60 protein-coding genes and 5 tRNA genes (1 of these 65 only partly in view) are annotated in these 54996 nt (G+C 59.4%); 46 read left to right on the top strand and 19 right to left on the bottom strand.

From position 1 onward, the window contains the following. On the top strand, positions 1 to 185 hold the final stretch of the coding sequence (rlmD, locus tag AACW87_RS03935; protein WP_103472556.1) for a 23S rRNA (uracil(1939)-C(5))-methyltransferase RlmD. The gene continues 1168 nt to the left of window position 1, outside the view; only the last 185 of its 1353 coding nucleotides appear in the window; its start codon lies beyond the left edge, outside the window; the stop codon is at positions 183 to 185. 318 nt (positions 186 to 503) lie between these two features. Here the strand turns inward: rlmD and tppF are convergent, their stop codons facing one another. Then, the gene (tppF, locus tag AACW87_RS03930; RefSeq protein ID WP_241326626.1) at positions 504 to 1121 is read right to left on the bottom strand and encodes a type IVa pilus pseudopilin TppF; all 618 of its coding nucleotides are present in this window, start codon (positions 1119 to 1121) and stop codon (positions 504 to 506) included. 40 nt (positions 1122 to 1161) lie between these two features. Between tppF and AACW87_RS03925 the strand changes: the two genes are divergently transcribed. From AACW87_RS03925 to deoD, 7 genes are all read left to right on the top strand, one after another. Next, positions 1162 to 1950 carry a TatD family hydrolase gene (locus AACW87_RS03925; protein WP_241326616.1) on the top strand — a complete coding sequence of 263 codons (789 nt, stop codon included), beginning with the start codon at positions 1162 to 1164 and terminating at the stop codon, positions 1948 to 1950. Between the two features lie 213 nt (positions 1951 to 2163). Continuing rightward, the gene (locus AACW87_RS03920; RefSeq protein ID WP_043139798.1) at positions 2164 to 3438 is read left to right on the top strand and encodes a NupC/NupG family nucleoside CNT transporter; all 1275 of its coding nucleotides are present in this window, start codon (positions 2164 to 2166) and stop codon (positions 3436 to 3438) included. A 123-nt stretch (positions 3439 to 3561) separates the two neighbouring features. Beyond that, complete coding sequence (locus AACW87_RS03915; protein ID WP_005305103.1) at positions 3562 to 3732, top strand: XapX domain-containing protein; 171 nt, start codon at positions 3562 to 3564, stop codon at positions 3730 to 3732. A gap of 392 nt (positions 3733 to 4124) precedes the next feature. Beyond that, positions 4125 to 4898, top strand: coding sequence for a deoxyribose-phosphate aldolase (gene deoC, locus AACW87_RS03910; protein ID WP_042643228.1), 774 nt, complete (start codon positions 4125 to 4127; stop codon positions 4896 to 4898). A gap of 73 nt (positions 4899 to 4971) precedes the next feature. After that, positions 4972 to 6303 carry a thymidine phosphorylase gene (gene deoA, locus AACW87_RS03905; protein WP_103472552.1) on the top strand — a complete coding sequence of 444 codons (1332 nt, stop codon included), beginning with the start codon at positions 4972 to 4974 and terminating at the stop codon, positions 6301 to 6303. A 14-nt stretch (positions 6304 to 6317) separates the two neighbouring features. Beyond that, positions 6318 to 7526: a phosphopentomutase gene (locus AACW87_RS03900; RefSeq protein ID WP_241326615.1), complete on the top strand. Its 1209-nt coding sequence runs from the start codon at positions 6318 to 6320 to the stop codon at positions 7524 to 7526. Positions 7527 to 7680: 154 nt separating this feature from the next. After that, a complete protein-coding gene (deoD, locus tag AACW87_RS03895) occupies positions 7681 to 8394 on the top strand; it encodes a purine-nucleoside phosphorylase (RefSeq protein WP_043139789.1) in 714 nt (237 codons plus the stop codon). Between the two features lie 93 nt (positions 8395 to 8487). Here the strand turns inward: deoD and AACW87_RS03890 are convergent, their stop codons facing one another. Then, a complete protein-coding gene (locus AACW87_RS03890; RefSeq protein ID WP_043139787.1) occupies positions 8488 to 9105 on the bottom strand; it encodes an AhpA/YtjB family protein in 618 nt (205 codons plus the stop codon). Between the two features lie 120 nt (positions 9106 to 9225). On the opposite strand from AACW87_RS03890, the gene serB reads away from it, so the two are divergent. Both serB and AACW87_RS03880 read left to right on the top strand, forming a co-directional pair. Continuing rightward, on the top strand, positions 9226 to 10242 hold the full coding sequence (gene serB / locus AACW87_RS03885) for a phosphoserine phosphatase SerB (protein WP_241326614.1): 1017 nt from the start codon (positions 9226 to 9228) through the stop codon (positions 10240 to 10242). Between the two features lie 37 nt (positions 10243 to 10279). Next, positions 10280 to 11185 carry an alpha/beta fold hydrolase gene (locus AACW87_RS03880; RefSeq protein ID WP_241326613.1) on the top strand — a complete coding sequence of 302 codons (906 nt, stop codon included), beginning with the start codon at positions 10280 to 10282 and terminating at the stop codon, positions 11183 to 11185. Positions 11186 to 11336: 151 nt separating this feature from the next. Here the strand turns inward: AACW87_RS03880 and AACW87_RS03875 are convergent, their stop codons facing one another. Then, positions 11337 to 13715 (bottom strand): PilZ domain-containing protein, encoded by a 2379-nt coding sequence (locus tag AACW87_RS03875; protein ID WP_241326612.1) that lies wholly within the window; start codon positions 13713 to 13715, stop codon positions 11337 to 11339. A gap of 100 nt (positions 13716 to 13815) precedes the next feature. Between AACW87_RS03875 and radA the strand changes: the two genes are divergently transcribed. Next, entirely contained in the window at positions 13816 to 15180 is a 1365-nt protein-coding gene (radA, locus tag AACW87_RS03870) for a DNA repair protein RadA (protein ID WP_043142423.1), read from the top strand. 111 nt (positions 15181 to 15291) lie between these two features. On the opposite strand, the gene AACW87_RS03865 is transcribed toward radA, so the two are convergent. Together AACW87_RS03865 and rsd are read right to left on the bottom strand one after the other, a co-directional pair. After that, the gene (locus AACW87_RS03865; protein WP_043554505.1) at positions 15292 to 15672 is read right to left on the bottom strand and encodes a PilZ domain-containing protein; all 381 of its coding nucleotides are present in this window, start codon (positions 15670 to 15672) and stop codon (positions 15292 to 15294) included. A gap of 101 nt (positions 15673 to 15773) precedes the next feature. After that, positions 15774 to 16256, bottom strand: coding sequence for a sigma D regulator (gene rsd / locus AACW87_RS03860; RefSeq protein WP_098982284.1), 483 nt, complete (start codon positions 16254 to 16256; stop codon positions 15774 to 15776). Between the two features lie 341 nt (positions 16257 to 16597). On the opposite strand from rsd, the gene hupA reads away from it, so the two are divergent. Then, positions 16598 to 16870 carry a nucleoid-associated protein HU-alpha gene (gene hupA / locus AACW87_RS03855; RefSeq protein ID WP_005305063.1) on the top strand — a complete coding sequence of 91 codons (273 nt, stop codon included), beginning with the start codon at positions 16598 to 16600 and terminating at the stop codon, positions 16868 to 16870. Positions 16871 to 16971: 101 nt separating this feature from the next. Beyond that, positions 16972 to 17397 (top strand): hypothetical protein, encoded by a 426-nt coding sequence (locus AACW87_RS03850; RefSeq protein WP_005320448.1) that lies wholly within the window; start codon positions 16972 to 16974, stop codon positions 17395 to 17397. A gap of 82 nt (positions 17398 to 17479) precedes the next feature. Here AACW87_RS03850 and AACW87_RS03845 read toward each other — a convergent pair whose 3' ends face one another. Beyond that, on the bottom strand, positions 17480 to 17629 hold the full coding sequence (locus AACW87_RS03845; protein ID WP_098982287.1) for a hypothetical protein: 150 nt from the start codon (positions 17627 to 17629) through the stop codon (positions 17480 to 17482). A gap of 2 nt (positions 17630 to 17631) precedes the next feature. Beyond that, on the bottom strand, positions 17632 to 18618 hold the full coding sequence (dusA, locus tag AACW87_RS03840; protein ID WP_241326611.1) for a tRNA dihydrouridine(20/20a) synthase DusA: 987 nt from the start codon (positions 18616 to 18618) through the stop codon (positions 17632 to 17634). A gap of 138 nt (positions 18619 to 18756) precedes the next feature. On the opposite strand from dusA, the gene zur reads away from it, so the two are divergent. From zur to AACW87_RS03825, 3 genes are read left to right on the top strand one after another with little or no spacing between them, the layout of a single operon-like run. Next, on the top strand, positions 18757 to 19215 hold the full coding sequence (zur, locus tag AACW87_RS03835; RefSeq protein WP_080741192.1) for a zinc uptake transcriptional repressor Zur: 459 nt from the start codon (positions 18757 to 18759) through the stop codon (positions 19213 to 19215). Next, positions 19205 to 19666, top strand: coding sequence for a chemotaxis protein CheX (locus AACW87_RS03830; protein WP_016351979.1), 462 nt, complete (start codon positions 19205 to 19207; stop codon positions 19664 to 19666). Before zur ends, AACW87_RS03830 begins: the two co-directional genes overlap by 11 nt. 4 nt (positions 19667 to 19670) lie before the next feature. Then, positions 19671 to 19901, top strand: coding sequence for a hypothetical protein (locus AACW87_RS03825; protein ID WP_241326610.1), 231 nt, complete (start codon positions 19671 to 19673; stop codon positions 19899 to 19901). A gap of 70 nt (positions 19902 to 19971) precedes the next feature. Here the strand turns inward: AACW87_RS03825 and brnQ (AACW87_RS03820) are convergent, their stop codons facing one another. The 3 genes from brnQ (AACW87_RS03820) to AACW87_RS03810 form a co-directional block, all read right to left on the bottom strand. Further along, positions 19972 to 21249: a branched-chain amino acid transport system II carrier protein gene (gene brnQ / locus AACW87_RS03820; protein WP_241326625.1), complete on the bottom strand. Its 1278-nt coding sequence runs from the start codon at positions 21247 to 21249 to the stop codon at positions 19972 to 19974. 446 nt (positions 21250 to 21695) lie between these two features. After that, positions 21696 to 23003 (bottom strand): branched-chain amino acid transport system II carrier protein, encoded by a 1308-nt coding sequence (gene brnQ / locus AACW87_RS03815; protein WP_277606881.1) that lies wholly within the window; start codon positions 23001 to 23003, stop codon positions 21696 to 21698. Positions 23004 to 23193: 190 nt separating this feature from the next. Beyond that, complete coding sequence (locus AACW87_RS03810) at positions 23194 to 23904, bottom strand: tRNA1(Val) (adenine(37)-N6)-methyltransferase (RefSeq protein ID WP_241326608.1); 711 nt, start codon at positions 23902 to 23904, stop codon at positions 23194 to 23196. A gap of 128 nt (positions 23905 to 24032) precedes the next feature. Here AACW87_RS03810 and srmB point away from each other — a divergent pair, with 128 nt between their 5' ends. Further along, positions 24033 to 25256, top strand: a complete 1224-nt coding sequence (srmB, locus tag AACW87_RS03805; protein WP_098982293.1) for an ATP-dependent RNA helicase SrmB — start codon at positions 24033 to 24035, stop codon at positions 25254 to 25256. Positions 25257 to 25446: 190 nt separating this feature from the next. Here srmB and yaaA read toward each other — a convergent pair whose 3' ends face one another. Genes yaaA through tapT form a run of 3 tightly spaced genes read right to left on the bottom strand, consistent with a single transcriptional unit; the run spans position 25447 to position 28424 of the window. Further along, a complete protein-coding gene (gene yaaA, locus AACW87_RS03800) occupies positions 25447 to 26220 on the bottom strand; it encodes a peroxide stress protein YaaA (protein WP_043142400.1) in 774 nt (257 codons plus the stop codon). A gap of 31 nt (positions 26221 to 26251) precedes the next feature. Then, on the bottom strand, positions 26252 to 27361 hold the full coding sequence (gene tapU, locus AACW87_RS03795; RefSeq protein ID WP_241326607.1) for a type IVa pilus ATPase TapU: 1110 nt from the start codon (positions 27359 to 27361) through the stop codon (positions 26252 to 26254). 28 nt (positions 27362 to 27389) lie between these two features. Then, a complete protein-coding gene (tapT, locus tag AACW87_RS03790) occupies positions 27390 to 28424 on the bottom strand; it encodes a type IVa pilus ATPase TapT (protein ID WP_005320466.1) in 1035 nt (344 codons plus the stop codon). 39 nt (positions 28425 to 28463) lie between these two features. Between tapT and AACW87_RS03785 the strand changes: the two genes are divergently transcribed. The 5 genes from AACW87_RS03785 (at position 28464) to AACW87_RS03765 (ending at position 31397) form a co-directional block, all read left to right on the top strand. Continuing rightward, the gene (locus AACW87_RS03785) at positions 28464 to 29165 is read left to right on the top strand and encodes a YggS family pyridoxal phosphate-dependent enzyme (RefSeq protein WP_241326606.1); all 702 of its coding nucleotides are present in this window, start codon (positions 28464 to 28466) and stop codon (positions 29163 to 29165) included. Positions 29166 to 29255: 90 nt separating this feature from the next. Then, positions 29256 to 30080 carry a pyrroline-5-carboxylate reductase gene (gene proC / locus AACW87_RS03780; RefSeq protein ID WP_043142391.1) on the top strand — a complete coding sequence of 275 codons (825 nt, stop codon included), beginning with the start codon at positions 29256 to 29258 and terminating at the stop codon, positions 30078 to 30080. 28 nt (positions 30081 to 30108) lie between these two features. Continuing rightward, on the top strand, positions 30109 to 30660 hold the full coding sequence (locus AACW87_RS03775; protein ID WP_043142388.1) for a YggT family protein: 552 nt from the start codon (positions 30109 to 30111) through the stop codon (positions 30658 to 30660). After that, on the top strand, positions 30660 to 30959 hold the full coding sequence (yggU, locus tag AACW87_RS03770) for a DUF167 family protein YggU (RefSeq protein ID WP_043554521.1): 300 nt from the start codon (positions 30660 to 30662) through the stop codon (positions 30957 to 30959). The genes AACW87_RS03775 and yggU overlap by 1 nt, the downstream gene beginning before the upstream one ends. A gap of 18 nt (positions 30960 to 30977) precedes the next feature. Continuing rightward, on the top strand, positions 30978 to 31397 hold the full coding sequence (locus AACW87_RS03765; protein WP_043142382.1) for a DUF4426 domain-containing protein: 420 nt from the start codon (positions 30978 to 30980) through the stop codon (positions 31395 to 31397). A 69-nt stretch (positions 31398 to 31466) separates the two neighbouring features. Here AACW87_RS03765 and AACW87_RS03760 read toward each other — a convergent pair whose 3' ends face one another. Continuing rightward, on the bottom strand, positions 31467 to 31766 hold the full coding sequence (locus AACW87_RS03760; protein WP_103472542.1) for a hypothetical protein: 300 nt from the start codon (positions 31764 to 31766) through the stop codon (positions 31467 to 31469). A 114-nt stretch (positions 31767 to 31880) separates the two neighbouring features. Further along, positions 31881 to 33485 (bottom strand): peptide ABC transporter substrate-binding protein, encoded by a 1605-nt coding sequence (locus AACW87_RS03755; protein WP_241326605.1) that lies wholly within the window; start codon positions 33483 to 33485, stop codon positions 31881 to 31883. 181 nt (positions 33486 to 33666) lie between these two features. On the opposite strand from AACW87_RS03755, the gene AACW87_RS03750 reads away from it, so the two are divergent. Further along, the gene (locus AACW87_RS03750; RefSeq protein WP_241326604.1) at positions 33667 to 34374 is read left to right on the top strand and encodes a ParB-like protein; all 708 of its coding nucleotides are present in this window, start codon (positions 33667 to 33669) and stop codon (positions 34372 to 34374) included. A gap of 55 nt (positions 34375 to 34429) precedes the next feature. Here the strand turns inward: AACW87_RS03750 and AACW87_RS03745 are convergent, their stop codons facing one another. After that, a complete protein-coding gene (locus tag AACW87_RS03745; RefSeq protein ID WP_241326603.1) occupies positions 34430 to 35092 on the bottom strand; it encodes a CatB-related O-acetyltransferase in 663 nt (220 codons plus the stop codon). Positions 35093 to 35393: 301 nt separating this feature from the next. Between AACW87_RS03745 and AACW87_RS03740 the strand changes: the two genes are divergently transcribed. Beyond that, positions 35394 to 35822, top strand: a complete 429-nt coding sequence (locus tag AACW87_RS03740; protein WP_241326602.1) for a DUF2753 family protein — start codon at positions 35394 to 35396, stop codon at positions 35820 to 35822. Positions 35823 to 35825: 3 nt separating this feature from the next. Here the strand turns inward: AACW87_RS03740 and AACW87_RS03735 are convergent, their stop codons facing one another. Next, positions 35826 to 36575 (bottom strand): enoyl-CoA hydratase-related protein, encoded by a 750-nt coding sequence (locus tag AACW87_RS03735; protein ID WP_241326601.1) that lies wholly within the window; start codon positions 36573 to 36575, stop codon positions 35826 to 35828. Between the two features lie 89 nt (positions 36576 to 36664). Here AACW87_RS03735 and AACW87_RS03730 point away from each other — a divergent pair, with 89 nt between their 5' ends. From AACW87_RS03730 to AACW87_RS03720, 3 genes are all read left to right on the top strand, one after another. Continuing rightward, positions 36665 to 37105 carry a copper chaperone PCu(A)C gene (locus AACW87_RS03730; RefSeq protein ID WP_241326600.1) on the top strand — a complete coding sequence of 147 codons (441 nt, stop codon included), beginning with the start codon at positions 36665 to 36667 and terminating at the stop codon, positions 37103 to 37105. A 92-nt stretch (positions 37106 to 37197) separates the two neighbouring features. Further along, positions 37198 to 37827: a TIGR04219 family outer membrane beta-barrel protein gene (locus tag AACW87_RS03725; RefSeq protein ID WP_042865656.1), complete on the top strand. Its 630-nt coding sequence runs from the start codon at positions 37198 to 37200 to the stop codon at positions 37825 to 37827. A 31-nt stretch (positions 37828 to 37858) separates the two neighbouring features. Then, positions 37859 to 38539: an SDR family oxidoreductase gene (locus tag AACW87_RS03720; protein ID WP_241326599.1), complete on the top strand. Its 681-nt coding sequence runs from the start codon at positions 37859 to 37861 to the stop codon at positions 38537 to 38539. A 95-nt stretch (positions 38540 to 38634) separates the two neighbouring features. Here AACW87_RS03720 and AACW87_RS03715 read toward each other — a convergent pair whose 3' ends face one another. Next, on the bottom strand, positions 38635 to 40359 hold the full coding sequence (locus tag AACW87_RS03715) for a proline--tRNA ligase (RefSeq protein WP_241326598.1): 1725 nt from the start codon (positions 40357 to 40359) through the stop codon (positions 38635 to 38637). Positions 40360 to 40495: 136 nt separating this feature from the next. Then, positions 40496 to 42505 (bottom strand): methyl-accepting chemotaxis protein, encoded by a 2010-nt coding sequence (locus tag AACW87_RS03710; protein WP_241326597.1) that lies wholly within the window; start codon positions 42503 to 42505, stop codon positions 40496 to 40498. A 239-nt stretch (positions 42506 to 42744) separates the two neighbouring features. Between AACW87_RS03710 and ruvA the strand changes: the two genes are divergently transcribed. From ruvA to AACW87_RS03615, 19 genes are all read left to right on the top strand, one after another. Beyond that, positions 42745 to 43359, top strand: a complete 615-nt coding sequence (ruvA, locus tag AACW87_RS03705) for a Holliday junction branch migration protein RuvA (protein ID WP_043142349.1) — start codon at positions 42745 to 42747, stop codon at positions 43357 to 43359. An 8-nt stretch (positions 43360 to 43367) separates the two neighbouring features. Continuing rightward, positions 43368 to 44378, top strand: a complete 1011-nt coding sequence (gene ruvB, locus AACW87_RS03700) for a Holliday junction branch migration DNA helicase RuvB (RefSeq protein WP_042865606.1) — start codon at positions 43368 to 43370, stop codon at positions 44376 to 44378. A 439-nt stretch (positions 44379 to 44817) separates the two neighbouring features. Beyond that, complete coding sequence (locus AACW87_RS03695; protein ID WP_241326596.1) at positions 44818 to 44964, top strand: hypothetical protein; 147 nt, start codon at positions 44818 to 44820, stop codon at positions 44962 to 44964. Positions 44965 to 45313: 349 nt separating this feature from the next. Next, positions 45314 to 46870 (top strand): cytochrome ubiquinol oxidase subunit I, encoded by a 1557-nt coding sequence (cydA, locus tag AACW87_RS03690; protein WP_042865605.1) that lies wholly within the window; start codon positions 45314 to 45316, stop codon positions 46868 to 46870. 12 nt (positions 46871 to 46882) lie between these two features. After that, positions 46883 to 48019: a cytochrome d ubiquinol oxidase subunit II gene (gene cydB, locus AACW87_RS03685; protein WP_098982327.1), complete on the top strand. Its 1137-nt coding sequence runs from the start codon at positions 46883 to 46885 to the stop codon at positions 48017 to 48019. A gap of 14 nt (positions 48020 to 48033) precedes the next feature. After that, positions 48034 to 48150 carry a cytochrome bd-I oxidase subunit CydX gene (gene cydX / locus AACW87_RS03680; RefSeq protein WP_043142346.1) on the top strand — a complete coding sequence of 39 codons (117 nt, stop codon included), beginning with the start codon at positions 48034 to 48036 and terminating at the stop codon, positions 48148 to 48150. Continuing rightward, the gene (locus AACW87_RS03675) at positions 48137 to 48448 is read left to right on the top strand and encodes a cyd operon YbgE family protein (protein WP_043554536.1); all 312 of its coding nucleotides are present in this window, start codon (positions 48137 to 48139) and stop codon (positions 48446 to 48448) included. The genes cydX and AACW87_RS03675 overlap by 14 nt, the downstream gene beginning before the upstream one ends. Positions 48449 to 48553: 105 nt before the next feature. Next, a complete protein-coding gene (gene ybgC, locus AACW87_RS03670; RefSeq protein ID WP_043554537.1) occupies positions 48554 to 48961 on the top strand; it encodes a tol-pal system-associated acyl-CoA thioesterase in 408 nt (135 codons plus the stop codon). Beyond that, complete coding sequence (gene tolQ / locus AACW87_RS03665; RefSeq protein ID WP_043554539.1) at positions 48951 to 49640, top strand: protein TolQ; 690 nt, start codon at positions 48951 to 48953, stop codon at positions 49638 to 49640. The genes ybgC and tolQ overlap by 11 nt, the downstream gene beginning before the upstream one ends. Continuing rightward, on the top strand, positions 49640 to 50086 hold the full coding sequence (gene tolR / locus AACW87_RS03660; protein WP_042036135.1) for a protein TolR: 447 nt from the start codon (positions 49640 to 49642) through the stop codon (positions 50084 to 50086). Before tolQ ends, tolR begins: the two co-directional genes overlap by 1 nt. Positions 50087 to 50091: 5 nt before the next feature. Then, positions 50092 to 51258 (top strand): cell envelope integrity protein TolA, encoded by a 1167-nt coding sequence (gene tolA / locus AACW87_RS03655; RefSeq protein WP_241326595.1) that lies wholly within the window; start codon positions 50092 to 50094, stop codon positions 51256 to 51258. 82 nt (positions 51259 to 51340) lie between these two features. Beyond that, the gene (gene tolB / locus AACW87_RS03650; protein ID WP_042865600.1) at positions 51341 to 52666 is read left to right on the top strand and encodes a Tol-Pal system beta propeller repeat protein TolB; all 1326 of its coding nucleotides are present in this window, start codon (positions 51341 to 51343) and stop codon (positions 52664 to 52666) included. 49 nt (positions 52667 to 52715) lie between these two features. Then, the gene (gene pal / locus AACW87_RS03645; RefSeq protein ID WP_098982329.1) at positions 52716 to 53240 is read left to right on the top strand and encodes a peptidoglycan-associated lipoprotein Pal; all 525 of its coding nucleotides are present in this window, start codon (positions 52716 to 52718) and stop codon (positions 53238 to 53240) included. 234 nt (positions 53241 to 53474) lie between these two features. Beyond that, positions 53475 to 54275, top strand: a complete 801-nt coding sequence (gene ybgF / locus AACW87_RS03640) for a tol-pal system protein YbgF (RefSeq protein WP_043142335.1) — start codon at positions 53475 to 53477, stop codon at positions 54273 to 54275. 174 nt (positions 54276 to 54449) lie between these two features. Then, positions 54450 to 54525 (top strand) — tRNA-Lys (locus tag AACW87_RS03635). 30 nt (positions 54526 to 54555) lie between these two features. After that, positions 54556 to 54631: transfer RNA gene (locus AACW87_RS03630), tRNA-Val, on the top strand. A gap of 59 nt (positions 54632 to 54690) precedes the next feature. Further along, positions 54691 to 54766 (top strand) — tRNA-Lys (locus AACW87_RS03625). Between the two features lie 21 nt (positions 54767 to 54787). Further along, positions 54788 to 54863 (top strand) — tRNA-Val (locus AACW87_RS03620). A 21-nt stretch (positions 54864 to 54884) separates the two neighbouring features. Further along, a tRNA-Lys gene (locus tag AACW87_RS03615) sits at positions 54885 to 54960 on the top strand. Positions 54961 to 54996: the final 36 nt, after the last annotated feature.

The raw sequence follows: 54996 nt of genomic DNA, 5'->3' as shown, positions 1-54996 counted from the left end.
CCCTGGTCGCCATGGCGCCGCGCCGTCTGGTCTATGTCTCCTGCAACCCGCAGACCCTGGCCCGCGATCTCGCCTGGCTGGTCAAGCAGGGCTTCGTGCTGGATGAAGTGCAGCCGGTGGACATGTTCCCGCATTCCATGCATGTGGAAGCGGTCGCCCGCCTGAGCCTGCCTGCCAAGGGCTGACAGGCACTCGAGCCACAGCGATTGAATTAGCCAGATGGCTCTGTTAAAAACGACTCCAAATGGAGTCGTTTTTTATGTCTGTCATTCAGGTGCCGAGCCATGGTATCGGACTTGGATTTGGGCAGAGGGGCGGGAAATAGAAGGGGTGACAGTATGAGGTGCAGACCATGAAAGGTATCTTGCTACGCTGGTTGGCTCGCTACGATGGCTGGTGTCAGGAGTGGGGACTCACCCCGGAGAACCGGCGCTGCTGCGCGCCGGTACGTTATGACGAAGATGAGCAGGAGGAGCCGGCGTCGGAGGGCGACGCCTCGTCACTCAATCAAAATTGCGCGTCACGGCCCCGGTAACGCTGTTGTAGTCAAAGCTCAATCCATCCGGGTAAGCCGGGAAGCGGGCGATGGAGTCGCGCAGGGTATAGCGGCAGTTCCTGTGAGGCTCGCCATCTTCATCTATATGGTTGCCGGGTTGCTCGCTGGACAGATAGTCGGCTTTGACCTGGATCTCGGGATCCTGATCGACCGAGGCGACAATATCGCTGCTGTCCAGCAGCCCCTGAAACAGCAGGCGGCAGTCTGACTGGTTGCTGACCGAGATGTAGTCTCCCTGACCCGGAACGTAAGGCTCATTGATCCCCTTGCGGCCCTGATCCTCGTCCGTACCGGCGGGCCAGCCATAACGGTTGATGTCGAGGTTGCGTTGACCCATGCTGCCCAGATTGTAGAGTGCCTGGCCCTGCGCCTTGACCGCCCAGCCTGCATGGGCAAGCTGCACCGCGCTGGCGAAGCTGCCGGCGGTGGCGGCAACCGTGCTCTTGAGGGCATCATCCTTGATATTGATAAAGCGGGGCATTGCCGTTACGGCCAGGACCCCAAGCACTATGATGACCATCACCAGTTCTATCAGGGTAAAGCCATGGTTCGAGCGTTTCATTATTGAGTAGACCCATCAAGTACGACAAACAGGTGAAAGCGACATGCAACTGATCGACACCCATTGCCATCTCGATTTTCCCGTCTTCGATCCAGACAGGGCGGCGTTGCTGGCCGAGTGCCGGCAGTTGGGGGTGGGTGAGTATATCATCCCCGCCGTGGGAGAGGAAAACTGGGCTCGCGTGATGGCGCTGGCGGAGCAGTACCCGGGGATCACCTACGGGCTGGGCATTCACCCCTGGTATGTGGGCACCCAGACCCAGGGTGCGCTGACGCGATTGCAGGCGTTGTTGGCTGCCCGGCCCCCTGGCCTGGTGGCGGTCGGGGAGTGCGGGCTGGATCTGCGCAGCCAGGTGCCGCAGGAGGGGCAGCTGGCCTGGTTCGAGGCGCAGATCAGGCTGGCCATGGAGCATGAGCTGCCACTGATAGTCCATTCGGTGCGGGCCAACGACACGGTTGCCAAAATTTTGCGCCGCTTCAAGCCGGCCTCTGGCGGCGTGATCCACGCCTTCAGCGGCTCTCTGCATCAGGCCGAGGTGTTCTGGCAGCTTGGATTCAGACTGGGGATCGGCGGCGTCATCAGCTACGAGCGGGCCAACAAGACCCGGGAGGCGATCCGCGACATGCCGCTGGAGGCCCTGCTGCTGGAAACCGATGCCCCCGACATGCCGTTGCAGGGTCAGCAGGGCATTCCGAATACCCCCGCCAACTTGCCGAAGATTGCGCAAATTTTGGCCGAATTGCGGCAACAGCCCTTGAGTCATGTTGTCGCGGTGTTACATGAATCCACTTTTCACACTTTCCCGCTCGGACACTCTGAAATTAACACCTGATTAACTCTTGATAGCATCATGATAAAAAACGGGGCGAGTAAAAATCGTTTGCGGTCTAATTTGACGACCTCTAGCGCATTTCATGCTTATAAAATGTGACCAGCATTCTACTTTGTCGCACCGTAATTAGTATAATGCGCACCCTTGATTGATGGCTTTGAGATACAAGTTGTTAACAAGCTGGAAGGTGCTACTAAAGAGGAAGTGTTAATAATGAATTTGATTATGGGTCTGGTAGGGATGGCAACACTCATCCTTATCGCGGTGCTGTTCTCCAGTAATCGCAAAGCAATAAAAATTCGCACCGTAGCCGGTGCCTTTGCAATTCAAGCTGGACTGGGTGCATTCGTGCTGTACGTCCCGGTTGGCCGAGATATTCTGGTGGGTGTATCCGATGCCGTTTCCAGCGTCATCGGTTATGGTCAAAACGGTATCGAATTCCTGTTCGGTGGTCTGGTCAGCAACAAGATGTTTGAAGTGTTCGGCGGCGGCGGCTTTATTTTTGCCTTCCGCGTGCTGCCTGTCATCATCTTCTTCTCCTCCCTGATCGCGGTTCTCTATTATCTGGGCATCATGCAGTGGGTAATCAAGCTGCTGGGTGGTGGCCTGCAAAAAGTACTGGGCACGTCCCGTACCGAATCCCTCTCTGCCACGGCCAACATCTTCGTCGGTCAGACCGAAGCCCCGCTGGTGGTGCGTCCCTTCATCTCCAAGATGACTGACTCCGAGCTGTTTGCCGTCATGTGTGGTGGCCTGGCCTCCGTTGCCGGTTCCGTGCTGGCTGGTTATGCCTCCATGGGCGTCAAGATGGAATACCTGATCGCCGCCTCCTTCATGGCTGCCCCGGGTGGTCTGCTGTTCGCCAAGTTGCTGGTACCGGAAACCGAGACCCCCAACTATGACGAAAACAATGCCGATGGCGATCTGGAAGACAAGCCTGCCAACGTGATCGATGCCGCCGCCGCCGGTGCCTCCGCCGGTCTGCAACTGGCCCTGAACGTGGGTGCCATGCTGCTGGCCTTCATCGGCCTGATCGCCATGATCAACGGCATCTTCGCCGGTGTGGGTGGCTGGTTCGGTTATCCGCAGCTCTCCCTGGAACTGCTGCTGGGCTGGTTGTTCTCCCCGCTGGCCTTCCTGATCGGTGTACCCTGGAGCGAGGCCGTGGTGGCCGGTTCCTTCATCGGCCAGAAGCTGGTGGTGAACGAGTTCGTGGCTTACCTGAACTTTGCCCCTTATCTGAAGGATGAAGTGCTGATCAACGGCGTGGCCATGTCCGAGCACACCAAGGCCATCATCTCCTTCGCCCTGTGCGGCTTTGCCAACCTGTCCTCCGTTGCCATCCTGCTGGGTGGTCTGGGCTCAATGGCACCGAACCGTCGCGGCACCATTGCCAAATTTGGTTTGAAGGCCGTACTGGCCGGCTCTCTGTCCAACCTGATGTCTGCCACCATCGCAGGCTTCTTCCTGGCACTGACAGCCATGTAATATTTGCCTGATACTCAGGTAAAGACGAACGCCACAGCGAAAAGCTGTGGCGTTCGCGTTTGGAGCGGTGACAACCGTTTTCCTTTCTAAACTAATAATAAAATGAGTCAAATCGGAGGTTATATGAATGAAGTGCTACTGGCGATGGCGGCCGGCTTTATCGTTGGCTTGTTGTTTTCTTTCCTCAAATTGCCGATCCCGGCCCCACCCGTACTGTCCGGGGTAATGGGGATAGTCGGGGTCTATCTGGGGGGGCTGGCGTACTCCTGGATACTCACACGCTTCTTCTCTTAACGCACTTTTCAGTACCGGATTTGCCAGATGTGAGGTACCTCTGAAATTGGCAAATCCGGCTTGCAAACACGGGGTATCTCGGCTGAAATAGGCATTGCCAGCAGGGTGCTGGCATTGACTAATGCCCGATCAAATCGGGTGTTGGCGGTCAAATGGAATTGATTGGGAAGTCGGGTCAGCAGTTGTCGGCCTTTCTCAAGTCTTCATGGAACCAAGTCCGCACTTTTGTAAGAAAGTGACAGGGCTCTTGCCTTATTTACAGCCATATTGCCTGTGCATGCGCGCTGTAATTCCATTCCCGTATCCTTGGGAGTCGTGTCTTGCTGGTTGCGTTGCGACAAGCAGGCGCTCGCCCCTGGAAGCAGGATTAAATCGAGACTTTGGAGAACAGAATGACTGATCTGAAACTGGCCGCCCAACGCGCCCTGAACCTGATGGACCTGACCACCCTGAACGATGATGACACCGATCAGAAGGTCATCGACCTGTGCCGCAAGGCCAAGTCTCCGGCCGGCCTGACCGCCGCCGTCTGCATCTATCCCCGCTTCATCCCCATAGCGCGCAAGACACTGCGTGAGATCGGCGCCGCCGACGTGCGCATCGCGACCGTCACCAACTTCCCCCATGGCAACGACGACATCGAGATCGCCGTGGCCGAGACTCGTGCCGCCGTGGCTTACGGTGCCGATGAAGTGGACGTGGTGTTCCCGTACCGCGCCTTCATGGCTGGCAATGAACAGGTTGGCTTCGATCTGGTCAAAGCTTGTAAGGAAGCCTGCGGCACTCAAGCGCTGCTGAAGGTGATCATCGAGACTGGCGAGCTGAAGGAAGAGGCCCTGATCCGTCGCGCCTCCGAGATCAGCATCGATGCCGGTGCCGACTTCATCAAGACCTCCACCGGCAAGGTGCCGGTGAACGCGACCCCGGAAGCGGCCCGCATCATGATGGAAGTGATCAAGGCCAAGAACCCGAAAGTCGGCTTTAAGCCGGCGGGTGGCGTGAAGGACGCGGCCGTGGCCGGTCAGTACCTGGCCATGGCCGAAGAGATCCTGGGCAAGGACTGGGTTTCCCCGCGCACCTTCCGCTTCGGTGCGTCCAGCCTGCTGGCCAGCCTGCTGGCGACCCTGGGCCACGGCGACAAGCCGGCCAATACCAGCGGTTACTAAGCGGTGGCAGGGGACGGCATGCCGTCCCCTATTTCGGTCTGTGTTCGTGCATGACGCACGGAGGGAATGAAAGATGTTTTTGCCTCAAGAAATTATTCGAAAGAAGCGCAACGGTGAAGCGCTCAGTACCCAAGAGATTCAATTCTTCGTTCAGGGCATTACCAACAACACCATAGGCGAGGGCCAGATTGCGGCACTGGCGATGGCGGTCTACTTCAAAGACATGACCATGGATGAGCGGGTTGCCCTGACCTGCGCCATGCGCGACTCCGGCATGGTATTGAACTGGGATCACCTCAATCTGGGTGGCCCTATCGTCGACAAGCACTCCACCGGTGGCGTGGGTGATGTAGTCTCCCTGATGCTGGGCCCCATGGTCGCCGCCTGCGGTGGCTTCGTGCCCATGATCTCCGGTCGTGGCCTGGGTCATACCGGCGGCACCCTGGACAAGCTGGATGCCATCCCCGGCTACCAGACCTCGGTCGACAACGATCTTTTCCTGAAAGTGGTGAAAGAGGCGGGTGTCGCCATCATAGGCCAGACCGGTGATCTCGCCCCGGCCGACAAGCGCATCTATGCGGTGCGTGACATCACGGCTACCGTCGAATCCATCGCCATGATCACCGGCTCCATCCTCTCCAAGAAGCTCGCCTCCGGGCTGGAAGCGCTGGTGATGGATGTGAAAGTCGGTTCGGGTGCCTTTATGCCGACGTTTGAGGCATCTGAGGAGCTGGCCAAGAGCATAGTCGCCGTGGCCAACGGTGCCGGTTGCCGCACCTCGGCCCTGCTGACCGACATGAACCAGGTGCTGGCCTCCAGCGCTGGCAACGCCGTGGAAGTGCGCGAAGCGGTGCGCTACCTGACAGGTGAGTACCGCAACCCGCGCATCCACGAAGTCACCATGAGCCTGTGCGCCGAGATGCTGATCTCCGCCCATCTGGCCAGCGACGATGCCGATGCCCGTCGCAAGCTGCAGGCCGTGCTCGACAACGGCAAGGCGGCCGAGATCTTCGGTCGCATGGTGACCGGCCTCGGTGGTCCGTCCGACTTCATGGAACGTTATGATAGTCACCTGCCCAAGGCTGCCATTGTACGCCCCGTGTATGCGGCCAATGCCGGCTTCGTGACGGCCATGGATACCCGGGAGCTGGGTCTGGCCGTGGTCGCCATGGGGGGCGGTCGTCGCGCCGCCGGTGACAAACTCGATTACGCCGTCGGTCTGACCGACTTTATCCGCCTGGGCCAGAGCGTCGATGCTGACAAGCCGATTGCCCTGATCCACGCTCAAACCGAAGAGCAATTTGCTCAGGCTGCCAGCATGGTGCAGGCGGCTGTCAAGATCGGTGACACTCAACCCCAGGCCCTGCCTGAGGTCTACCGTCGCATCGGTCTGGCTGATTTGTAACAAGGGGAAGTCCCATGAAACGTACCTTTATTCTGATGATGGACTCTTTCGGTATTGGCGCTGCCGCCGATGCCGACAAGTTCGGAGATGTGGGCGCCAACACCCTTGGCCATATCGCCAAGGCCTGTGCTGCCGGTGAGATTGAAGGCCGTGGCGCCCTCAATCTGCCGAACCTGAACAAGCTGGGTCTGGGCCATGCCGGTGAGCTGGCCTCCGGCTACTTCCCGGCAGGCTTGAAGAAGGATATCGAGGTAGTCGGTGCCTACGGTTTCGCCCAGGAGCTCTCCTCCGGCAAGGACACTCCGTCCGGCCACTGGGAGATCGCTGGCGTGCCCGTGCTGTTCGAGTGGGGTTACTTCACCGATCACCACAACAGCTTCCCGCAGGAGCTGCTGGACGCCATCGTCGAGAAGGCTGGTCTGTCCGGTTACCTCGGCAACTGCCACGCCTCCGGCACCCAGGTGCTGGATGATCTGGGTGAAGAGCACATGCGTACCGGCAAGCCGATCCTCTACACCTCTGCCGACTCCGTGTTCCAGATCGCCTGTCACGAAGAGACCTACGGCCTCGAGAAGCTCTATGAGCTGTGCCACATAGTGCGCGAGCTGCTGGAGCCCTACAACATAGGCCGGGTCATCGCGCGTCCGTTCGTGGGCAGTGGCAAGGGCAACTTCAAGCGTACCGGCAACCGTCACGACTACTCGGTGCTGCCGCCGGCGCCGACCGTGCTGGACTACATGAAGGACGCGGGTGGCCAGGTGGTCTCCATCGGCAAGATCGCCGACATCTATGCCAACCAGGGCATCACCAAGCAGGTGAAGGGCACCGGCCTGACCGAGCTGTGGGATCGCACCCTGGAAGAGGTGAAAGCAGCCGGTGACAACACCATCGTCTTCACCAACTTCGTGGACTTCGACTCTTCCTACGGTCACCGTCGTGACGTGAAAGGCTACGCCGATGCACTGGAGTATTTCGACTCCCGTCTGCCGGAGCTGTTCGAGATACTGCAAGATGGCGATGTGGTGGTGCTGACCGCCGACCACGGCTGCGATCCGACCTGGAACGGTACCGATCACACCCGTGAATACATCCCTGTGCTCTTCTTCGGCAAGCCGGTCAAGGCCGGTTCCGTCGGTCGTCGCGAGACCTTTGCCGACATAGGCCAGAGCATAGCGGCGTACCACGGTCTGCCCAAGCTGCAATACGGTACCAGCTTCCTGTAAGGCCGATTTTGGGTGGTGCCTTGCGGTCTATTCTGCAGGGCCTGCCCAGGTTGCAGTGCGGCACTCGCCTCCTGTAATTTACCCGCCCGTCACCTCGGTGGCGGGCAACCAATAAAGACAATAAAACTCAACCTAGTGTGAAGGAATCAAGAGAATGGCAACTCCTCATATCAATGCGAAAGATGGCGCCTTTGCTGATACAGTGCTGATGCCGGGCGACCCCCTGCGCGCCAAGTACATCGCCGAAACCTTCCTGGAGAACGTCGAGCAGGTGTGCGACGTGCGCAGCATGCTCGGCTTCACCGGTACCTACAAGGGCCGTCGCATCTCCGTCATGGGTCACGGCATGGGCATCCCGTCCTGCTCCATCTATGCCAAAGAGCTGATCACCGATTACGGTGTGAAGACCCTGATCCGCGTGGGCTCCTGTGGCGCCGTGCGTGAAGACGTGAAACTGCGCGACGTGGTGATCGGCATGGGTGCCTGCACCGATTCCAAGGTCAACCGTCTGCGCTTCAAGGATCACGACTTCGCCGCCATCGCCGACTTCGGCCTGGTTGCCAATGCCGTGCAAGCCGCCAAGAACAAGGGCGTTGCCGTGCGCGTCGGCAACATCTTCTCCGCCGACCTGTTCTACACCCCGGACCCTTCCATGTTCGACGTCATGGAAAAGTACGGCATCCTGGGTGTCGAGATGGAAGCCGCCGGTATCTACGGCGTGGCCGCAGAGTACGGTGCCAAGGCACTGACCATCTGCACCGTCTCCGACCATATCCGTACCGGTGAGCAGACCACCTCCGAAGAGCGTCAGCTGACCTTCAACGACATGATCGAAATCGCACTGGATTCCGTGCTGCTGGGCGACTGATCCGCAGCCTAGACTCCATGCAAAACGGCGACCCCAGGGTCGCCGTTTTTTTATGGTTCGTGGCCGTAGCGCCGGGCCTTGAAGCCTATGGGATCAGGCGCTCGGTGCACCCGATGAGGGTGGGCTCTTCTTCTTGTGCTTGCGCACCCGCATGTAGTTGCGGCGCACGCCGTAGGAGATGAGCAGGCCGGCCAGCAGCGCCACCAGCAGCATCAGCCGCTGTTTCTCCTGTATCACCTTGAGCCGGGTGTCCTTGTCCGCCAGCAGTTGCTGCTCTTCCAGTGTGATGCGCAGGTAGCCAATGGTTTGCTCCCCATCCAGGATCTCCTGCACAAACTGGATGCGGCCCTTGCCCTGCTCCGGCAGCGATTTGTTGTTGTCGCCGATGGGCAGCAGGCTGTCCAGCGGCACGGCAGCGTCCGACTGGGCGAGGGGGATGCCACGGGCATCATAGAGGGTAGCATCGAGGATCTCGGGCTCGGCGGCCAGATCCTGGGCCAGCCGTTCCAGCTCGCTGTTCTTGTCCTCCTTGATCCAGCGCTTCATGTCGCGGGCGGCATAGGCGACCAGCGCCTGGGCACGGTTGCGTGCCTCGCTGTGCAGCGAGGCCTGGCTTTCGCCCTGCATATGGATGAGCACACCGAGCACCCAGAGGCCGAGCAAGATGCCGGCACCCAGACTGAGAACACGTTTGATGGGAAGATGACGCAAGCGTTGAACCTCCTGACGACGAGCGGTGGCGGGATCTTGGCGCTTGCCTGTACAAAAAGCAATACGCTACTCTGGGCCAGCTTTGTTAACCCCATGATCACCAAGGAAGGCTCTATCTCTATGCTGTTGTCCCAATTACCCGCTGCCTTGTCCGAGTGGCCAGAGTGCCTGCCCAGTGCCCCCTGGTGGCAATTGACGCCGCAGGCGCTGCTGCCCGTCGCCAAACCGCTGGATGGCGCCTGGCTGGTGCTGTTTGGCAAGCCCCTTGCCGCCCGCCATCTGGCGCGCCTGGCCGAGTCGCTGGCCGCGCAGGATATGCAGGCCCAGCTCTATCCGCCGAGCAGCCCGGCCGGGGTGCCCTTGCTGTTGTTAGGAACGGACAGGTTCTCCCCCGAGCTGGTGCAGTGGCTCAAGGCCGAGGAGTGGGACATCGACATCTGTCATCTGCCCGCGCTGCCTACCCTGAGTGAGCCCGGCTTGCTGGTGATGGACATGGACTCCACCGCCATCCAGATCGAGTGCATCGACGAGATCGCCCGCCTAGCTGGTGTGGGCGAGCAGGTGGCCTCTGTGACGGCCGCGGCCATGCAGGGCAAGCTGGAGTTTTCCGACAGCCTGCGCAATCGGGTCGCCCTGCTGGCGGGGGCACAGGTCACCATTCTCGACGAGGTGGCGGCCCAGATGCCCTGGATGCCGGGCCTGCAATTGATGGTCGATACCCTCAAGCAGGCGGGCTGGAAGGTGGCGATCGCCTCGGGGGGCTTCACCCGCTTCGCCGGCGAACTGCAGCTGGCGCTGGGGCTGGATGCCATCTTCGCCAACGAGCTGGCGGTCGAGGGGGGGCGGCTGACCGGCAAGGTGAGTGGCCGCATAGTGGACGCCAGCGTCAAGGCCGAGGTGCTGCAACAGCTGGCGAGTGATTTTGGTATCGCTGCTGGCCAGACAGTGGCCATCGGCGATGGTGCCAACGATCTCAAGATGATGGCGGGGGCCGCTCTTGGCATCGCCATCCACGCCAAGCCGCTGGTGCGGGCCCAGGCGGCCGCCACCCTCAATCATCATGATCTGGAAGGGGTGATCTGCCTGCTCGGCGCCCTTGCCTGTCGCGATCGTCGTTGGGATCGTCACGGATCCTGAGTTACCCACCCCACGTCATGGAGGACCTTGCATAGCAATGGAACTGTTACAGCAATCCCTGTTTATTCCCTGTGGTGAGCACCAGTTGCACGTGCGCCACATTCAGCCACGGGTCGCCGTGCATGCAGAGCCGATCCTGATGGTGCACGGCGCCATCGAGAATGGCCGCATCTTCTACACCGAATCGGGCAAGGGGCTTGCCTGTTTCCTGGCGCGCCACGGCTATCAAGTCTATGTGGCCGACCTGCGCGGCCGGGGTCTCAGCACCCCGGCCATCGCAGTGCAAGCCGAGCATGGCCAGCATGAGCTGATCACCGAGGATCTGCCGGCCTTGCACCGCTGGATTGCGGCGCGCCATGCCGGCTTCAAGCTGCACTGGATGGCTCACTCCTGGGGCGGTGTCATCATGGCCTCGACCCTGGTGCGTTTTCCGGAATTGGCCGTGCAGATCGCCAGCCTGGTGTTCTTTGGCACCAAGCGTGGCGTCTCGGTGCAGAACCCGGAGCGCTGGTTGAAGGTGGATCTCATCTGGAATCGGCTGGCGCCCTGGCTGGCGCGGCGCAGCGGTTTTCTGGCGGCCCGCAGCCTGAAGATGGGGGCGGATGACGAGCCGCTGCGCTACCTGCAGGAGACGATTCCCTGGGTCAAGTGCGGCCCCTGGCAGGATCCGTACGACGGCTTTGCCTATGACGAAGCGGCGGCCAGGGTCAACTGGCCACCGCTCTGGATGATTTCAGCCAAGGCTGACAAGGTATTGGGGCACCCGACCGACGTGCGCCGCTTCAGTGCCGAGATGGGGTCTGCCACGCGTCACACCCGGCTTGGCAAGGACAACGGCAACCGGCTCGATTACGATCACATCAACATGCTGACGGCGCCACAGGCACAGGAGGATCACTTCCCGCAGATCCTCGCGTGGCTGCTCGACCCGCAGGCGGCGTGATGGAGACAAGGCCGGCGGGAGCTGGTCGTTATCCTGAGGTGCTGATATAGGGATAAAAATAATGGCGGGCCCGTGGCCCGCCATTATTTTCTTGCTGGTTTGCCAGGCCGATATCCGCGCTTGAGCAGGCTTGCTGGCATGCGGCGCCCGCTCAGTTGATGGGCGGGGTGATGCCGAGCCGGAACAGGGTGGCCTGACTGGTATCGGTCAGCTCGCCCACCCCCACCACGCTCCACAGCTCCTCCTCCAGCTTCTTGGCCTTGTGGATGGCGAACTTGGCGATGTAATCCAGCTCGTTGGCGATGAAGTTGGTATCGGGTCGGCCGGTGCGAGAGATGCCGACCAGTATCGAATAGAACTCCCCCTGACGCAGTGCCAGCTCGATGAAGCTGCGCTTTTCCGCCATGTCCTGAAAACTGCTGGCCAGACGGCTGTAGAAGACGGGCAGGCCGGCCGGCGTGTGCAGGCTGGCGATGTAGACCTCCTCTTCCTGCGGCTTGTCTTCCCGTTCGATGGCGCGCAGCGGGTTCATGATCAGCTGTTTGAGCAGATCCCCCTGGAACAGGGGATAGAGGTTGTCCTGATCCCCCTGCTCGGCGCAGGTCCGCAACAGGCGTGACAGGCTGCGATCCTGCGGGGCATGGCCGACCGAGGCCGGCTTGGGCGCGCCCTTCAGCTTGTTGATGTAGACGGGCGTGCTGAAGATATGGTGGGTGTAGATGTTGCGCAGCGCCCTGGCCATGCCGCGATAACGACGCTGCTCGTGCGCCGCCTTGAGCTTGTTCTGGTTGCTCTCGATCAGCAGGCTGAAGAACTGGCGGCCGGTGTGGCGCTCAGGGTCCCCCTCGATACACAGATGCAGCACTGTCCGGGTCAGGTTGATGCTGACCAGCCGGTAGGGGAGGCGTTGCAGATCCATGCTCTTGGAGAGCTCCTGCAGGCGGGGCAGGGCCAGGGTGACTATGTCATCCTTCTCGCCTTCGAACGCCTCTTCCAGCTCTATTTGCATGCCGTGGGCCGAGATGTCGCGGGTCCAGCCAAGCCAGGCCTGCCCGTTGTGCTTGATAGCGACGGCCGTTTTGTGGATGTAGCGTGCCTCTTTGCGCAACTGCACATAATGCAGCGTCTCTATCTCGAAGGGCGCGGCCCCGAGATCATGGCCGAAGCGCTGCAGCTCGTTGGCGTTGTGCTGCACGCTGGCGTCGTAGTGAAACTCTTCCCGCTGGCTGTCGAGGCCGATATCTTGCAGCAGGCCGACGTAGTTTATCTGCCTGAGCCGTTCCTGCAGCAGCATGTCCTGCAACTGGGGGCTGTCCTGGCTCTGCTGGCTGGCGAGATCGGCCTCGTGCAGATCGCAGCGCTCCAGGCTGAACTTGTACACGCGCCAGCTGGGGCGGCGGGCACCGACCTGGAAGAAGAGGGACATCAGACCGCTCTGTTGCAACTCCTCCCGGGTGGCGGAGAAAAAGTAGAGGTGGCTGCGCACCGAATGGGTGAAGCAGTAGATCAGGGTCTCCCGCAGGGTGCCCGGGGCCGGCAGCAGGGATTGCATGCGGGCCGCCGAGAACAGGCTGGCGAGCATGTCTCGGTTCTTGGCATCGCGCCAGTATTCGAGGATGTGCTGATTGTTCTCGGTACGCAGGGCTATCTCCAGGCTGGGGCTGTCTCCCGAGCCGAAGAACAGCGGCATGCCGGTCATGCGTGGCAGGTAGAACTGCTCGTACCCCTTGATGATGGCGGCAGACAGCAGATAGTCGACGCTGACCCGATAGCGGCTCTTGTTGCTCTCGATGAAATCGCTCAGGAAGCGGTCAAAGCCGGTGTGCTCGCCGGTTTTGATCAGTCGCAGCCAGTACTTCCCCTCCTTGCTCTCTTCGCCCAGGATCTGATAGCTGACCGAGTGGTGCAATATGGGATTGGGGTGATCCCGCTCCAGCCCGGTGAAGAAGACTTCAACCTGGGCTCCGGTCTGATAGTTGGGCAGATAGGGCACCGAGACCCGGATCCCGCCGAGGGAGAGATCCGAGCTTTTGGCAAACAGCTTGTCGCCGTCGGCAAACTTGATGAGCACGGGAGAGCTGAAGTGCATCCGCTCCTGACGCCGGCCGTAGTAGCTGGCGAAGGGAATGGGATTGACATCGTATTGGCGAAACGGGCTGGCAGGGGGCAGCAGGGGGCCGTCACCCTTGCTCTGGTGGTGTTTCTGCCAATATTGCAGCGCCTCATTGACACCCAGGGTGTAGGCATCCCGGTAGAGGTAGCACTGGGACTGGAACAGGCCTATGGCCTCGGCCGGCATGAAGTGGGTGACTCCTTCAAACTCATGGACCAGGCACTCCTCGCCCAGCTCGTCGCGCATGTCGATGACCCGCCGGCAGGGGGTGCATTTGCGCTTTATCTCCATCTTGATCAGGAAACGGCTGTTGCTGTTCTCGTCCTGCGTCAGGCGATTGAAGATGTCATCAAAATCTTTTTCTCTGAGCAGAGGAATGAGCTGTTCAATCAGGTGCTGTTGTTGTTCTGAATCCATGTGTTCCTGCCACGGAAAGTCACTTTTCCGATTCTGGGTTTGATCTGTCGGTCGCAAACAAGTATATCAAGCAGGAATTCATCCTGTCCCCGAGTTATCCATGGCCAAAAATAAAACTGCCTATGTTTGTACCGAATGTGGTGCCGACTTCACACGCTGGCAAGGCCAGTGCGGCGAATGCAAGGAGTGGAACACCATCACCGAGGTGCGTCTTGGCTCGGTGACGCCGGGCAAAAATGCCCGCTACACCGGCTACGCCGGCGCCATCGGCAGTCAGGTCCAGACGCTGGCGGAGATCGCCACCACAGAGATCCCGCGCTTTTCCTCCGGCTTCAAGGAGCTGGATCGGGTGCTCGGCGGCGGTGTTGTGCCAGGTTCGGCCATTCTGATTGGCGGCAATCCGGGGGCGGGCAAGTCTACCCTGCTGCTGCAGACCATGTGTGGTCTGGCCGAGCGGATGAAGACCCTCTATGTCACGGGGGAGGAGTCGCTGCAGCAGGTGGCGATGCGTGCCGGCCGGCTGGGGCTGCCTACCGACAAGCTGCGCATGCTGTCGGAGACCAGTGTCGAGCAGATCTGCATCATAGCGCAGCAGGAGCAGCCGCAGATCATGGTCATCGACTCCATCCAGGTGATGCATGTGGCCGATGTGCAGTCATCTCCCGGCTCCGTCTCCCAGGTGCGGGAGGCTGCGGCCCTGCTGACCCGTTACGCCAAGCAGAATCACGTCGCCATCTTCATGGTGGGTCATGTGACCAAGGATGGCACCCTGGCCGGTCCCAAGGTGCTGGAGCATTGTGTCGACTGCTCGGTATTGCTGGATGGCGCCAACGATTCGCGTTTTCGCACCCTGCGCTCCCACAAGAACCGCTTCGGTGCCGTCAACGAACTCGGCGTGTTCGCCATGACGGGGCAAGGTATGCGAGAGGTGAGCAACCCCTCCGCCATCTTCCTCAGCCGGGGCGAGGAGCAGGCACCCGGCTCCATCGTCATGGTGATCTGGGAGGGTACCCGGCCGCTGCTGGTGGAGCTGCAGGCGCTGGTGGACTATTCCCAGCTCTCCAACCCGCGGCGGGTGGCCGTGGGGATGGATCACAACCGTCTCGCCATGCTGTTGGCCGTGCTGCATCGTCACGGTGGACTGCAGATGGCGGATCAGGATGTCTTCATCAACGTGGTGGGGGGCGTCAAGGTTGAGGAGACCAGTGCGGATCTGGCCCTGTTGCTGGCCATGGTTTCCAGCTTCAGAGATCAGGCCCTGCCCAAGGATCTGGTGGTGTTTGGCGAAGTGGGACTGTCCGGCGAGATCCGGCCCGTGCCGTCCGGTCAGGAACGATTGCAGGAGGCGGCCAAGCACGGTTTCCGCCGCGCCATAGTGCCTCACGCCAATGCGCCCAAGCACCCCATAGAGGGAATGGAAGTGGTGCCGGTGAAAAAACTGGCCGACGCGCTGGAAGCCTTGTAGTCATTGACGCAGCGGCGTTCCAAAACATGGATTTAGCTGGTCTAGGCAATAAATCTCGGCCATAAAAAAGAGCGCCATCGGCGCTCCTTTTTATGGCCTCTGGAGGGCTCCTCAGGGGTGGGGGTGTTCCAGATGCTCGTTCAGCAGTTGCTCCAGTTCACGATGGAGCAGCTCTTCATCTCCGACGTTGAGCTCTACCATCCGCTTGAGGTGGGTCGCACTGTCGATATCGATATGGTGGCAGTAGAATCCCAGCTTCTTGCTGGCCTCATGGTTCAGCTCGACCTGCATCTTGATCTCGATGTCGCTGCCGCTCAGCACGAAGCTGAGTGAATACTCTTTGTTGTCGTGGCTCTCCCAGTCATCGGGCCGGATCAAGAGCGCGCCCTGCAGGGAGATATCCACCAGCTGGGTCCGCCATTTCTTATCGCCCTGGACGAGGTCGGCCATGGTCAAGTAAAGGATCCGTGAAAAACGGCGACGCTCGGACATTCTCATCTCCTGTCAGCAATAGGGTTTGGTGCTAAAGGTCATGACATAGAGTGTAATGCACCTTGCGCATCAGGATCTTGAACTGGCTCCGAAATTGGATATCAAACCTGTTGGGTGCTGAGTGACTCTACCACTTGCAACGCCTTGACCAGCCGATCCTCCTGTTTGAAGCGATCCTCCAGCACAGGGCCGAGTTGATTCAGGTCTTCGTCCAGCAGCAGCAACTGAGCCTCATCTGCGTTGCTGTACTTGTCGTTGAATTCCAGTGCGAATTCGGTGCATGCCCGAATATTGGGGTAGATGCGCTTGGCGAGCTCGAGTTTGTCGCCGCTGGCTTTTTCGAAGGCGGTGACCACATGGTTGTAGATTTCGAAGTGACCGGCGCTGACGTAATCGACCAGCTGTTCACAGAAACGCTGCAGCTCGACATGGCCGGGGAGTGAACGTTGCTTGGTGCGGGCGGGCGTCAGCCCGGCGAGCCGCATGTATTCGACCAGCAGAGCCTGCCTGGCATCCAGCCAGTCATCGATAGCCCGGTGTTTTCCTGCCAATGCGCGCTTGGTTTGTTCCAGTTCAGTTAACATAATCCCTCCGTGGGGCATAGGCATGGAGTGCTATCGCTACAGGCCTCCGGCCTTTCTTATTGACTGACGACACTCCCTATAACTAGGGAAAATCCTGTTGACCGTCAATAGGTGCATGGGGATATTGTTACATCAGATGGTGTTTTGGCTACAAGACCCCATCATTTGCTCTCCTCTTCCAATCCATCGCGATAACGAAGGGGCGAGATATGTGACTATTTCCGCAGATCTTGATGAAAACCCCAGCATTCAAGCCAATCTGGCTGATAAAGCCTTTGCCTGAGTGTTTTTTTTTGAATAGAGTGGCCCGGTGCTAAATGCCCGATCATAAAGGAAATGTTATGAACAAAGCTCAACTTGTCGATGCAATTGCCGCCAAAGCCGATCTGAGCAAAGCTCAGGCCAAAGTTGCTCTGGAAGAGATCATCAATGGTATTACCCAGAGCCTGAAAGAAGGCGATGCTGTGCAGTTGGTGGGTTTTGGTACCTTCAAGGTGAACCATCGCGCGGGCCGTACCGGCCGTAACCCGCAAACTGGTAAAGAAATCCAGATTGCAGCCGCGAATGTGCCGTCCTTTGTGGCAGGCAAGGCGCTCAAAGACGCCGTCAAGTAATCGTGTAAAACCCGGCGCCAGCCGGGTTTTTTATTGCCATCGTCAGCGGAATTTGTTTCAGATACACTCAAGATATGGCGTGCGCCGTAGTGAGGTGGATGATGGAACAGAAAAATGCCATTCGGCAGGTTGCCGTACCTTGGGCTCCGTCCCGCCAACTCCCCCCAGGCCTGGTTGTGGCCGAACTTCATCAGGATATCTGGAGTGACTCCCTGACCGTCATGCTGGGTCGGGCGCGCAGCATAGATCTGCCGCCACAGATCCTGTGCCGGGTCTACTTTCGTCATATCTTCGCCGTGCGGGTCATGGAGGATTGCGATCTGTCGGAAGGCAAGGAGAGCCATGCCATCGAGGAGCAGATCCAGCTCATCACCCCGTCTCGTTTTGCCAGCTGGTTCCATCAGGAATCGGAGGGGCTTCATCTGGACGAGGATCTGCAGCATTATCGCATCTCGACCTGGGACTACTGTGCCGATGTGCTGACGTCATTTGCACCCGAACTGCAGTTTGTGGACAAGGGGGAATAGCGTCAGCGCGATGGCTACGCATAGAAAAGCCGGTAACACCTGGTGTTACCGGCTTTTTCATGGGTGCTGAAGGCGATGAGGATCAGCCCAGCAACTGCTCCCTGTGCAGGCCCAGCACGATCAGCAACCCGAGAAAGTAGAAGGCGCTGAGCTTGAGGCCGAGGATGGCGAGCAGGCCGGCGCAGAGCCGGACCAGCGCCTTGTGCAGCCATGAACCAGTGAAGCGATACATGATTACTCCACCGACTCGGCGCTGGCGAATTCCGGCACCTTGGCCATGGCATCCAGCACGACCTGAATGCCGGCGCCCGGCTTGCAGGCGTTCTCGCTCAGGTGACGACGCCAGGCGCGGGCACCCTGCATGTTCTGGAACAGGCCCAGCATGTGGCGGGTCATGTGGGATAGGTAGTTGTCCTTGGCCAGCTCCTGCTCCATGTAGGGCAGCATCATCCGCACCACCTCGTGACGGCTCGGCACAGCGTTGTTCTGGCCGAACACCAGATTGTCCACTTGCGCCAGGAGATAGGGATTCTGATAGGCTTCGCGCCCCATCATGACCCCGTCCACCTGCTGCAGGTGCTCCAGGGTCTGCTCGATGGAGGTGACGCCGCCGTTGAGGGCTATGGTCAGTTCGGGATAATCCTGTTTGACCCGATAGACCCGCGGGTAGTCGAGCGGCGGGATCTCGCGGTTTTCCTTGGGGCTCAGGCCGCTGAGCCAGGCCTTGCGGGCATGGACGATGAAGGTGTCGCAACCGGCGTCGCGTACCTGTTCGATGAAGGCCTGCAAGAATTCGTAGGAGTCCTGATCGTCGATGCCGATCCGGGTCTTGACGGTGACCGGGATGTCCACCACATCGCGCATCGCCTTGACGCAGTCGGCTACCAGCGCGGGTTCGCCCATCAGGCAGGCACCGAAGCGGCCATTCTGGACCCGATCCGACGGGCAGCCGACGTTGAGGTTGATCTCGTCATAACCGCGCGCCTGTGCCAGTCTGGCGCAGTGGGCCAGATCTGCGGGGTTGCTGCCGCCCAGTTGCAGCGAGACGGGATGCTCCTGCTCGCTGTAGCCCAGATAATCCCCTTTGCCATGGATGATGGCGCCCGTGGTCACCATCTCGGTATAGAGCAAGGTCTGGCGGGTCATCAGACGGTGGAAATAACGGCAATGCCGATCTGTCCAGTCCAGCATGGGGGCGATGGAAAAACGCTGCGCCTGCATAAAAATCATCCGGGTTGGCTAAACAAAGGGGCCGGATTTTATCACAACGTGAGGCAGCCCCAGAAAATGAATTTTGTCGCCGCGCCACTGGGGGCCCTGTGATAGTATCCGGCTAATAAAAAGGGTATTTGCGTGATCATGAATCAAGACCAACTTTTACAACGAGCCGAACGACTCTGCGAACAACGCGGGATCCGCTTCACCCCTACCCGGCGCCAGGTTTTCACTCTGCTGGCTGCTCACGGCAACGCCATCAGCGCCTATGATTTGTTAGCCCAGCTGCAGCAAACCGAGGCTCATGCCAAGCCGCCTACTGTCTATCGGGCACTCGATTTTCTGCTCGAACAGGGCTTTGCCCACAAGGTGGAGTCGCTCAACGCCTTCATATTCTGTTGTCACTTTGACCATGCCCATCCCATGCAACTGCTGATCTGCGATCGGTGTGGCGAGGTGGTTGAACTCCATGACACGGCGATCGACAGCGCGTTTTCCGAGCAGGCCCATCAGCATGGTTTTACTATTACCAATAAGACAATAGAGGCACATGGCCAATGTGCTCGCTGTACGCCCACCGTAGGAAATCAACATGAAGGCTGATTTTGTAAACCCGTTCCTGCTTTCCCTGCTCAATGTGCTCTCCACCATGGCACAGTTGGAGCTTAAACCGGGTAAACCCAAGCGCAAGATGGATGAACTGGCGCGAGGGGATGTCTCAGGCCTCATCGGCATGGTGGGTCCGCAGACCCGTGGCTCGCTTTCCATCAGCTTCGAGAAGGGGTTGGCGCTGGAGATCATGCGCCGCATGCTGGGGGAAGCCCCCGCCACCATCAATGAAGAAGTGACCGACATGGTGGGCGAGATCACCAACATGGTCACCGGCGGCGCCAAGCGCATGCTGGGGGAAAAAGGCTACGAGTTCGATATGGCGACCCCCATCATAGTCTCCGGCCCCAACCATACCATCACCCACAGGGCCGATGGCACCAAGATCATGATGCCGTTCGAGTCAGATTACGGCCGGGCCACCATCGAAATCTGCTTCGAGTAACCCTATGTGGAAAGCGCTGAAATGGTTCTTCATCGGTTGGACTCTGCTGCTCATACTGTCTGATATCCAGATCAACACCTCGCTCTACAAGTACAACGACAACAAGGTGGTGGTGAGTTTTCCACGCTGGCAGACAGACAGGCCCTGGGGCACCTTCCAGTGGCACGCCGGTCGGGTCGAGACCCACTGGTATGGTCTGGAAGGCAGGCCCAAACCGGTAGAGCCCCTGCTGTGAAGTCGACGACAAATCAGGCAATGAAAGAGGCCAGCATATGCTGGCCTCTTTTTTATTGGTCTGAGAGGGGTCAGGCGGCTTCGGCCGCCAGCTTCTCGCTGGAACGCGTCACCATGCCAAGGCCACAGGCCAGCAGGGTCGGCAGCAACCAGGCGAGGCCCTTGTCAAACAGCGGCAGGAAGGCAAAGGCATCCATCTTCATGCCGGCGGCGCCCAGGCCATCCAGGCAACCGAACAGGAAGGCGACCAGCAGCACGGCGCGGAACACCAGGCGCGGGCGACCGAAGCAACCCTTCAGGAAGGTGACCAGCACCAGGGCTACAGCGACCGGATAGATGGCAACCAGCACCGGAATGGAGAGGCTGATGAGCTGGCTCAGACCCACGTTGGCCACCAGCGCACACAAGCTGCCCAGCAGCAGCACCCACTTGCGGTATGCCCAGCCGGTCAGCCCGTGGAAATAGTCGGCCCCGGCGCACAGCAAGCCGACTGCGCTGGTAAAGCAGGCCAGGGTAATGATGGCTGCCAGGATGAACTGGCCCGGCAGGCCAAACAGGCTCAACACATAGGCGTTGACGATGGCACCGCCATTGCTGATATCGCCGGCCACGCCGGCGGCACTGTTGCCGAGGTGAAAGAGCGAGATGTAGACCGCCGACAGGCCCACCGCCGAGATGAGACCGGCGATAGTCAGGTACTTGAACTGGCTCGGATAATCCTCGATTCCTTTCTGGCGCAACAGGCCGATGATGAGGGTGCCGAACATCAGGGACGCCAGGGTATCCATGGTGTTGTACCCCTCCAGCATGCCTCTGATGAGGGGGGTGTCGACATATTCGCCGCTGGCTTCCGGCATGCCGCCCTGTGGTGCAATGAATACGCCGAGTGCGAGGATCAGCAGCATCACCATCAGTGCCGGTGTCAGATATTTGCCGATGGCATCGAGCAGCTTGCCCCGATCCAGCGCTATCAGGCTCACCAAGGCAAAGAAGGGCAAGGTGTAAAGCAGCAAGCCGCTCTGACCGGCTGCACCCAGCCAGGGTTTGAGTCCCATCTCGTAGGCGACCAGGCCGGTGCGGGGAATGGCGAAGGCCGGCCCCATGATGATGTAGATGGCGATGGCCAGCGCCGTGGCCGTTCCGGCAGGCAGATAGCGGGTCATCGCCGTCCAGCCACCGCTACCTTGCCCGGCACAGCTCTTCGCCACTGCAATCAGGGTGAGCAGGGGCAGGCCCACCGCCGTCAGCAGGAAACCTGCCATGGCAGCCATCAGATGCTCACCGGCCATAAAGCCGGCCAGCGGTGGAAAAATGATATTGCCTGCCCCCAGATAGAAGGCAAACGTCATAAAACCCAGTCCGAATATGTCGGACAACTTAAGTGATTTCGTCAAACCTAACCTCATCTGCCATGTCTATTTTTTTGTCTCTTGTTTTCACCTGCGACTGGGCAGATTCCGGGCCTGCTTGCTGCCATGGGAATGATCCAACGGAACCGTTTCCTCAAATGCAGCAGTGAATGACCCATCAATAGCATAACAAACTAATTTGATTGGCCAATCTCAGATTAATATTTTGAAACAATTCTTTATTTTGGTGTTTGATACCAGTCGGCTGGCGGCAATGGTGATATGGAAGGTCAGAACCCTGTCCGGCTGCACTCTTAGGCAAGCTCGTGACTCTGGCTGTATCGCCAGATGGAGAGGATCAACACAACCCCGCTTGTCGCGACAAACGTCATAAAAACAAAGAGCCTGCACAAGGCAGGCTCTTCAGAAGGCATAGCGAAGCGGGATCAGGCGGCTTCGGCAGCCAGCTTCTCGCTGGAACGCATCACAACGCCAAGGCCACAGGCCAGCAGGGTCGGCAGCAACCAGGCGAGGCCCTTGTCAAACAGCGGCAGGAAGGCGAAGGCATCCATCTTCATGCCGGCGGCGCCCAGGCCGTCCAGGCAACCGAACAGGAAGGCGACCAGCAGCACGGAGCGGAACACCAGACGAGGACGACCGAAGTAACCCTTCAGGAAGGTGACCAGCACCAGGGCCACGGCGACCGGATAGATGGCAACCAGCACCGGAATGGAGAGGCTGATGAGCTGGCTCAGACCCACGTTGGCGACCACGGCGCAGATGGCACCCAGCAGCAGCACCAGCTTCTTGTAAGCCACACCCGTGAGGTTGTGGAAGAAGTCGGAGCAGGCGGAGATCAGGCCCACGGCCGTGGTGAAGCAGGCCAGGGTGATGATGGCCGCCAGAATGAACTGACCCGGCTGGCCGAACAGGCTCAGCACATAGGCGTTGACTATGGCACCGCCATTGCTGACGTCGGTGGCGACGCCGGCAGCCGTGTTGCCCAGCTGGAACAGGGAGACATAGACCACGGACAGGCCGATGGCGGAGATGATGCCGGCGATGGCCAGATACTTGAACTGGCTACGGTAGTCGTGGATGCCTTTCTGACGCAGCAGATCGACGATCAGGGCGCCAAACATCAGGGACGCCAGGGTGTCCATGGTGTTGTAGCCTTCCAGGATCCCTTTCACGAAGGGGCCGTTCTGATAGTCACCGGACGCGGCCGGCATTGTACCTTGCGGCGCGACGAATACACCCACGGCCAGGGTCAGCAACAGCAGCATCAACACCGGGGTCAGGTACTTGCCGATGGCATCCATCAGCTTGCCCTGGTTCATGGAGACCAGTACGGCGACCCCGAAGAAGATCACTGTGTAGGCAGCCAGACCGGCCTGACCCATGTCGCCAATGAAGGGCTTGAGGCCCATCTCGTAGGCCACCAGACCGGTTCGGGGAGCCGCGAAGGCCGGGCCTATGATGATGTAGATGGCGACCGCCAGTGCGGTTGCCAGTCCGGCAGGCAGCAGTTTGGTCATGCCGGCCCAGCCATTGCCCGCCTTGGCGACGGCGAGGATGGTGATGAGGGGCAGGCCCACGGCGGTCACCAGGAAGCCCAGCATGGCCAGGGAGAGGTGCTCGCCAGCCATGTAGCCGGCCAGCGGCGGGAAAATGATGTTGCCGGCGCCCAGATAGAAGGCAAAGGTCATGAAGCCCAATCCGAGTACATCGGATAATGTGAGTGATTTCGTCAAGTTCAACCTCGTCTGTCTTGTAAACTATTGCTTGTTATCGTTTTTATTCATCTCTGAGTAATATTTCTCAGGGGTAAAAAAAAGGAGCGCCGCTTGTTTTTTCATCATAACCAGTGGTTTGAGCTGGTCTGGAGCGGGCGCTCGTTTAAGAGTCAGCATAATGGCGTGAAAAAATAGTTCAAGACGAAATTTACATCTTCAAATAGAAGGGGTGGGTCAGTTGGATGTATCTGTTGGAATAGTCTCCATCAGCAGAATTGATCACAATCTCATCCTGCTCACACCTGCTTAATCCTCTGCCAAGTAGCAATAAAACACGATTTGCCTCTTTACCTGCCCTGGTGATAACAGCTGTATAACAAACGCCATGCAGATCATAATCCGCCGAGATGCCTAAAATTTCATCGGCCATGGCGGTTGGCAGCACCAGGGCTACCTGTCCGGTGGCGCTCAGCAAACGGTGGCACGCAGCCAGCAGATCCCGGCTGCCGAGTGCCCCCGTATGGCGGGCCAGCGCCCTGGCCGGATCGCTGAATGACTGGCCTGCCACGAAATAGGGCGGGTTGGAGACGATGAGATCGTAGGGAGGGGCCTGATAATCCTGAATGGCGTTTTCCACTATGTTGACCCGTGAGGCCCAGGGGGAGGCCGCCACGTTCTCGCGCGCCTGCGTCGCTGCCCCCATATCCAGTTCCACCCCGTCGATGAGGCAGTCGGCATGGCTGCGCTGGGCCAGCATCAGGGCGATCAGGCCGCTGCCGGTGCCAATGTCCAGCACCCGGCGGGCGTCGACAACCGGAGCCCAGGCGCCCAGCAGTATGCCGTCCGTGCCCACCTTCATGGCGCAGCGGTCGTGCTCGACGTGAAACTGCTTGAAGGTAAAACCACTATTTCGTCCCATCTGACCCCCACCATATGCCGGCTACACAGAAAATGGTCGGCGATTATAGCGACTAAGCCACAGTCACCATAGGAGCCGACGACATAATCGCCTATAATCTGCCGTTTCCTTAATGACCGAGTATTGCCATGAGCCAGTCCTTTGATGATTTCGACCTGAATCCAGCCCTCAACCGGGCCTTGGCCGAGATGGGATTCACCCGCCCCACCACCATCCAGCAGATGGTGCTGGAGCCAGCCCTGGACGGCCGCGATATTCTGGCATCCGCTCCGACCGGCACCGGCAAGACGGCTGCTTTCCTGCTGCCCGCCCTGCAACATCTGCTGGACTTCCCGCGCCGCAAGCCGGGCCCGTGCCGCATGCTGATCCTGACCCCGACCCGCGAACTGGCCCTGCAGGTCACCGCCCACGCCAAGGCGCTGGCGGTGCACACCAACCTCAGCATCGAGACCATCATCGGCGGCGTCAGCCACGACGAGCAGCTGCCTGCCCTGACCAAGACCACCGACATAGTGGTGGCGACCCCGGGTCGTCTGCTCGAGTACATAGAGAAAGAGGAGTTCGAGAGCCACGACATCGAGGTGCTGGTGCTGGATGAAGCGGATCGCATGCTGGACATGGGCTTCATCAAGGACGTGAACCGTATCGTGGCCGAGGCGCGCTATCGCAAGCACACCATGCTGTTCTCCGCCACCCTGGAAGGGGCCGGTCTCGAGAAGTTTGCCAACGAGATCCTCAACGAGCCGGTGGAGCTGCATGCCGAGCCGCCCCGCAGCGAGCGTCGCCCCATCACCCAGTGGGTGCATCTGGCCGATGACGCTGCCCACAAGCTGGCCCTGCTGGTGCATATCCTCAAGGATCCGGAAACCCAGAAGGCCATTGTCTTCGTCAGAACCCGTGAACGGCTGGCGGAGCTCTCCGGCCAGTTGCAGGCGGCCGGCGTCTCTTGCGCCTGGATCCGGGGCGAGATGGAGCAGAGCAAGCGCATCGAATCGATCCGCAAGTTCCATGCGGGAGAAGTGCCCTTCCTCATCGCCACCGACGTCGCCGCCCGTGGCATCGACTTGCCCAACGTCAGCCATGTCATCAACTACGACATGCCTTATGGCACAGACGTCTATGTGCACCGTATCGGTCGGACCGGCCGCGCCGGCAACCGTGGCTGCGCCATCAGCCTGGTGGAAGCCCACGACATGGGCATGGTCGCCAAGATAGAGCGTTACACCGAGGAGCGTCTCAAGCGCCGGGTGATCGACGAACTGCGTCCCAAGCACAAAGAGGCGCGGGTACCGGTGAAGAAGAAAAAGCCGAAGGATGGCAAGAAGAAGAGCGCCAAGAAGAAAAAGAAATAAGTTCATGCCTGCTGCAACGGCCATCCTCGGATGGCCGTTTTGCTTGCTGCCTGCGGTGAATGTGGCTGTGTTCGCGGATCGCGCGCAGAAAAAAGCCGACGCATAGACGTCGGCTGATAAAAAGTGCTTACAACAGAGGATTCACGTATTCAGACCCGGGGATCCTGAATTTGGTTCCCTCTTTCTGTAATTAATTTTCGGCGCGTTTAAACATCAGGGTCTGAGCATCAGACTCTTCTGGCACGAAGTAGTAACCATCGACGTTGAAGCCGGTCAATTGCTCCACCTCGGTCAGCCGGTGCTTGATGATGTGACGGGCCATCATGCCGCGCGCCTTCTTGGCGTAGAAGCTGATGATCTTGAACTGGCCGTTCTTCTCGTCCTTGAACACTGGGGTGACGATCCGCCCTTGCAGGCGCTTGGGTCGTACCGACTTGAAATACTCGTCGGAGGCCAGGTTGATCAGCACCTCATCCCCCTGCGCCGCCAGCGCCTGGTTGAGCCGCTCCGTGATGATGTCCCCCCAGAACTGATAGAGATCCTTGCCACGCGCGTTGTCGAGCCGGATCCCCATCTCCAGCCGATACGGCATCATGAGATCGAGCGGGCGCAGCACGCCGTAGAGGCCGGACAGCATGCGCAGGTGCCCTTGGGCAAAATCGAGATCCGCCTCGCTGAAATCCTCCACCGCCAGACCCGTGTAGACATCCCCCTTGAACGCCAGCAGTGCCTGGCGTGCATTGCCAGGATGGAAGTCGGGTTGCCACTGGGCGAAGCGGGCGGCGTTGAGACCGGCCAGCTTGTCGCTGATCTTCATCAGGCTGGCGATCTGATCCGGCGTCAGCTGGCGGGCCCGGGTGATCAGCTCGGCCGAATGATCCAGCAATTCGGGTTGGGTGAAACGGGAGCTCACCAGAGGCGACTCGTAATCCAGCGTCTTGGCCGGGGAAACCACAATCAGCATAACGATCCTTTATAGCGGTGACACACGCCCCTCATTCATCCAGGGTGACGTTGTCGAGTGTGCCTGCACCCAGCTGTTCACGGCCAGACAGCTTGATCAGCAGTCGCAGGTCGTTGGCCGAGTCGGCATGGGCAAGGGCCTCACTGTAGCCAATTTGGCCGGCACAGAACAGGGTGAACAGCGCCTGATCGAAGGTCTGCATGCCGAGCTCGGTGGACTTGGTCATCACCTCCTTGAGCCGGTGCATCTCCCCCTTGCGGATGATGTCGGTGATGAGCGGGGTGTTGAGCAGCACCTCGAAGGCCGCAAAACGGCGGCGACCGTCCACGCTCGGCAGCAGTTGCTGGGCGACTATGGCGCGCAGGTTGAAGGAGAGATCGAACAGGAACTGGCGGTGCTTCTCCTGCGGTACCAGGTGAAGGATGCGATCCAGCGCCTGGTTGGCATTGTTGGCGTGCAGGGTGGCGAGACAGAGGTGACCCGTCTCGGCAAATTGCAGCGCAAACTCCATGGTCTCCTGGCTGCGGATCTCGCCGATGAGGATCACGTCCGGTGCCTGGCGCAACGAGCTCTTCAGCGCCACGTCGAACGACTCCGTGTCTATCCCCACCTCCCGCTGGGTGATCAGACTGCGGCCGTGCTGGTGCACGAACTCCACAGGATCTTCCACCGTCAGTATGTGGCCATCGGCGTGCTGGTTGCGAAACCCTATCATGGCGGCCTGGGTGGTGGACTTGCCCGCACCTGTGGCACCGACGAACAGCACAAGCCCGCGCTTGGCCATGGCCACCTCCTGCAAGATGGGGGGCAGGGTCAGCTCGTCGAAGGTCGGGATCCGGGTCTCGATACGGCGCAGCACCATGCCCGGCATATCCTGCTGCCAGAAGGCGCTGACCCGAAACCGGCCAAGATCCTCGCGGTAGATGGCGTAGTTGGCTTCCTTGGTGCGGATGTAACGCTCGAAGTGATCCTGGCTTAATGTCTCCTTGACCAGGGTCAGGGCACTCTTCTTGTCGAGCGGCTCTCCCCCCAGAGACTGCAGATGGCCGTTCACCTTGAGGGTGGGGGGCGTGCCGACCGTGATGAACAGATCCGAACCTTTGCGTGCGACCAGTTCGGTCAACAGGGCATCCAGACTCATAACGACTCCTTCCTTAGATTCGTTGTGCTTAAACGCTATTGGGGTCGACCGCCTTGGCCTTGGCATCCAGGGAGGCCACCACGCCACGGCTGACCAGCTGCTTGAGGCTCTGATCCATGGTCTGCATGCCGTGGGTCATCCCGGTCTGGATCACCGAATAGAGCTGGGCGATCTTGTCTTCCCGGATGAGGTTGCGCACCGCGGGTATGCCCATCATGATCTCGTGCGCCGCCACCCGGCCACCGCCGATCCGCTTGAGCAGGGTCTGGGAGATGACCGCCCGCAGCGATTCGGAGAGCATGGATCGCACCATGTCTTTTTCCGCACCGGGGAAGACGTCGATGATACGGTCTATGGTCTTGGCCGCCGACGAGGTGTGCAGGGTGCCAAACACCAGGTGGCCCGTCTCGGCCGCCGTCATGGCCAGACGTATGGTCTCGAGGTCACGCATCTCACCTACCAGTATGATGTCAGGGTCTTCCCGCAGTGCCGAGCGCAGGGCGTTGCTGAAGCTCTTGGTATCCCTGTGTACTTCCCGCTGGTTCACCAGGCAGCGCTTGTTCTCGTGTACGAATTCGATGGGATCTTCGATGGTGAGTATGTGGTGGTGGAAGTTCTCGTTGATGTAGTTGACCATGGCCGCCAGCGTGGTGGATTTGCCCGAGCCGGTCGGCCCTGTCACCAGCACCAGGCCGCGGGGGTATTCGGAGATCTTGCGAAAGATCTCGGGGGCATCGAGATCTTCCAGACTCAGTACCGTGCTGGGGATGGTACGAAATACGGCGCCCGAACCGCGCGATTGTTGGAAGGCGTTGACCCGGAAACGGGCCAGGTTGGGCACCTCGAACGAGAAATCGACCTCGAAGTTTTCCTCCAGCTCCTTGCGCTGGTGGTCGTTCATGATGTCGTAAATGAGGGCATGCACTTCCCTGTGTTCCAGGGCGGGCAAATTGATCTTGCGAACCTCGCCATCAACCCGGATCATCGGGGGAACCCCGGCCGAGAGGTGTAGATCCGAGGCTTTATGCTTTACACTGAAAGCCAATAACTCTGTGATATCCATAGATTTGTCATTCTCCCATCACAAGATCACTAACGAAATATGAGCCAGATTGCCCAGCACCTGCTTCAGGTAAAGGAGCGTATTGTACAAGCCGCGAGCCAGTCGGGTCGTTGTGTCGATCACATCCACCTGCTTGCGGTCAGTAAAACCAAGCCACTTGAGGCCATTTGCGAGGCCTATGCCGCCGGCCAGCGCCGCTTCGGTGAGTCCTATGCCCAGGAAGCGGCCACCAAGATAGATACACTGCGCGAGCGGGCCCTCTGTGCAGACATAGAGTGGCACTTTATCGGCCCGCTGCAATCGAACAAGTCCAGGCTGGTGGCCGAACGGTTCGACTGGGTACAGAGCGTGGACAGAGACAAGCTGATCGAGCGCCTCAACAACCAGCGTCCTGCCGGGTTGGCGCCGCTAAATGTCTGTCTGCAAATCAATATTAGCGGAGAGAGCAGCAAATCCGGAACGTCGGAGCAAGAGATTTTCCGGCTGGCCGAGCTGGTCTCCCGCAGCGAACGGCTGGTATTGCGGGGGCTGATGGCCATCCCGGAACATACCTGTGACGAGGCGGTATTGGCCGCCCAGATGGTGCGCATGCAGACTCTGTTCACCGAGCTTGCGCGACAATACCCGAGTGTCGATACCCTCTCGATGGGCATGACAGAGGATCTTGAGCTGGCGATCACCCATGGCAGCACCATGGTGCGGGTCGGTACCGCCATCTTCGGTGCCCGTGACTATTCATAAGCAAGACCACCTGATGCAATATGGAACCCTCGCCTTCATCGGCGCAGGCCGTGCCGGTATCAGCAGCTATTTCAGCAACAGGAGTGTTTGATGCAGCAGAGAATCCTCGCCTTTATCGGCGCAGGCAACATGAGCCGCAGTATCATTGCCGGCCTGATCCAGGCGGGTTATCCGGCCGAGCGTATCATAGCCGCCAATCCCAGCCGTCCCAAACTGGACGCGCTGGCGAGCGACTACGGCATCCGCATCACCCAGCATAATGCCGAGGCGGCCCGCGAGGCTGACGTCATAGTGCTGGCGGTCAAGCCCCAGTTGATGGCCGGCATGCTGAGCGCACTGGTCGATGAGCTGGGGTCGCTGGCGGGCAAGCTGCTCATCTCCATCGCCGCCGGCATCAAGGTGGCACGCCTTGGCGAGATGGCGGGCGGTCACGCTCGCATCATCCGCACCATGCCCAACACCCCCTCCTTGCTGGGATTGGGCATGACAGGCCTCTATGCGCCCCCCGGGGTCGAGCAGGCCGATCGCGACTTCGCCGAGCAGATGATGCAGGCCGTGGGCAAGACCCTCTGGGTGGCGCAGGAGTCTGGCATCAACGGCGTCATCGCCGCGGCGGGCAGTGCCCCGGCTTACTTCTTCCTGTTCATGCAGGCGATAGCCGAGGAGGCGCAGGCCATGGGCTTCTCCCCCGAGCAGGCGCGCCTGCTGGTGCAGCAGACAGCGCTTGGCGCCGCTGCCATGGTGGAGCAGAATCCCGATTTGTCGCTGCAAACCCTGCGCGAGCAGGTGACCAGCAAGGGAGGCACGACCGCCGAGGCCATCAAGACATTCCAGGCGCAGGGGCTGATGCCGCTGACCGCTCACGCCATGCAGGCGGCCGTCGCACGGGCCGCCGAGATGGAAACTCTTTTCTGAACACTCTTCTCTTACCGCTGGAGCTCAGATGAACACAGCTTATTTTCTGATTAACACGATTTTTGATATCTACCTCATGGTGGTGCTGCTGCGCGTCTGGCTGCAGTGGGCCCGCGCCGATTTCTACAACCCCATGAGCCAGATGGTGGTCAAGGTGACCAATCCGCTGGTGATACCGCTGCGCCGGGTCATTCCGGGCTTCGGCGGGCTGGACATGGCCTCGGTGCTGCTGGCGCTGATCATCGCCTTCGCCAAGCTGGCGCTGCTCAAGAGCATGAACGTCTTGCTGGCCGACTGGCTCACCCTCAGCCTGTTTGCCGCCCTGACCGTGCTGAAGAAAGCGGGCTCCATGATCTTCTGGGTGCTGCTGGTTCGCGCCATCCTGAGCTGGGTCAGTCAGGGTCGCAATCCCATCGAATACGTGATGCACCAGCTGACCGAGCCCTTCCTTGCCCCCATTCGTCGCATTTTGCCGGCGCTGGGCGGGCTGGATCTCTCCGTGCTGGTCGCCTTTATCGGGCTGCAGGCCATAAACTATCTGTTGGGTGATCTGTTCGGCCAGCTGTGGTGGATGATTTGATGCCAGCCGTCCTGCGGGAAGGGGATGAGCTGATATTGCATCTGATGATCCAGCCCAAGGCGAGCCGGGATCAGATCGTCGGACTGCACGGTGAGGAAGTGAAAGTGGCCATCACGGCGCCGCCGGTGGATGGCCAGGCCAACAGCCACTTGATCAAGTATCTGGCCAAGCAGTTCAAGGTGGCCAAGGGGCAGGTTCGCATAGTGCGCGGGGAGCTGGGGCGGCACAAGACGGTTGCCATCGAGGCGCCCAGGCAGATCCCTGCCGAGATCAGTGCCCTGCTGGAGACTCAGGGTTAACACGAGAAGGATGACACCATGAAAACAGCCTGGATAAGCTGCCTGCTGGCACTGCTGATGACCTTGCCGCTGCGGGCGGAACAGATGAAGGAGCTGGGCCCCTGGCAGGTGCACTACAGCGCCTTCAACTCCAGCTTCCTCACCCCGGACGTGGCCAAGGCCTACGGTCTGGAGCGCAGTCGCTACAACGGCATCATCAATATCGCCGTACAGAACAAGCAGGGTGTGGCGCAGGCGGTGGGTATCACGGGCGAGGCCAAGAACCTCACCGGTACCCTGCGTACCCTGACCTTCCAGGAGGTCAGGGAGGGGGACGCCATCTACTATCTGGCGGTGCTGCCCTATCGCAACGAGGATACCTACCAGTTCACCCTGAAGATCATGGGGGAGGGGCAGCAACAGACGCTGACCTTCCAGCAGACCTTCTACGTCGACTGAGGCTGTTGCCCTGCTTGCCGAATGAAGAAGCCCCGAACTCAGGTTCGGGGCTTTTTTCATGGGGTGGCGTCAGCTGGCCGGGGCGAAGTCGTGGATCTCGCCCGAACGCGGGGTGAAGCGCGGATCCTGATCCCGGTTGTGCTCCACCCACTCCATGGTCTGGCAGAAGCTCTCCTGCCTGGCAAACTCGTCGCGCACCTGATCGATGGCCCGCTCGGCGCTGCGCCGTTCCATCTTGCTCGCCTTGCGATCGCTGAACTGTTTTTGCTGGGCCAGCATCCAGTCCGTGAATGCCTGACGGCACTGCGCCTCGCTGGCCGCCTGGGCGGGCAGTGTCATCAACAGGGCGATCATCAATACATAGCGCATAGCAAACCGACGACGATAGGGTGGGGACAGGGTGAAAGGGCGGCATTCTAGGCCGAAAACATGAGCATGAACAGAGGGAAAGCGGGGCTGACGAGTGGCCGGCCCCGGGCAGGATCAGTGCTTGATGAGGTAGAGCTGGCGGCTGTAGGCCACGTCTTCCGGGTTGTTGATGGGGTAGCCCTTGAGCCAGGGCTTGATCAGCCGGGCGTTGGTGTACTGATAGATGGGGGCGATCGGCGCCTCATCCTGCAATATGGTTTCGGCCTCATCGAACAGCCGGGCCCGCTCGCGGGGATCCTGGCTGCTGGCCGCCTTGGTCAGCAGGGCATCGTAGCCGGCGTTGGCGAAGCGGGCCATGTTGCCACTGTGGTGGGAGCCCCACAGACCGAGGAAGGCGGAGGGGTCGTTGTAATCGGCCACCCAGGAGGAGCGGATCACCTCGAACTGGCCGCTCTGGCGGCTGTCGAGATAGGTTTTCCACTCCTGATTGGTGAGCTCGACCTGGGCGCCCAGTTTCTGCTTCCAGAGGTTGGCGATGGCCAGCGCCATCTTCTTGTGAATTTCCGCCGTGTTGTAGAGCAGGGTCAGCTTGAGTGGCTTGCCCGGGCCGTAACCGGCCTCCTTGAGCAGCGCCTTGGCCTTCTCATCCAGCGCCTGCTGGCTGCTGCTGGAGAGCTGGTTGGCCTTGGGCTCGAAACCGGCCACCACGTCCGGGGTGAAGTGATAGGCCGGTTTCTCGCCCGTACCCAGCACCTTGGCGGCGATGAGGCCGCGGTCGATGGTGTAGGAGAGCGCCTTGCGCACCCGCACATCGTTCAGCGGCGGCTGTTGGGTGTTGAAGGCGTAGTAATAGGTGCCGAGTTGATCCGGGGTATGGACCTCACCCGGGATCTGCTGCATCAGCTTGTGATACTGCTCCTTGGGGAAAGACTCTGTGATGTGCAGATCCCCTGCCAGGTAGCGGTTGGTGGCGGCGGTTTCCTGGTTGATGGGCACGAAGGTAACCTTGGTCAGCACCGTATGGGCGCGATCCCAGTAATAGGGGTTGGGAGTCAGCTCCAGCTTCTCGTTCACCACCCGGTGGCTCAGCACGAAGGCGCCGTTGCCGACCAGCTTGCCGGGCTGGGTCCACTGGTTGCCATATTGCTCCATGCTGGCCTGATGCAGCGGTGACAGGCTGGGGTGGGTCAGCAGGCTCAGGAAATAGGGCACAGGCTGGGAGAGGGTCACCTGCAGTGTGTGCTCATCGAGCGCCTTGACCCCAAGCTCGCTGGGGGCCAGCTTGCCGGCCACTATCTCGTCCACCTTGTCGAAGCGGGCCAGCTGGGCAAACCAGGCGAAGGTCGCGGCTTCTTTCGGATCAACCAGTTTGCGCCAGCCGTAGACGAAGTCGGCGGCCTTGACCTTGTCGCCGTTGGACCAGCGTGCATCCGGTCGCAGATGGAAGGTAAACTGCTGATTGTCCTTGTTGTCCCAGCTGGCGGCCACGCCAGGCAGCACCTTGCCGTCCGGCCCCTGGGTCAGCAGCCCCTCGTAGAGATCCCGCAATACCTGCAGTTCGGGCAGGCCGACCAGTTTGAGCGGGCTCAGGCTCGCCGGTTCATCTTTCAGATGACGTACGACGGCCTGTTCGGCAGCGAGTTGAGTGCCGGGCGGAACATCGGCGGCCTGGGCACAGGCACAGCCCAGCAGGGCCAGCAAGGGACTCCATCCTTTCATGGTTGATCCTTCAAATAGTGTGAAGCGGGGAGAAAACTCGGCGAGAAATGATCGCCGGCAGACGGGAAATCATGATATCCCGTTTGCTGGTCAGACCGCCAGTATGAGTCCCGTGATTTCAGGGACGCGATGGAACCTTAGTTGACCCGCTGATCCGTTGTCAGGGGGAGAGGAGTGAACGATGAGAATATGGATCCTGTTGGCCCTGGCCATCAGTCAGGGCGCCTGGGCGCTGGCGCCTTGTGAGCGTGGGAGTCCGGTCGGCAGCTGGTGCGAGGTGAACATAGATCAGCTGCACCCGACCCAGGGCGGGGTCGGCCAGATCCAGGTCGACAATACCCAGGCGGAGCTTGCAGGAAAAAGTGCGAAGCAACTCGACAAGTTGATGAAAAAGAAAGAGATCCCCATCGTCATCGCCCCCGATGGCGGCTACTGGCTGGTGGACAGGCATCACCTCACCAAGGCGCTGTGGCAGGCGGGGGTGAAGCAGGCCAGGGTCAAGGTGATCGGCCGCCTGCAGGACAAGTCCAGCTTCTGGAGCCAGATGCAGGGCAATCACTGGGCCTGGCTCAAGGACGAGAAGGGGCTGCCGCTGACCCCTGAGCAGTTGCCCGCCCATATTGGCGAGCTGCCGGATTACCCCTACCGGACCGTGGCGGGCTTGCTGCAGGATGCGGGCTATGTCGACAAGCGGGATCAGGTCTATTTCGTCGAGTTTGCCTGGGCCAGCTGGCTCGGCCAGCAGATGGACTGGTTGCCGGTCGATGGCGCCAATCTGGCGGATCGTCTCTATCAGGCCAAGCGGCTGGCATGCAGCAGCAAGGCGGGGGATCTGCCCGGCTATCCCGGCAAGCAGTGCCGGGTCAATCAGTCGCGCAGTGGCAGCTGAGCAAGCGCCAAACCAGTTACCGGAGCGGGGTGCCAGGCCCCCCGCTCCGGTGTCGTCACGCCTGCTCGGCCGGTTGCCAGCGGGCGGCGGCTTGTTCCAGCAGGGCCACCTCGCCTTGCTGGATCTGCGGCAGCAGGGCTTGTACCTGTTCATCGGGCCAGTCCCACCAGGCGAGCGCCTGTAGCCGGGCAATCTCGTCCGAGCCAAAGCGCTGTCGGATCACCCTGGCTGGCGTGCCTGCCACCATGCAGTAGGCCGGCACGTCCCGCGTCACCAGGCTGCGGGCGGCGATAATGGCGCCATCCCCGATAGTCACGCCCGGCATTATCATGGCGTCCATTCCTATCCAGACATCGTTGCCGATGCGGGTATCGCCGGCGGGGCGGTAGCTGCGCTTGAGGGCAGCCAGATCGGCAAATGGATAGGTGCTGATGAAGGCCGGGTTGTGGGTGTGGTTGCCCCCCATGATGATCTTCACGCCGGCGGCGATTTGCACATAGTCACCTATGTGGAGCCTGTCTATGTGCCAGAGTGGCTCCCAGCCGGTCTCCTGGCTGCGGCTAACGCTGTCGCCATAGAGGTAGCGCACGGCCTCTTGCTCGAACAGGCCGTCCCAGGCCCCCGAGTAGTAGCTGTGCCGCCCCTTGAGGCAGATGTTGGGATTGGTCACCGTCAGATGCAGGTATTCGACCTGCGACCAGTGTTGGCAGGGTGTCATGGCTGTGTTCCTCGTTGAATGGACAGAATGAATGGCGCGAGGAGCGCAGCTAATAGATCCAGACCAGCAGGCGGGGCACGCACAGGGTCGAGCAGCCCAGATCCTGGGGTAAACGGGGTCGCAACATGAAGACGGTGTCCTGACGGTGGAGGCCAGATGATGGACCTGGATGGTAAGGCATGAGAAGGCCTATGCCAACCCGGCGAGGCTTTTCTGGTTAAAACCTGCACAAAACATCGGGTTGATATTCATTCTCGACTGGGCATGATAAGTATCCCACCCATAGACTCGGGAGATCGTCATGACGAATCATGTCTGGCAGCGCTACATGCTGGAGGCCGAAAACGCATTGGGGGCCGGGGCGCTCGGCACCGCCATCTGCCTCTATCAGCAGGCCCTTGCCGAAGTGTACGAACTGGCCGATGAAGATCTGGACGAACTGGCCAGCATGCGGGTGGCCACCTGCCATCGGCTTGCAGACTTCTGGCGCGCCATGGAGGAGCCCGCTTATGAGCTGCGCTATCTCAAGCTCGCCTCCGAGCTGGTGACTGCGCTGGTGCCCCAGTGCCCGAACCTGGGGTGTGAAGCCCTCATCAGTGAGCTGGGGTGCTGCCGGGCGGCGCTCATCTCCTTCCTCAAGCGTCACCCCAATCCCGAGATCGCCAGACTGATCCAGCTGCAGGACAAGGTGCAGGGCTGCGAGCTGATCGGCCGTTTTCGCCTCAACTGAGGATCATCCTCTGGGCTTGAGCCTGTGCGCGATCCGCTGCTGCGCCTCTTCCCCCTGCAGGGCGAGGGAGAAGGCGCGCGCCTCCAGATCGATGACGAAGTGCACCGCCTGTTTGAGCTCCTGTTTGAGCAGAGCCTTGCTCTTCTGTAGCGCCTTTGGCGGTTTGGTCGCCAGTTTCAAACCCTGCTCACGGGCCAGTGCCAGCAACGCATCGGCGGCCACCACCCGGTTGGCGAGGCCCAGACGCAGCGCCTCACCGGCATCTATGGCCTCGGCCAGCAGCAACAGCTCCGCCGCCTTCAGATGGCCCACGGCGCGGGGCAAGAGCAGGCTGGAGGCAAACTCCGGCACCAGCCCCAGCTCGACGAACGGCAGTTGCAGCCGGGCGTTGTCCGCCAGATAGACAAGATCGCAGTGCAGCAGCAGTGTGGTGCCTATGCCGACGGCGGGGCCAGCGACTGCGGCTATGACGGGTTTGGGAAAATCCGCCAGGGTGTGCAGGAACTGCAAAATGGGATCGTCCGCCTCCAGCGTGTTCTTGCCCATAAAGTCGGCCAGATCATTGCCGGCGGTGAAGCAATCGCTTTGACCCTGTATCAGCAACACATGCACGGCGTCATCTTGTGTCGCTTGGCGTAGTGCTGCGGTGAGGGCGAGATACATCTCGGTATTGAGGGCGTTGCGCTTGTCGGGGCGATTGAGAGTCAGGGTGAGCAAACCATACTGCTGCTCGGCAACGATAATGGGGTCCATGTCTAAATCCTTGTTATCACAGGCTGTCAAAAGCTTACCGCTGCGGTAATCTTCACGGCGTTTAACAACATCATAAAAGGATTTCAACCATGTTTAAACGTGCGTTTTATTCCCTGCTGGCCCTGGGTCTGGCGGTGCCTGCCCTAGCCAAGGTCGAGGCCGTCGATGGCTATGTGCGTCTGCTGCCACCCGGCTCTCCCAATACAGCCGCCTTTCTGGTGCTCAAAAATGACGCAGACACGCCGGTGAAGCTGGTCGCCGCCGCCTCGCCCGAGGTGGGCCGGGCCGAGCTGCACACCCATCTGCACGAGAACGGGGTCATGAAGATGCGCCAGGTCGAGAGCATAGAAGTGCCGGCAAAAGGGGAAGTGGCGCTCAAACCCGGCAGCTTCCACATCATGCTGTTCGAGGTGCGCGAGCTGTCCCAGGGCACGCCCTTCCCGCTGACCCTGACCATGGATGACGGTCAGAAGCTGGAATTGAGCCTGCCAGTGAAGCCAATTGAACCCATGGCAGGCATGCAGCACTGACATTAATGGACGCTTGTTCAGTTTTTTACACTGTGTATTCCCGTCGCACTGGGTAAAATGATGGCCTTTCCAGTCCATAAGAGAGTGACATGATGAAGAAGACCTTGATTGCCGGTTGTGTGCTGGCCCTGTTCAGCCAGGCTGCCATGGCTGCTGATGACTGGCGTATCGCTGCCGGTACCGATGTATGGAACGCGCAGGGCAGCGGCCAGATCAACGGTGTCGGGGCCAACGGCAGCTATGACGAGAACTACAACTGGAGCGGCTACCTGCAACTGGAGCACGGCATCATTCTGCTGCCCAACGCCAAGTTCGAGATGTCCGATTTCGGTACCAGCGGCGGCGCCCTCAACAACGATCTGATGGCCTACGACCTGAGCCTCTACTATCGCCTGTTCAACAACGACCTGTTCCAGATCGACCTGGGTCTGACCGGTCGTCGTTATGATGGCGATTTCAACACCCAGCACTACTCCTATGACAAGGATGTGCTGATGGCTTACACCGGCGCCGAAGTGCGCATCCCGGGTACCGGCTTTGCCGCCTTCGGCGATGCCCGCGTACAGGATGCCGACAACTATGACTACCGTCTGGGTGGCTCCTACAAGTTCGCTTCCGTCCCCCTCAAGGTGCGTGCCGGCTGGCGTGATGCGAGCATGGACTTCGATCGCGTTGATCAGCGGGTTGATGGCTGGTTCATCGGCGGCGAATTCACTTTCTAATCTGACTGTCAGCTGACGACGAGGAGCGGTAATGGGCCACATCATAGTGACGGGGGCGGGATCCGGGCTGGGTCGCGCCCTGACCATAGGTCTGGTTGAACGCGGCCATCGGGTATCCATGATGGGGCGTCGTTATCAGAAGTTGCAGGAGCAGGAAGATCTGCTCGGCAAGGCGGTGATCGGCATAGCCGCCGATCTGGCGCACCACGAGGAAGTGGACGTGGCGTTTGCCGCCGCGGTGGAGTGGGGCGGCTTGCCCGAGCTGGTGCTGCACTGCGCCGGCGTGGGTGAGTTCGGCCCGGTCGGTGTCTACACCGCCGAGCAGATCCGCCGGGTGGTAGAGAGCAACCTCATCTCCACCATTCTGGTGGCCCAGCAGACGGTGCGCCTCATCGGCGAAAAAGGCGGCGTGCTGGCCAACGTGCTCTCCTCCGCCGCTCAGGTGGGCAAGGCCAACGAGACCCTCTACTGCGCCTCCAAGTGGGGCATGCGGGGCTTTCTGGAGTCTTTGCGCGCCGAGCTCAAGAGCTCGCCCCTGCGGCTGGTCAACCTCTATCCGAGCGGGATCCGCAGCGAATTCTGGGACAACTCGGATCACGTGGACCCGAGTGGCTTCATGACCCCGGAAGATGCGGCGGCCTACATGCTGGATGCGCTGGAGGCCAGAAGCAGCTGCCACGTGACAGATCTCTTTATCGGTCGCAATGGTTGAGGCAGAGCCCCGCCATCCGCTTCCTCTCGTCAGGTACAGCAGAAACAAAAAGCGCGCCATCGGGCGCGCTTTTTTATGTTGGCAAGGGGGCTGAATTAACGACCCAGCTTGGCCTTGAGCATGGCAACGATCTCGCCGATCGCCACTTCCTGCTTCTCGCCGGAGCGGCGGCACTTGTACTCCACCACGCCGTTGTCCAGACCGCGGTCGCCGATGATGATGGCGTGGGGAACCCCCAGCAGCTCCATGTCGGCGAACATCACGCCCGGGCGCTCCTTGCGGTCATCGAACAGCACGTCCACACCGGCGGCCTTCAGCTCGGCGTAGAACTGCTGTGCCTGCTCGGCCACGCGCTCGGATTTGTGCATGTTCATCGGCACTATGGCCACTTCGAACGGGGCTATGGCGTCCGGCCAGATGATGCCGTACTGGTCGTTGTTCTGCTCGATGGCGGCGGCCACCAGACGGGAGACCCCGATGCCGTAGCAACCCATCTCCATGGTGACGGACTTGCCGCCCTCGTTCAGCACGCTCGCCTTCATGGCTTCGGAGTACTTGGTGCCGAGCTGGAAGATGTGGCCCACCTCGATGCCGCGCTTGAGCAGCAGTTTGCCCTGGCCGCAGGGGCTGGGGTCGCCTTCCACCACGTTGCGAAGGTCGGCCACTTCATAGGAGGCGATATCGCGATCCCAGTTGGCACCTGTCAGATGGAAGCCGGTCTCGTTGGCGCCACAGACGAAGTCTGCCAGATGAGCGGCGCTGCGATCGGCGATGATGCGACCGGCAAAGCCGACCGGGCCTATGGAGCCTGCATCGCAACCGGCGGCAGCCTTGATCTGCTCGTCATTGGCGAAGGTCAGCGGGTTGGCGACACCCGGCAGTTTCTCGGCCTTGATCTCGTTCAGTTCGTGGTCGCCACGCAGCACCAGGGCCACGACGGCCTGGTTGCCGTGCTCGTCCGCCTCGGCCAGCACCAGCAGGGTCTTGGCGATGGCGGTCGGCGCCACGCTCAGGAAGGCGGCCACTTCGTCTATGGTGTGAACGGCCGGGGTGGCGACCTTGGTCAGAGCCTTGGTCGCGGCGGCGCGCTCACCGGCCGGTGCCAGCGCTTCGGCCATTTCTATGTTGGCGGCGTAGTCGGAGGTATCGGAGAAGGCGATCAAGTCTTCACCGCTCTCGGCCAGCACCTGGAATTCGTGGGAGCCTGTACCGCCGATGGAGCCGGTATCGGCCTGCACCGGACGGAAGTTCAGCCCCATGCGGGTGAAGGCGGCACAGTAGGCGGCGTGCATCCGCTCGTAGGTCTCGATCAGCGAGGCCTTGTCGATGTGGAAGGAGTAGGCATCCTTCATCAGGAACTCGCGACCACGCATCACACCGAAACGGGGGCGGACCTCGTCGCGGAACTTGGTCTGGATCTGATAGAGGTTCAGCGGCAGCTGCTTGTAGCTGTTCACCTCGTAACGGATCAGCGAGGTGATCACCTCTTCGTGGGTCGGGCCCAGCACGAAGGGACGGTTGTGGCGGTCGGTCAGACGGCACAGCTCGGGGCCGTAGTCATCCCAGCGGCCGGATTCCTGCCACAGCTCGGCCGGCTGCACCACCGGCATGGAGACTTCGATGGCACCAGCATTGTTCATCTCTTCGCGAACGATGTTTTCGATCTTCTTCAGGACCCGCAGGCCGGACGGCAGCCAGGCATACATGCCGGAGGCCAGTTTGCGGATCATGCCGGCGCGCAGCATCAGCTGATGGCTGACGACTTCCGCGTCGGAGGGGGTTTCCTTGAGAGTGGAAAGCAGGTATTGGCTGGTACGCATCGCTCGTGACCTTAGATAAGACGGGCCGCGGGGCCCTGGATAAATTCAAGAGCGGAATTTTAACAGGGAGGGCCCTGCGGCCCAAGGGCTAAATTTAGCGCAGCGGGAGAAAGCGGGGGCCGGGCCCCCGCCCGTGTCAGACCCGAAATTGCGACAGCAGTCGTTGTTGCAGCAGGCTGGCCTGGTGCAGGGAGGAGGCGAGTTGCAGGCACTCCTGCGCCTCCTGCTCACCTGTCTGGGCCTGCAGGCTGATGCCGGAGACCTTGTCCGAGGTGTGGCTCAGGGTGTGGGAGAGCTGGCCGGTGGCATCCGCCACCTGCTGCACCATATCCGCCAGATGGTCGATGGCTTCTTCCACCTTGAACAGGATCTGCTTGGTGTTGTCGGAATCCTGCATGCCCGACTCCACGGTTTTCAGGTTGCGCTGCATCATCAGATAGGCCTTCTCGGTCTGCTGCTGAATGCTGTTGATCACCTCGGTGATCTCGGCGCTGGAGGAGGCGGTACGGTTGGCCAGGGTGCGCACCTCGTCGGCCACCACGGCAAAGCCCCGGCCCATCTCGCCGGCCCGGGCTGCCTCGATGGCGGCGTTGAGCGCCAGCAGGTTGGTCTGCTCCGAGATGCTGCTGATGGTGGAGATGATCTGGCCAATCTGGCTCGCCTGCTCCTTGAGGGCGTTGATGGCGTTGGCGCACTCGCCGACCTCCACCACGACCCGCTGCATGCCGTTGCTGGCGGAGGTCACGTACTGACTGCTTTCTGCGGTGAGCTGGCGTACCTCGTTGGCGTTTTGCGCCGCCAGGCTGCAGTTGTCAGAGATGGAGGTGGCGACCTGCACCATCTGCTCGCTGTCGTGGTGCAGTGCCTGGGCATGCTCGGCGGTCTGGCGACTGCTCTGGCTGATGGCCTCGACCCGGTTGACCGAGGTGTGCACGTGGTCGCTGATGTGCTGGTTGTTGTCCATGGTGGAGCTGATCATCTTCTGCAGCTTCTCGATGAAGCGATCCACGCTGCCCGCCAGCGAGCCTATCTCATCGTCCCGCTTGAGATTGATCCGCGCGTTGAGATCGCCCTCACCGGCGGCTATGTCCTGCATGCGCTGATTGACCTGCAGCAGGGGCCTGACTATGGTGCGAACCAGCCAGAAACCGCAGAGCGCGACGATCAGCAGGCTCAGCACCAGACCCCCCAGGATCAGGTTTTTGGTATGGCCGATGATGGTATTGAGCTGGTTTACCTGATCCTCGACCGTGGCATCCCCCTTGGCCTCGACTTCGACCAGTACCTGCTTGAGCTGTTCGGCACTGCTCTCGTATCGCGCCAGCTGGCTCTGGTAATCGCTCAGGGCTGCAATCCACTGACTCATCAGCCGCTGATCATCGGCCTGCAGGGCCCGGTATTGCGCTGCCAGCGACTGGCCGGCGAACTCCCCCTCACCCGGGATATCAAACAGCCCCGTGGCCAGCATGCCGTCGACCGCCTCCTGATAGAAGCGGGTCGCCTCCTTCAACTCGGCCTGGATGGCGGGGGTCGGGCCCTCGCTCTGCATCTTCTCCAGCGCATAGAGTTGGCGCAGGAAGCCGATGTTGGCTTCCATGCCGCCGTCGGCCGCTTGCCAGCGGGTGGCCAGACCGCCATTCCAGCTGATGGCCTGATCCGGCGACTGGGTGAGGCTCTCGACAGCGCCATCGCCGACCACTTCCAGCTGGATGGAGAGGCGGGACATGCGTTCTGAACTGGCGCGCAGCGCCTGATCGACGCCGGTATAGGTGCGATAGAGCGCCAGCAGTTTGTCCTGCTGTTGCTGATAATCCTGCTGGCGCTGGTTCATGGTGCTGATCGCCGTCTCGTCGATGAGCCTGCCTTCACCCACCCGGCGCAGGGCATCTGTGGTGGCCGCTCTGGCCCGTTGCAGCTCGGGCTCGTCGAGGGGCATGCCTCTGAGCATTTTCTGGATATAGAGCGACTGGTTGCCCAGTTCTATGGAGCCCTCCATGGCGCCATCGGCGGTCTGCCAGGCGGCTCCCAGTACATAGGAGAGCAGATCGGCCAGCCGCTGGCTGCCATACCAGCCGATGGCCCCCATGCCCAGTGTGCAGCCGAGCAGGATCGTCAGTCCCAGATTCGATGTAGTGACAATTTTCATGATGCAGGACCTTCCTTGGTTCCGAACAAACCCAATTCAGTGTTCTCTCAATGGCAAACATTCGCCATTCCCGGTGGAAAATAAAGTTACTGCTCAGATCCGATCCAAGCATGGCTCCGAAAGCGCCAGAATGCCGAGAATCCTCTGCCTTACTCCGCCGCCCTATGCTGGATACTTATCCAGTTATTCTTTATGCTATGACCCAATTTACAGATAGATGGTTTGGCGAGGAGAGAGCCGTGATTGGTCGCTTGAGAGGCGTAGTCATTGAGAAACAACCCCCCGAGGTGCTGCTGGAAGTCGGGGGCGTGGGCTATGAGGTACAGATGCCCATGAGCTGCTTCTATGATCTGCCCGAGATCGGCAAGGAAGCGACCATTCACATCCACTTCGTGGTGCGTGAGGATGCCCAGCTGTTGTATGGATTCAACCACAAGCAGGAGCGGGCGCTGTTTCGCGAGCTGATCAAGACCAACGGCGTCGGCCCCAAGCTGGCGCTGGCCATCCTCTCCGGCATGACGGCCACCCAGTTCGTGCTGAGTGTCGAGCGCGAGGAGATAAGCTCCCTGGTCAAATTGCCTGGCGTGGGCAAGAAGACAGCCGAGCGGCTGGTGGTGGAGATGAAGGACAGGCTCAAGGGCTGGGTCAGCCACGATCTCTTCTCGCCGGCCGAGATCAGCCTGCCGGCCAAGGAGAGCCGGCTGCGAGCGCCCGATGCGAGCGAAGAGGCGGCCAGCGCGCTGGTGGCTCTGGGCTACAAGCCGCAGCAGGCCAGCCAGATCGTCAGCAAGATAGCCATCGATGGGATGTCGGTGGAAGATATCATCCGTGAATCCCTGCGTAGTCTGGTGTGAGGTAGGCAATGATTGAAGCGGACCGTCTCATCTCCGCCACCGGCGTGCGTGAGGATGAGATCATCGATCGGGCCATACGGCCAAAGATGCTGGCCGATTACACAGGCCAGGATCCCGTCTGCGAGCAGATGGAGATCTTCATCGAGGCGGCACGCCAGCGTGGCGAGGCACTCGATCACCTGCTGATCTTCGGCCCGCCGGGTCTGGGCAAGACCACGCTCGCGAACATAGTGGCCAACGAGATGGGGGTCAACATCAAGACCACCTCGGGCCCTGTGCTGGAAAAGGCCGGCGATCTGGCGGCGCTGCTCACCAACCTCGAGCCCAATGATGTGCTGTTTATCGACGAGATCCACCGGCTGAGCCCTGTGGTGGAGGAGGTGCTCTATCCGGCGATGGAGGATTACCAGCTCGACATCATGATAGGGGAGGGCCCCGCAGCCCGCTCCATCAAGCTCGATTTGCCTCCCTTTACCCTGATAGGCGCCACTACCCGGGCCGGCTCCCTGACCAGCCCGCTGCGGGACCGTTTCGGCATAGTGCAGCGGCTGGAGTTCTACAACGTCAAGGATCTGACCGACATCGTCTCGCGCAGCGCCCGTTGCCTGGGGCTGGAGATGACCAGTGACGGCGCCCTGGAATTGGCCCGTCGTTCCCGCGGTACCCCGCGGATTGCCAACCGTCTGTTGCGTCGCGTGCGCGACTTTGCCCAGGTCAAGTCTGATGGCCGGATAGACGGACCCATAGCGGCCCGAGCTATGGACATGCTGGACGTGGACAATGAAGGTTTCGACTTCATGGACCGCAAGCTATTGTTGGCTGTGATAGACAAGTTTCTGGGGGGCCCTGTGGGTCTCGATAACCTGGCGGCAGCCATAGGTGAAGAGAAAGACACTATCGAGGATGTGCTGGAGCCCTATCTGATCCAGCAGGGCTATCTGCAACGTACACCCAGAGGGCGGATGGCGACACCGAGAGCGTATGCGCATTTTGGCTTGCAACGGCCAGATGAAAGGTGAAAACAGCTGTTTGAACAAAAAACCGCCATCAAGGGCGGTTTTTTGTTATCCGGGCAAAAAAAAGCCCACGGCGGATGCGGTGGGCAAAGACAATTCAGGATGGATGTTCACAGACAGTGAGTGCGTCTGGACACAGACCGGAAAAAAACAGAGGAGCCGTCGCGAGGCCTCAGAGTCGGTTCATTTGATAGAGCTGAACGAACGAAAGCTTGTAGTAACGGATGGTTTTAGCAACAAACTTTTTCATCTTAAATTCCAATAGACAGGTTCGAAATGTTCATCGAATACGTACCGGGAACCCAGATTGACCGGCCTGTATCCAAGGGTATGCCCTCACTGCGAGGCGCATTGTAGGAGCTCTGTCGGACTCGGACAAACAAGAAAAATTACCTATATCAGATTAGATTAACTAATCATTTGCCTGGGTTGTAGAATTAGCATGAACATGCGTTTTTACTGGTTTTTAATTGGAGTTACCGGCGGGCAGCCAGGGGCGGGAAAACATTATGAAAATCTGCTTGAACATTGTTTTTTAACAGAAGCGTCACTTATTGGTGATGATATTAAATTTGATTTAAATCAATGATTTGCGATTTAGTGTTTTTTGTGACGCAGCTCTCCAAATTAAATGGAACGCGACGTGAAAATGCCTTTGAAAGGCATGTATTGATGATGGTTTTACATTGATTTCAATCAAATAAAGGTGATATAAAACATCGGTCATTATGGGCGGGAATAAAGCAAGTCTGATTGTTTTGTAATTGTTAAACATTAGCTTTTTTTGTTCCTGTGTATTGCCTTGTTGTTAATGCTGGTAGCAGTCGAATCCGGTCGCCAGTGCAAACTGGAGCGTGACCGATAATTCGGGGACTTCCAACGGAAGCTTTGTCCTTAAAACTTAAAATAGCCGTGCCAATAATCGGTGAGGAAACATCATGATTGCTGAGCATGTGGTAGACCTATCGCGGTTCCAATTCGCTGCGACGGCCCTTTATCACTTCCTGTTTGTACCCCTGACGCTCGGAATGGCCTTCATTCTGGCGATCATGGAATCTGTCTATGTGATGACCAACAACCCTGTCTACCGGGACATGACCAAGTTCTGGGGCAAGTTGTTTGGTATCAACTTCGCCCTCGGGGTTACCACAGGGCTGACCATGGAGTTTCAGTTCGGTACCAACTGGGCCTATTACTCCCACTATGTAGGCGATATCTTCGGGGCCCCGCTGGCCATCGAAGGCTTGATGGCCTTCTTCCTGGAATCCACCTTCGTCGGCATGTTCTTCTTTGGTTGGGATCGCCTGACCAAGCGTCAACATCTGGCTTCGACCTGGTTGATGGCGCTGGGGACCAACCTTTCCGCCCTCTGGATCCTGGTCGCCAACGGCTGGATGCAGAACCCGGTCGGTGCCGAGTTCAACTTCGAGTCCATGCGGATGGAGATGGTGAGCTTCGCCGAACTGGTGTTCAACCCGGTTGCTCAGGTCAAGTTCGTCCACACGGTCGCGGCCGGCTATACCACGGGCGCCATGTTCGTGCTTGGCATCTCCTCCTATTACCTGCTGAAGAATCGTGATGTGGCCTTCGCCCGTCGCTCCTTCGCCATCGCAGCGGCCTTCGGTATGGCCTCCATCCTCTCCGTGCTGATCCTCGGTGACGAGTCCGGCTACGAGACGGGTGAAGTGCAGAAGGTGAAACTGGCGGCCATCGAAGCCGAGTGGAACACAGAACCGGCTCCGGCATCCTTTACCCTGTTCGGTATCCCGAACCAGGAAGAGATGCGCACCGATTACGCCATCAAGATCCCGTACGCGCTCGGCATCATCGCCACCCGTTCCCTGGATGGCCAGGTGACCGGCCTCAAGGATCTGAAGAGCGAGCATGAGCTGCGCGTGCGCAACGGCATGACCGCCTATGACCTGCTGACCAAGCTGCAATCCGGCGACAAGTCCGACGATACCCGTGCCCGCTTCGATGAAGTGAAGCAGGATCTGGGCTACGGTCTGCTGCTCAAGCGTTACACCAACAACGTGACCGACGCGACCGACGAACAGATCAAGGCCGCCGTGGATGACTCCATCCCGCAGGTTGCACCGCTGTTCTTCGCCTTCCGCATCATGGTTGCCTGCGGCATGCTGATGCTGCTGCTGATCGGCCTGGCCTTCTATGACAGCACTCGCCACAAGATCGGTGAGCGCAAGTGGCTGCTCAAGGCGCTGCTGTGGGGTATCCCGCTGCCCTGGATCGCCATCGAGTGTGGCTGGTTCGTCGCGGAATATGGCCGTCAGCCCTGGACCATAGCCGAAGTGCTGCCGACCTCGGTCTCTGCATCCAACGTGCCTGCGTCCGAGATCTGGTTCTCCCTGATCGGGATCTGCCTGTTCTACACGGTGCTGCTCATCATAGAGATGTACCTGATGTTCAAGTATGCGCGTCTGGGCCCAAGCAGCCTGAAGACGGGCAAGTACCACTTCGAACAGAGCAAGGCATAAGGAGAGTAACCCATGTTTGATTACGAAATGTTGCGTCTGGTCTGGTGGGTGCTGGTCGGTGTCTTGCTGATCGGTTTCGCCATCACCGACGGTTTCGATATGGGGGTAGGCGCACTGCTCCCCTTCGTCGGCAAGAAGGATGTGGAGCGTCGGGTGATGCTCAACACCATGGGCCCGCACTGGGAAGGCAACCAAGTATGGCTGGTCACGGCGGGCGGAGCCCTGTTCGCGGCCTGGCCCATAGTGTATGCGGCGGCCTTCTCCGGCTTCTACATCGCCATGATCCTGACCCTGATGGCGCTCTTCTTCCGTCCGGTCGGCTTCAAGTACCGTTCCCTGCGTGAAGACGCCAAGTGGCGTACCAACTGGGATTGGGCCCTGTTCATCGGCAGTGCCGTTCCCCCCGTCATCTTCGGGGTCGCCTTTGGCAACCTGCTGCAGGGTGTACCGTTCAGCTTCAACCAGTTCCTGATGCTGACCTATCACGGCAACTTCTTCGGCCTGCTCAATCCGTTCGGTCTGCTGGCCGGTCTGGTGAGCCTGTTCATGATTGTGACCCAGGGCGCTACCTGGCTGATGATGAAGACCGAGGGTGAGGTGCTGGCTCGTTCCCGTACCGCCGCCATGATCTTCTCCCTGCTGACGCTGGTCACCTTCGCGCTGGCCGGTGTCTGGGTCAGTGGCATGGACGGTTATGTGGTGGTCAGCGGTGCCGCGACCGATGCCGTGACCAACCCCCTGCACAAGGAAGTCGTGGTGCAGGCCGGTGCCTGGATGCAGAACTACAGCCTCTATAGCTGGATGATGATCGCTCCCGCGCTGGGTCTGGCCATGTGCGTGCTGACGGCTGCCGCGGCCAAGATTGGCAAGGGCTGGCTGGCATTCCTCTGCTCCTCCCTGGCCATTGCGGGCATCATCTTGACGGCGGGCTTCTCCATGTTCCCCTTCATCATGCCGTCCAGCCTGGAGCCATCGCAGAGTCTGACCATGTGGGATGCCACCGCCTCCTTCAACACCCTCAAGGTGATGACAGTGGTCGCGGCCATCTTTGTCCCGACTGTGCTGGGTTACACCATCTGGACCTACATCAAGATGTTTGGCCGGGTGAGCAACAAGCACATCGAAGACAACCAACAATCGCTCTACTAAGAAGGTGCCCTGATATGTGGTATTTCACCTGGATCCTGGGTCTGCTGCTGGCTTGTGCGTTTGGCATCATCAATGCGCTCTGGCTGGAACACACCGAGAACATGGATCGCAAGATCGATGAAAACAAGTGATCGACTCGCCCGGTTGGCGGCTCCTCTGGAGCGCCAACCTTGGCAGGGGTTGATACTGGTAGCGGCGGCCCTGTTGGCCGTCGCTATTTTGCAGGCCCCCAACCTGGTGGCCGCCAACACCAGTGAGCATGGCCTCTGGCTCGCTCCCTGGCTGATGTGGGCGGTCTGTTGCGGCGTGATGCACGGACTGGGATTCCATCCCCGCAGCCTCATCGGTCGCGTACTGTTTTGCCCCTGGCTCGCCTGGCCCAGTTTGTTATATGGGCTCTGGTTGACTCAAGGCTATTTCCTTTCATAAAAAACGGGGGGAGGCAGGATTTCCCTGCCTCCCCCTGCTTCTTTCCTATTCAGCCCTGCGCTATGATAGCCCCCCATCTGACTGTCGAATGGATCACAGATTGTTATGGGGGAAGTCTCTGAGTTTCCGGTGCGTGTCTACTACGAAGACACGGACGCCGGGGGCATCGTCTACAACGCCAATTATCTCAAGTTTATGGAACGTGCTCGCACCGAGTTTCTGCGCGCTGGTGGCATCGAACAGGATGTCCTGCTGCGTGACGGACACGCGTTTGTGGTGAGTCGAACAGAGATCGATTTCCGCTCGGCGGCCCGTTTTAATGAGCTTTTGACTGTGTTAACGCAAGTGACTGAAGTGAAACGCGCCTCCATGCGCTTCTCACAACGGATACTGGCGGCTGATGGACGACTGATCACCCAGGCCATGGTACAGATAGCCTGTGTCAGTCATCCGCATATGAAACCTGTTGCAATACCTGAAAATGTGAAGGGAGTGCTGTTAAGTGCACGCTGAAATTTCGTTTATTGGCCTGTTTTGGCAAGCCAGCCTGTTGGTAAAACTGGTCATGATGACCCTGATGGGTATGTCGGTCGTCTCCTGGGCGCTGATCATACAGCGCTCCAAGGTCATCAAGGCGGCCAATATCGCATCGGAGCAGTTTGAGGACAGATTCTGGTCCGGGGTCGATCTGAACCGTCTCTATCAGGAGTCCTCTTCCCGCCGCGATGACATCGAAGGCATGGAAGACATCTTCTATTCCGGCTTCAAGGAGTATGCCCGCCTGCTCAAGGCCGGCGCTCGTGGCCAGGATGCGGTGATGGACGGTACCTATCGTGCCATGCGGGTATCGCTTTCCCGCGCGGTGGACGAGCTGGAATCCAACCTGCCAGTGCTGGCGACCGTCGGCTCCATCAGCCCCTATATCGGTCTGTTTGGTACCGTATGGGGCATCATGAACGCCTTTATCGCCCTGGGTCAGGTGCAGCAGGCCACCCTGCAGATGGTGGCACCGGGTATCGCGGAGGCGCTGATCGCCACCGCCATGGGCCTGTTCGCGGCCATTCCCGCGGTTATTTTCTACAACCGGTTTACCAACAAGGTAGAGAAGCTGGAGAACGCCTACGCCAACTTCATGGACGAGTTTACCACCATACTGAACCGTCAGATTGCACAGCAGCAGGGTGATCAGTAATGCAAACCTATCAGCGGATCCGGCGCAAGAAGGTGTGCGAGATCAACGTGGTTCCCTATATCGACGTCATGCTGGTGCTGCTTATCATCTTCATGGCGGTGACGCCCGTGATCACGCAAGGGGTCAAGGTTGACCTGCCGCAGGCGGAATCCGAGCAGTTGCCGGAAGATGCCAAACCCCCCTTCATCGTCAGCGTCAACACCGAAGGCGAGTACGTCATCAAGGCCGGTGAGGCCGATGATGAGCCGGTGCCGAGCGGCACGCCCGAGGCGATGCAGCAATACATCACCGAGAAAGCCATGGGCTATCTGGCCATCAACCAGAATGCCCCCGTGGTGGTGGCCGGTGACAAGTCCGTGCGCTACGAAGAGGTGATCCTGCTGATGGTGGCCCTCAAGAATGCGGGCGTGCCTCAGGTTGGCCTGATGACAGATCCGGTGAACTGACGGAGATGGACGTGAAGCGTGGTATTTCCGGTTATCTCATCGCGTCGCTGCTGCTGCACCTGATCATCGGCATCATTTTGCTGGTCGGGGTCGACTTCAGCAAACCCAAGCGGCCCGAGTCGAAGGGGCAGATCGTCAATGCCGTCATGCTCGACGAGAACTTCCTCAACGAGCAGGCCAAGCAGATCCAGCAGCAGAAATCTCAGCCCAAGCCTCAGAAGGTAGAGAAAGAGAAGGACAAGGAAGACACGGATGTCGCCAAGCGTGAGCTGGCCCAGCAGCAGGAGCGGCTGCGCATCGCCGAAACCAAGCGCAAGGAAGCCGAAGAGGCGACCCGCAAGGCAGAGGCCGAGAAGCAGAAGAAGGTAGCCGAGCAGAAGCAGGCGGAAGAGAAGGCCCAGAAAGCCGAGCAAGCCCGCAAGCTGGAAGAGCAGAAAACCAAGCAGGCGGAATCTGAGCGCAAAGCGGCAGAGGCCGAGAGCAAGGCGCTGGCGCTGAAGAAGAAAAAGGAACAGGAAGAGAAGAAAGAGGCCGAACAGAAGCAGGCCAAGGCGGAGGCGGCCAAGAAAGCGGAAGCCGACAAGAAGGCCAAGCAGGAGGCTGAGAAGAAAGCCAAGGCCGAGGCGGACAAGAAAGCCAAGGCAGAGGCCGAGAAACAGGCCAAGGCTGAAGCGGACAAGAAAGCCAAGGAGGCCAAGGAAGAGGCTGCCAAGAAGGCAAAAGCTGACGCAGAGAAGAAGGCCAAAGCCGAGGCTGACAAGAAAGCCAAGATAGCGGCGGAGCGCAAGCGCAAGGCGGCCGAGGAGGCCAAGCTGCAAAAAGAGATGGAAGACATGATGCAGCAGCAGCTGTCGGCTGAGGCCAATGCCCGCAGCCAGGCCGCATCGGCGCAGGCGCAGGGCGAGGTCGATAAATATGCCGCCTTGATCAAGGCCACGGTCGAGCGCTACATGATTTTGGATCCCACCATGCGGGGCAAAACATGTACTATCGGCGTACGTCTTGCCAGCACAGGCTTTGTCATATCGGTAGATAACGGCCAGGGTGACCCGGCGGTATGCCGTTCCGGCAAAGCGGCGGTATTGAAGGCCAATCAACTGCCAGTGCCGAAGGATCCTGCGGCATTCGAGATGTTGAAGGAGTTCAACCTCAAGTTAGAACCTAGCATCTAAGCATGATAAAACGGGGTCAGGCAGCGTCTTGCTGAGAAAGGAATTTAACCTCTCATTTTTATTGGAACCGAGTATTTAAGCCATGATCAGAAAAGTATTTTTTGCTTTGGTTGGCTGTTTGTTGCTGGGCCAGAGCGCCCAGGCGGCCTTGGACATCGTCATCACCGGCGGTATTGATAGCGCACGTCCCATCGCCGTCGCCCCCTTCAAGTGGGAAGGGAACGGGCAACTGCCGCAGGACATCGCGGAAGTGGTCTCCAACGATCTGATGCGCAGTGGCAAGTTCAAACCGCTGGCCCGTGGCCAGATGCCACAGACCCCGAGCTCCAGTGGCGAGATCAACTTCGCGCCCTGGGCGTCCCAAGGGGTTGAGGCCGTGGTGGTGGGTTCCATTTCGGCTGTTGGCGACGGCACTTACAAGATCAACTTCGAGCTGGTCGACGTGCTGAAGGGCCAACTGGCCAAGACCCAGGGCGGCGAGAGCAATGGTTACATCCTGGATAGCCGCATGGCGACCATTCCGGGTGCCCAGATGCGCCAGTTTGCCCACCGCATCTCCGACATCGTCTATGAGCGTCTGACTGGCGAGCGTGGTGCCTTCCTGACCCGTCTGGCCTATGTCTCAGTGCAACAGGGGACCCAGTTCCCGTACCAGCTGCGGATCGCCGACTACGACGGTTACAACGAGAAGACCCTGCTGCGCTCCCGCGAGCCGCTGATGTCTCCGGCCTGGTCGCCGGATGGCAGCAAGCTGGCCTACGTGAGCTTCGAGAACCAGAAGTCCGAAATCTATGTGCAGGACATCTACACCCAGCAGCGCAGTCTGATCTCCAGTTTCCGCGGTATCAACGGGGCGCCTGAGTGGTCTCCGGATGGTCGTCGCTTGGCTATCGTGCTCTCCAAAGATGGTTCACCGAACCTCTATGTGATTGATGTTGCAAGCAAGCAGCTGACCAGGGTCACCACCAGCCGTGTGATCGACACCGAACCCTCCTGGATGCCGGACGGGCAAAGTTTGTTGTTCACCTCTGAACGTGGTGGCAAACCCCAGATTTATAGCGTAAATTTGGCGACTGGTATGACTCACCGGATGACGTGGGAAGGTGAATCCAACCAGGGTGCATCCATTACTCCTGATGGCAAAATCATGGTGATGGTGACCCGTGTCCAGGGACAATACCGTATTGCCCGTCAGGACATGGAAAACAATGCCCTGTTGGTCCTTACCCAGAGTGCTCTGGATGAGTCGCCAAGTGTGGCTCCCAATGGCAGCATGATCATTTATGCCACCATCTATCAAGGTCGCAAGAGTCTGGCGTTGGTATCGACCGATGGTCGCTTCAAGGCTGTGCTTCCGACCAGTAGCGGTGAAATTCGTGCACCAGCTTGGTCGCCCTTCTTGAATTGATAAAAATTCGATTGTTTTTTGTTTTGTTATAAAGGTTTAAGGAAATAGCATGCAACTCAATAAACTGCTCAAGGGTTTGGCCATCGCACTGCCACTGTTCACCCTGGCCGCTTGTAGCTCCTCTTCTGATTCCGATGCCGCAGGCGCCGAGTCAGGCATGACCGACGGCATGGGCGGTGTACAAACCGGTGGCTCAAATGGCATGTTGACCCCGGAAGAGCAGATGCGTCAGAAGTTCGAAGCACTGCAACGCGACAACGTGATCTACTTCCCGTTTGATGGTTATGACATTCAGGGTCAGTACGCTGATCTGCTGGATGCACACGCCAGCTACCTGCGTGAGCGTCCGTCCGTCAAGGTGTTGATCGAAGGCCACGCCGATGAGCGCGGTACTCCGGAATACAACATCGCGCTGGGCGAGCGTCGTGCCAAGGCTGTAGCCAAGTATCTGCAAACCCTGGGTGTGCAGGCCGAGCAGCTTTCCATCGTCAGCTATGGCGAAGAGAAGCCGCTGGATATGTCTCATACCGAGGATGCCTTTGCCAAAAACCGCCGTGCGGTTCTGGTTTACTAAGGTTTGATCCGAATGAAGTTCGTGTATATGCAAACGGCCATTTCGATGGCCGTTTTATTTACACTGAAGCTACCGGTTTAATCTGAATGAAATGTGTGTATAAACAAGCGATTATTGCGATGGCCGTTTTATATACACAGAGGCTACCGATTTGATCCGAATGAAATTTGTGTATAAGCAAGCGACTATTGCGATGGCCGTTTTATTTGCACTAAACGCTAAGGTTTGATCCGAATGAAATCTGTGTACAAGCAAGCAACTCTTGTGATGTCAGTGTTAGTTGCACTGAGCGCTCAGGCGGCTGCGCCCGTGAGCGACCTCAGTGGCGGTGGTGGCGTGGCCCTCAGCGGCAACAATGGCGCCATCATGCCCACAGGCAGCCTGGAAGACAGGGTCGCCTTGCTGGAGCGTACCCTGAATGCCCGTCTGCGCCTGCAGGCCGAGTTGCAGCAACAGGTGGATTCCCTGCAAGGGGAGGTCTCCGAACTGCGCGGCCAGCTGGAACAGCAAACCTACCAGATGGAGCAGTCGCAAGAGCGTCAGCGCCAGCTCTACCAGGAGCTCGACAAGGTGGCCAACAGCCAGCCTGCCGCAGCCCCCGCCACACCGGCGGCCGGTGCGAGCGCAGCCCCGGCTGCTGCGGCCAACTACTCCGCCAATCTGGATGAGAATCAGGCCTATGATGCGGCCGTGAACATGGTGCTCAAGGACAAGAACTACGACAAGGCCATTCCCGCCTTCGAAGGGTTCATCAAGCAGTACCCAAGCTCGGGCTATGTGCCGAATGCCCACTACTGGCTCGGCCAGCTGCTGTTCAACAAGGGTGACAGAACCGGTGCCGCGGCCCAGTTCTCTACCGTGGCGAACAAGTTCAGCAAGTCTCCCAAGCGGGCCGATGCCTTGCTGAAACTGGGCATGCTGGCACAGCTCGATGGCAAGAAAGCGGAAGCCAAGACCTTCTATGAACAGGTGATCAAGGGCTATCCCAACACCTCGCCGGCCCAGTTGGCCAAGCAGAGTCTGAGCAAGTTGTAGCATTGCCGTATGTCACTGTTTTCGTAACAGTCTTGTAAATACGGCCCCGCTTTGTATGCGCAGTGAACAATCAGATTGAATTTAAGAATTTTCTATTGCGCCGGGATGATAAATCCGTAATATAGGCCGCCGTCAGAGCCGGTGCAGTATTGCATACGGTCCTGGTCGTGGTGAGGGTCGTTAGCTCAGTCGGTAGAGCAGTTGACTTTTAATCAATTGGTCGCTGGTTCGAATCCAGCACGACCCACCATTTCTCCACCAGGTGGAGACAGAATTCCCAGGTCGTTTAGCTCAGCTGGGAGAGCACCTCCCTTACAAGGAGGGGGTCACTGGTTCGATCCCAGTAACGACCACCAGTTTTGTGAGTAGAGTTGAAACTGTTTGCCGAAGGCGAACAGTGCCAGGCAGAAGGTGGGGGTCGTTAGCTCAGTTGGTAGAGCAGTTGACTCTTAATCAATTGGTCGCTGGTTCGAACCCAGCACGACCCACCAATCTGGCAACAAGATTTCCCAGGTCGTTTAGCTCAGCTGGGAGAGCACCTCCCTTACAAGGAGGGGGTCACTGGTTCGATCCCAGTAACGACCACCAGTTTGTAAAAATGATTTAGATGGGTCGTTAGCTCAGTCGGTAGAGCAGTTGACTTTTAATCAATTGGTCGCTGGTTCGAATCCAGCACGACCCACCATCATTTCAAGAATCCCAGGTCGTTTAGCTCAGCTGG

The sequence above is a fragment of the Aeromonas sp. MR7 genome, from assembly GCF_963899385.1.
Lineage (GTDB): Bacteria > Pseudomonadota > Gammaproteobacteria > Enterobacterales > Aeromonadaceae > Aeromonas > Aeromonas bestiarum.
Note: the sequence above shows the minus strand (reverse complement) of the source record. Positions and strands in the feature narration are given on the sequence as shown.

Coding starts and splice junctions, on each gene's coding strand:
- dusA (WP_241326611.1), bottom strand. CDS start 18,618: ATGCAGGCGCAGCGTTTTTCCATCGCCCCCATGCTGGACTGGACAGAT.
- AACW87_RS03720 (WP_241326599.1), top strand. CDS start 37,859: ATGGGCCACATCATAGTGACGGGGGCGGGATCCGGGCTGGGTCGCGCC.
- AACW87_RS03915 (WP_005305103.1), top strand. CDS start 3,562: ATGAATGAAGTGCTACTGGCGATGGCGGCCGGCTTTATCGTTGGCTTG.
- deoD (WP_043139789.1), top strand. CDS start 7,681: ATGGCAACTCCTCATATCAATGCGAAAGATGGCGCCTTTGCTGATACA.
- tapU (WP_241326607.1), bottom strand. CDS start 27,361: ATGAGTCTGGATGCCCTGTTGACCGAACTGGTCGCACGCAAAGGTTCG.
- ybgC (WP_043554537.1), top strand. CDS start 48,554: ATGGGGGAAGTCTCTGAGTTTCCGGTGCGTGTCTACTACGAAGACACG.
- tolB (WP_042865600.1), top strand. CDS start 51,341: ATGATCAGAAAAGTATTTTTTGCTTTGGTTGGCTGTTTGTTGCTGGGC.
- tolA (WP_241326595.1), top strand. CDS start 50,092: ATGGACGTGAAGCGTGGTATTTCCGGTTATCTCATCGCGTCGCTGCTG.
- deoC (WP_042643228.1), top strand. CDS start 4,125: ATGACTGATCTGAAACTGGCCGCCCAACGCGCCCTGAACCTGATGGAC.
- AACW87_RS03755 (WP_241326605.1), bottom strand. CDS start 33,485: ATGAAAGGATGGAGTCCCTTGCTGGCCCTGCTGGGCTGTGCCTGTGCC.
- AACW87_RS03830 (WP_016351979.1), top strand. CDS start 19,205: ATGAAGGCTGATTTTGTAAACCCGTTCCTGCTTTCCCTGCTCAATGTG.
- radA (WP_043142423.1), top strand. CDS start 13,816: ATGGCCAAAAATAAAACTGCCTATGTTTGTACCGAATGTGGTGCCGAC.
- AACW87_RS03760 (WP_103472542.1), bottom strand. CDS start 31,766: ATGCGCTATGTATTGATGATCGCCCTGTTGATGACACTGCCCGCCCAG.
- AACW87_RS03735 (WP_241326601.1), bottom strand. CDS start 36,575: ATGGACCCCATTATCGTTGCCGAGCAGCAGTATGGTTTGCTCACCCTG.
- cydX (WP_043142346.1), top strand. CDS start 48,034: ATGTGGTATTTCACCTGGATCCTGGGTCTGCTGCTGGCTTGTGCGTTT.
- AACW87_RS03745 (WP_241326603.1), bottom strand. CDS start 35,092: ATGACACCCTGCCAACACTGGTCGCAGGTCGAATACCTGCATCTGACG.
- AACW87_RS03695 (WP_241326596.1), top strand. CDS start 44,818: ATGAACATGCGTTTTTACTGGTTTTTAATTGGAGTTACCGGCGGGCAG.
- brnQ (WP_241326625.1), bottom strand. CDS start 21,249: ATGACGTTTGCCTTCTATCTGGGGGCAGGCAATATCATTTTTCCACCG.
- deoA (WP_103472552.1), top strand. CDS start 4,972: ATGTTTTTGCCTCAAGAAATTATTCGAAAGAAGCGCAACGGTGAAGCG.
- pal (WP_098982329.1), top strand. CDS start 52,716: ATGCAACTCAATAAACTGCTCAAGGGTTTGGCCATCGCACTGCCACTG.
- rsd (WP_098982284.1), bottom strand. CDS start 16,256: ATGTTAACTGAACTGGAACAAACCAAGCGCGCATTGGCAGGAAAACAC.
- AACW87_RS03920 (WP_043139798.1), top strand. CDS start 2,164: ATGAATTTGATTATGGGTCTGGTAGGGATGGCAACACTCATCCTTATC.
- AACW87_RS03730 (WP_241326600.1), top strand. CDS start 36,665: ATGTTTAAACGTGCGTTTTATTCCCTGCTGGCCCTGGGTCTGGCGGTG.
- AACW87_RS03725 (WP_042865656.1), top strand. CDS start 37,198: ATGAAGAAGACCTTGATTGCCGGTTGTGTGCTGGCCCTGTTCAGCCAG.
- proC (WP_043142391.1), top strand. CDS start 29,256: ATGCAGCAGAGAATCCTCGCCTTTATCGGCGCAGGCAACATGAGCCGC.
- ruvB (WP_042865606.1), top strand. CDS start 43,368: ATGATTGAAGCGGACCGTCTCATCTCCGCCACCGGCGTGCGTGAGGAT.
- serB (WP_241326614.1), top strand. CDS start 9,226: ATGCTGTTGTCCCAATTACCCGCTGCCTTGTCCGAGTGGCCAGAGTGC.
- yaaA (WP_043142400.1), bottom strand. CDS start 26,220: ATGCTGATTGTGGTTTCCCCGGCCAAGACGCTGGATTACGAGTCGCCT.
- tapT (WP_005320466.1), bottom strand. CDS start 28,424: ATGGATATCACAGAGTTATTGGCTTTCAGTGTAAAGCATAAAGCCTCG.
- AACW87_RS03765 (WP_043142382.1), top strand. CDS start 30,978: ATGAAAACAGCCTGGATAAGCTGCCTGCTGGCACTGCTGATGACCTTG.
- AACW87_RS03865 (WP_043554505.1), bottom strand. CDS start 15,672: ATGTCCGAGCGTCGCCGTTTTTCACGGATCCTTTACTTGACCATGGCC.
- zur (WP_080741192.1), top strand. CDS start 18,757: ATGAATCAAGACCAACTTTTACAACGAGCCGAACGACTCTGCGAACAA.
- hupA (WP_005305063.1), top strand. CDS start 16,598: ATGAACAAAGCTCAACTTGTCGATGCAATTGCCGCCAAAGCCGATCTG.
- AACW87_RS03880 (WP_241326613.1), top strand. CDS start 10,280: ATGGAACTGTTACAGCAATCCCTGTTTATTCCCTGTGGTGAGCACCAG.
- AACW87_RS03710 (WP_241326597.1), bottom strand. CDS start 42,505: ATGAAAATTGTCACTACATCGAATCTGGGACTGACGATCCTGCTCGGC.
- AACW87_RS03825 (WP_241326610.1), top strand. CDS start 19,671: ATGTGGAAAGCGCTGAAATGGTTCTTCATCGGTTGGACTCTGCTGCTC.
- cydA (WP_042865605.1), top strand. CDS start 45,314: ATGATTGCTGAGCATGTGGTAGACCTATCGCGGTTCCAATTCGCTGCG.
- AACW87_RS03750 (WP_241326604.1), top strand. CDS start 33,667: ATGAGAATATGGATCCTGTTGGCCCTGGCCATCAGTCAGGGCGCCTGG.
- AACW87_RS03775 (WP_043142388.1), top strand. CDS start 30,109: ATGAACACAGCTTATTTTCTGATTAACACGATTTTTGATATCTACCTC.
- cydB (WP_098982327.1), top strand. CDS start 46,883: ATGTTTGATTACGAAATGTTGCGTCTGGTCTGGTGGGTGCTGGTCGGT.
- AACW87_RS03925 (WP_241326616.1), top strand. CDS start 1,162: ATGCAACTGATCGACACCCATTGCCATCTCGATTTTCCCGTCTTCGAT.
- AACW87_RS03845 (WP_098982287.1), bottom strand. CDS start 17,629: ATGTATCGCTTCACTGGTTCATGGCTGCACAAGGCGCTGGTCCGGCTC.
- yggU (WP_043554521.1), top strand. CDS start 30,660: ATGCCAGCCGTCCTGCGGGAAGGGGATGAGCTGATATTGCATCTGATG.
- AACW87_RS03785 (WP_241326606.1), top strand. CDS start 28,464: ATGAGCCAGATTGCCCAGCACCTGCTTCAGGTAAAGGAGCGTATTGTA.
- AACW87_RS03675 (WP_043554536.1), top strand. CDS start 48,137: ATGAAAACAAGTGATCGACTCGCCCGGTTGGCGGCTCCTCTGGAGCGC.
- AACW87_RS03740 (WP_241326602.1), top strand. CDS start 35,394: ATGACGAATCATGTCTGGCAGCGCTACATGCTGGAGGCCGAAAACGCA.
- AACW87_RS03875 (WP_241326612.1), bottom strand. CDS start 13,715: ATGGATTCAGAACAACAACAGCACCTGATTGAACAGCTCATTCCTCTG.
- ybgF (WP_043142335.1), top strand. CDS start 53,475: ATGAAATCTGTGTACAAGCAAGCAACTCTTGTGATGTCAGTGTTAGTT.
- AACW87_RS03715 (WP_241326598.1), bottom strand. CDS start 40,359: ATGCGTACCAGCCAATACCTGCTTTCCACTCTCAAGGAAACCCCCTCC.
- AACW87_RS03900 (WP_241326615.1), top strand. CDS start 6,318: ATGAAACGTACCTTTATTCTGATGATGGACTCTTTCGGTATTGGCGCT.
- tolR (WP_042036135.1), top strand. CDS start 49,640: ATGCAAACCTATCAGCGGATCCGGCGCAAGAAGGTGTGCGAGATCAAC.
- AACW87_RS03850 (WP_005320448.1), top strand. CDS start 16,972: ATGGAACAGAAAAATGCCATTCGGCAGGTTGCCGTACCTTGGGCTCCG.
- srmB (WP_098982293.1), top strand. CDS start 24,033: ATGAGCCAGTCCTTTGATGATTTCGACCTGAATCCAGCCCTCAACCGG.
- AACW87_RS03810 (WP_241326608.1), bottom strand. CDS start 23,904: ATGGGACGAAATAGTGGTTTTACCTTCAAGCAGTTTCACGTCGAGCAC.